A 56,985-nucleotide genomic window follows, 5' to 3' on the forward strand; every position below is an offset into this window, starting at 1 on the left:
GGGCTCGATCCGCGCGTAGGCCTCGCGCAGAATGTAAACCGATTGCGCTTCCAGTGCGTCCAGATGGTCCATAACGGCGACGGTCCTTAACTTCCGAAAAATTGCTGCAGGTGGGACAGGCCCGTCCGCAGGCCGATCATGCAGGCAGCATTCCTGGGGGCAGGGGAAATGTCACGCCTTTCATTGGGGTTAGCATAGTGGGGGTTGCCCCCCGACCGGGAGGCGGCATTAACCATGGAGCGGCGCGGGGAACCGGGCTCGTTTCTGCAAGTCGTTGCAGAGTCGGCCGGATTTGGTTTAGCTGGTGGCTCTCCCGGGGGGCCTGACAGCCGGAAACTATGATAGAGGCACTATGATACTCGCCGATCCGGCCGTGCCGCGCGCCGCACCGCACCGCTTCGACCCCTCGGTCCTGCGCGAATACGACATCCGCGGGGTGGTCGGGCAGACGCTCGACACCGCCGATGCCGAGGCGCTGGGACGGTCCTTCGGGACCCTGGCGTGGCGCCGCGGCGCACGCTCGGTGGCTGTCTGCTACGACGGCCGGCATTCGTCGCCGCGGCTGGCGGAAGCGCTGGCCGGCGGGCTTGCCGCCAGCGGCATCGACGTCGTCGAGATCGGCCGGGGTCCGACGCCGATGCTCTACTTCGCCGCCCACACTCAAGGCGTCGACGGCGGCATCATGGTTACCGGATCGCACAACCCGCCGGACTACAACGGCTTCAAGCTGACCTTGCAGGGGGCGCCGTTCTTCGGCGAGGACATCCAGGAACTCGGCGCCATCGCGGCGACGGCGGACTACGAATACGGTACCGGCACGGTCGAGCGGATATCGGTCTTCGATGCCTATGTCGCGCGCATCCTGGAGGCCGTCGCCGGCGAGCGTCGCCTGAAGGTCGCCTGGGACGCCGCCAACGGTGCCATGGGAGAGGCCATGGCCGCGGTGGCGGCGCAGTTGCCCGGCGCGCACATCCTGCTGAACGAAACCATCGACGGCGACTTCCCCAATCACCACGCCGACCCGACGGTGCCCGAGAACCTGCGGCAGCTGCAGGCCGTGGTGCTCGCCGAGGGCTGCGATCTCGGCATCGCCTTCGACGGCGACGGCGACCGGCTGGGGGTCGTCGATTCCCAGGCCCGTATTCTCTGGGGCGATCAGATCCTACTGCTGCTGGCCCGCGACGTCCTGAAGCGGAACCCGGGGGCGACCATCATCGCCGACGTGAAGTGCAGCCAGGTGCTGTTCGACGGCGTCAGGGCCGCCGGCGGCGTGCCGCTGATGTGGAGCACCGGCCATTCCCTCATTAAGGCAGAAATGAAAAAGCGTGCGGCGCCGCTGGCCGGGGAGATGAGCGCCCACCTGTTCTTTGCCGACGGCTACTACGGCTATGACGACGCGCTCTACGCCGCGGTGCGGCTGCTGTCGATCTTGCAGACCTCGGGCGAGAGCCTCGCCGATTTCCGCGATTCCCTGCCGCCGGTGGTGAACACGCCGGAGATCCGGGTGCCTTGCCCCGAGGACCGCAAACGGGCGGTGGTGGAGGAGATCAAGGGCCGTCTCATCGCCGCCGGTGACGTGCTGAACGATATCGATGGTGTCCGGGTCTCCCAGGATGGCGGCTGGTGGCTGCTGCGGGCGTCGAACACCCAGGACATCCTGGTGGTCCGCTGCGAGGCGCCCGACGCCACAGGTCTTGAAAAACTGAAGGAAAGGGTGCGAGGGGAACTTCGCGCCAGCGGCCTCGAACTGCCCATCGAGGCGGCGGAATGATAGCGGCAGCAGTTTTCATTGCCTGGTCCGGCGTGGCGCCGTAAGCGGCGGAAATCCTCAGTTAACCATTTAAGCCCAGTATCCAACCGGCTTTGAAGCAGGGGCAACCCGACGCAGGGCGCCTGCCGGCGCCATGAGCCTTGTGCGCGCTTCATGGTTTGGCTCAATCAGGGTATATTCTACGCGGGCGTCAGAATTTCGGGCCAGGGGTACATGACCACACGCTTAGCCGCTGTGGGGGGCGTTATGCTTGTCGCCGGTACGAGACCGGAGATGATCAAGCTCGCACCCATCGTGCGCCAACTCGTTGCGCGGAACGAGTTGCCGGTGACGCTCGTCTCGACCGCGCAGCAGGCCGATCTGCTGCCCGCCTTCGTCGACCTGATGGGTGTGAAGCCGGACCACGAGCTGAACGTCATGCTGCCAGGCCAATCGCTGGGCAGCCTGCTGGCGCGTGCCATCGCGGCCCTCGATCCGGTGATCGGGCAGGTGGTGCCGGATCTGGTTGTCGTGCAGGGCGACACCACCACGGCGCTGGCCGGCGCCCTGGCGGCGCGCATGCGGGCGGTGCCCGTTGTCCACGTCGAGGCAGGCCTGCGCAGCGGCGATCGTGCCAACCCCTACCCGGAAGAGGATAACCGGCGGCTGATCTCCCAGGTTGCCGCGTTGCATTGCGCGCCGACTCTCGGCAATCGCGACGCGCTGCTGGCCGAGGGCATTGCCGCGCGCGATATCGTCGTGACAGGCAATCCGATCGTGGCCTCGCTGCGCGACACGCTGCGGCACAACGGCGCGGGCCGTGAGATCACCGAAGTGCTGGCGCAGATCGAGGGCTTGAAGCCCATGGTCCTGACCACGCATCGCCGCGAGAGCCTGGGGGCGACCTTGACGCGGAACCTCCGGACGCTGCGCGCTTTCGTCGAGCAGCACCCGGACGTCGCGCTCATCGTGCCGGTGCACCTGAATCCCGAAGTGAAACGCACCATCGAAGCCGAACTCAGCGCGGTGGAACGCATCAGCCTGATCGCCCCCCTCGACTACGCTTCCTTCCTGCACCTGCTTCGATCCGCCTGGCTCGTCGTCTCCGATTCCGGAGGCGTGCAGGAGGAAGTGGCCAGCCTCGGCAAACCGCTGTTGATCCTGCGCAGCACGACCGAGCGCCCGGAAGTGGTCGCCTGCGGGGTCGCGAAGATGGCGGGAGAATGGCCCAGCCAGCTCGCCGAACTGCTGAGCGACAGGCCGGCTCTTGAAAGCTGGATGGCGACGGTTGCGGCGGTTCGCAATCCTTTCGGCGATACGGAAAGTCCCGCCCGGATTGCCGAGGCCATCACCGCCTATCTGTCCGTGCCGGCCAAACGCGTGGGCGCGCTGCTATGAGCGGCGAAGCGGAAGGCGGGCGGCGTCACATTCTGACCGTGGTCCTGGAGGACTACTTCCAGGTCGGCGCCTTCAGCCAGCTCATCCCGAGCGGCTACTGGGACCGCTTCGAAACCAACCTGCAGCGCGACGCGGAGAGAGTCCTGGCGTTGCTGGAGGAGACCGGGAACCGTGCCACCTTCTTCACCTGCGGCTGGATCGCCGACAACCACCCGGAGATCCTCCGCCGCATCGCCGATGCCGGGCATGAGGTAGCCTGTCAGGGCTATTTTCACCACGCCATCGGTGAACTGTCCCCTGACGATTTTCGGGCCGATGTCAAGCGCTCGCGGCGAGCGGTCGAGGACGCGACGGGACAGGCCGTTCGCGGTTTCAGGATCGGGCGCGGCTGGATCGGCCCGCAGGATCTCTGGGCGCTGAATGTGCTGGCAGAAGAGGGCTTCGCCTACGATTCCAGCTGCCGCGCCGTCGGTGGCGACCGTGCCGGCGCCGTTGTGCACCGCCATGCCACGGCCGGCGGCAGCCTGTGGGAGGTGCCGCCGTCGGGTCTTTCCCTGCTGGGACGGCCGCTGCTGCTGAGCGGCGGCAACTACCTGCGGCAGCTGCCGGACTGGCTGGTGCGGCCGCGCGTGGACCGCTGGGTGTCGTCCCATGCCGAGCCGCTGGTGCTCTATTTCCACAGCTGGGAGATGGAGGCCGGGCAGCCCCGTATTGCGGCGGCGACCCTGCTGCAACGCCTCCGGCACTACCGCAATCTCGAACACATGCCGGACAGGATCCGCTCCTATCTGGCGCGCTACGCATTCACCTCGGTTGCCGATCATCTGGGTCTGGCGCCGGCCGCGGTCGAGCCGTTGGCGGAAGCGGGACCGGCAGTGCGCGCGGCGGGGCAGGGGGCTGCTCCGGCCGCTGCCGCCCGGGCGCGCCTCAGCCTCGTCATTCCCTGCTTCAACGAAGCCGAGACGCTGCGCTACCTGCAGAAGACCCTGCGGCGTTTCGCCGAGAAGAGCGCGCCGCTGTTCGACTTGGACTATGTGCTGGTCGACGACGGCAGCAGCGACGCGACCTGGGAGCTGCTGCGCGCGTACTTCGGCGGCGAGCAGGGTTTCAAGCTGGTTCGCCACGAGCGGAACCAGGGCATCGCCGCGGCCCTGATCACCGGGTTTCGCCACGCGCGCGGCGACTATGTGGCGGCGCTCGACGCCGACTGCACCTTCGCGCCGGAACAGCTGCTCGAGATGATGGCGATGATGACCGACGCGGTCGACGTTGTCGTCGCGTCGCCGGCGCACGCGCAGGGGGTGATGCAGGCGGTGCCGGCCTGGCGATCGCTGCTGTCGCGCGGCGCGGCCTTTCTTCACCGCTGCGTCTTCCGCAGCAAGCTGACGAGCTATACGAGCTGCTTTCGCATCTATCGGCGCAGCGTGCTGCAGGATATCGCCGCCTACGATCCGGGGTTCTGCGGTGTGACGGAGATTCTCGGTCGCCTCGACCTTGCGGGCTGCACCATCGTCGAGTTCCCGGCCGTCCTGGAGACGCGCCTGCTCGGCCGTTCGAAGATCAAGGTGGTGCGGACCATGGCCGGTCACCTGAAGCTGGCGGTCAGGCTGGCGCGGCTGCGCTGGCTGGGCCGGCCGCTGCCGCTGCCCGCCGCTGAGATGAAGATCTCCTATGCCGACAATGACCGCACGTGAAGCGGCGCAACCGGCGCCCGACATGGCGGAGGCGCCGTGCCGCTGGGCCGTCGTCGGCGGCGGCATGCTGGGGCTCACCCTGGCGCTCCGCCTGCATCAGGCCGGCCAGCGCGTCACCGTGTTCGAGGCGGCGCCGAGTTTCGGCGGCCTCGCCTCCGCCTGGCGGGTCGGCGACGTCGTCTGGGACCGCTACTACCACGTGATCATGCAGACGGATGCCCGCCTGCGGAGCCTGCTTACCGAACTCGGCCTGGAGCGGGACATCCGCTGGGAAGTCACCCGGACCAACTTCTACACCGGCCGGTCGATGCACCCGTTGAACAATGTGTTCGACTACCTTCGGCTGCCAACCCTCGGTCCGCTCGACAAGGCGCGCCTTGCCGCGACCATCCTCTACGCCTCGCGCATAGAGGACGGACGTCCGCTGGAGAAGCTCAGCGCCGCGGCCTGGCTGACACGCCTGTCGGGAGAGGCCACCTATCGCAACCTCTGGCAGCCCCTGCTGCGGTCCAAGCTGGGCAGCAACGAAAGCAAGGCGTCAGCGGCCTACATCTGGTCGGTCATCCGGCGCTTCTACGGCGCCCGGCAGGGCGGCATGCAGAAGGAGATGTTCGGCTACGTTCCCGGCGGCTATGGACGCATCCTCGAGGCCTTGCTGCAGCGGCTGGAAGCCGCAGGCGTCACGCTGCAGGTCAACGCGCCGGTTACTTCTGTAGGGCCGGTCCCGGGCGGCCTGACGGTCAAAACCGGCGAAGGCGTTCAGCGCTTCGATCGTGTCGTCAACACCTGCGCGGCGCCCATCGCGCTGCAAGCCTGCGAAGGGCTGAGTGCCGACGAGCGCGCGCGGCATGCGGCGATCAAGTACCAGGGCATCGTGTGCGCCTCCCTGCTGCTGACACGGCCGCTGGGCGGCGCCTACCTGACCTATATCACCGACGAGAGCATTCCCTTCACCACGGTGATCGAGATGACCTCGCTGGTCGACCGCGCGCTGACCGGGGGAAAGCATCTGGTCTACCTGCCGCGCTACCTGCCGGCGGACGACCCGCTGCTCGACGTGGCGGACGACGAGATCGAGGCGCGCTTCCTGCCGGCGCTGATGCGCATGTTTCCCGACCTCAAGCGCGACGAGATCACGGCCTTCAAGGTGACACGGACGCGCCATGTCCTGGCGCTCTCGACGCTCGACTACAGCGATCGGCTGCCGCCGATGGCGACCGCGCTGCCCGGCCTTTTCATCGTCAACTCCGCCCAGATCGTGAATGCCTCGCTCAGCGTGAACGAGACGGTGAATCTCGCCAATGAAGCGGCGGCGATGCTGCTGTCGCAGCCGGCCGTGGCGGGAGCGGCGGCGCGATGACCGCCGGGACGAGAGCGCAGCCGGCGGCGACGCTGTCGCTGGATCTGGACAATCTCTGGTGCTATCAGCGCAGCTTCGGCCTTGCCGGCTGGCAGGACTATCCGTCCTTCGCCGAGCGGGCGCTGCCCCGGATCCTCGCGATTCTGGACCGGCTCGACCTGCGGCTGACCCTCTTCATCATCGGCCGGGATGCCGAGCGTCCATCGATCCGCGGGCTGCTCGGCGAGGCTGTGGGGGCGGGGCACGAAGCCGCAAACCACTCCTACGACCACGATCCGGAGATGCTGCGGTGGGCGCCGGAGCGCATCGGTGACGACATAGCGCGAGCGGAAAACGCGATCGTGGCGGCAACGGGGCAACGGCCGCACGGCTTCCGCGGGCCGGCCTTCGCGGTCTCGCCGCGCATGCTGGAGGTGCTCGTCGGGCGCGGCTATGCCTACGATGCGTCCAGTTTCCCGAACAGCCTGGGCGCGCTCGCGCGTTCCTATCACCGCCGGCAGATGTCGCGCCTGGCGTCCGGCGCGCCGCGCACCGAGCCTGCCTACGGCGGTCTCGCGGAGGCTTGGCAGCCTTTGCGGCCCTTTCGCTGGTCGTTGCCCAAAGGCGCGCTCGTGGAAGTGCCGGTGACGACGATGCCGATCCTGCGGCTGCCGTTTCACGGCACCTATCTGCACCACCTGGCCGACCGCTCGCCCGGCTTGGCGCGGGCTTATTTCCGCGCGTCGCTCGGCCTCTGCCGGTTGCGCGGCGTGCCGCCGTCGCTGCTGCTGCATCTCACCGATGTGATCGGTCATGACGATTGCCCCGGACTGGACTACCTGCCGGGGATGCGCCGCAGCGGCGCGCAGAAGGCGGCTTTCCTGGAAGGCCTGCTGGCGGCCTACCGAGACACTTTTCGCGTCATGCCGACCGGTGGCTTCATCGATGCCCTGCAAGCGCGGCAGCCCCTGCATCACGTTTCCCTGGCGGCCGTCTCGTGACCGCGCTGACGCCCCGGAAGCCGAGCATGGGGAGTGGCGGCCCTGACCGCCTGGCCGCGGCGCTGGCCGCCGGCGAGTGGCGCGCCAGCATGTTCTGCTTCCTGCTGCTGGTCGCCTTCTACCTGGCGACGGCGGCCGGCAATCTCAGCGAAACCGACGACGTCTACGCCTTTGCCTATCGTGCCGAGCACTTCGACCTGGCGCGGCTGTCGGATCCGCGGCTGATGCTTTACCACGCTGCCATGCGTCTGTTGTTCCTGGGCAGTCAGGCCGTGGGATTGGATCTCGGCGCCCTCGGGCTCATGCGCGCCGTATCGGCGCTCGCGGCCGGCGGATCGCTGCTGCTGATCGTCCGCATCGCCTCCGCCGACCTGAAGCTCGGCCCGACGGTGGCTCTCGCCGCGGGAGCGATCCTTGCCAGCTGCTATGGCTTCTGGCGCTACGCGGCGGAAGCGGAGGTCTATCTTCCGGCGATCTTTCTGATCCTGCTGATCTTCCGCGGTCTCTCGGCGCTCGGCCGTGATATCGGCGTGAGGCCGGACGGGAAAGAGGGGGGCGGGAAAGCGGCGCTGGCCGCGGCGGGGTGGGGGACGCTGGCGGGCCTGGCGATCCTCTTCTATCAGCCGAGCGTTATTCCGCTGTACTTCGCCTTTCCGCTGTTGCTGGCGCGGCGGTCCCACATCGCCGCGCTTTGCGGCTACCTGCTGGCCGGGGGCGTCGTCGTTTGCACGGGCTATGCGATCGGCTTTCTGGTCTATTGGCAAGGTGCGCCCAGCCTGGCCGGCTTCATAACCTTCATGTCGCAGCGGTCGGGTGAGTTCATCGTGCCGCCGCTGTCGCTGCGCACCGTGGCCGTCTCCCTGGTGCGCGCGGCCTTCGCCCTCGGACACGACATCGCGTCGGCCAACTGGATCTTCGCATTCGACCCGGTTTCCGGGGTGATCCAGCGGGCGTTCTCCTACAACGTCATCACCGAGGAGATCTTCCTGGCCAAGCGGGCCGGCGCGCTCGCCTACCTGCCGCTTGCCACGCTGTTGCTTCTGATCGTCCTGGCCGCCGGTTTGCTGGTGAAGCTGTGGCCGCTCTCCCTGGCGCCACTGCGCGACCGGCGGGTGCTGACGCTGGTGGCGTGGGTTGCGGCCAACGGCGCCATCGTCGGGCGCCTGAACCCGGCAGGCGTGGAGGCCTGGATCGTGCTGCTGCCGCCGCTGGTGCTGCTGTTGGCGGTCCTGGTGGTTCAGCCCTACTGCGCCCGGGGGGCGGGCCGCTGGATCGCCGGCTTTGCAACCGTCCTCTTCCTGCACAACGCCCTGGGCGGTATGGCCTTGGTTCAGGACCCGGCCGGTGAGTACGACCGGGTAAAGGGTACCTGGGTCATCGCCGAGGCCGAGCCGCGGGATCTGGTGGTGGTCGCGGGCAACGCCGGGCTGGTGGAAACCCTGCGCTATCTCTCCCGCGCGAAAATTGCGCTGATCTCCGTGAACGACGCACCTAAGCTGGCTGACAGCCTGCGGCAGGACGACCTGTCGCAGCTGCGTGTCCTCACCCGCGGCCGCGACTTCAAAAATTTGCTTCTGCACGCCCTGATCAAGGAGACCGCAGCGGCGGGCGGCCGCCTGATCCTCTTTGAGGACTTTTTCGAACGCCCCCCGAGCCTGCAGGATCGACCCTGGCCGGCTTTCGACCGGGTCCGCGCGTTGCGGGACGCGGCGACAAAGGTCTACGACAGTGCCGGGGCCGGCGCGACCTACATCCTGCCGCTGCCCGCATCCTGGCGTGGCGCAACCCGGTGACGTGCAAAGGACCGCCGACGAGCGAGGTGGACTGCGTAGCCGGTGAGAATGGCCCTTAACCGCAGAACACGTTCCTGCAAGATTCGATACGTCAGGACCGAAGAAACACGGGGAATTTCTTGAAAGACCATTTCACCGCCGACTTCAAGGCGGCACCCTATTGGTGGGAGCGCTCGCCGAGGCCGCAGCTGGAGCAGACTTCGCTGCCGGCCACCGCCGACGTCGCCATCGTCGGCTCCGGGTACACCGGGCTCTGCGCCGCCCTGGAGACTGCCCGCGCGGGCCGCTCGACCGTAGTGATCGACGCCGCGGACGCCGGCTGGGGCTGCAGTGTGCGCAACGGCGGCCAGATCAGCACCTCGGTGAAGCCGGATTTCGAGACCCTGGCGCGCCGCCACGGGGCCGAGGCGGCCTTTGCCATCCTGAAGGAAGGCCACAGCGCCCTGGCCTGGATCGGCGACTTCGTGGCGGCCGAGGGTATTGACTGCGACTTCAAGGTGCCGGGCCGCTTTCACGCCGCCCACAGCCCGCGCCACTACGAGCGTCTGGCACGCGCCATCGCCAACCAGCCCAAGGGCCTGGAAGTTCCGGCCCATGCGGTCCCGCGCGCCGAGCAGCAGCGTGAGTTGGGTACCGAGCTCTATCACGGCGGCGTGGTCTACGAGAAGCACGCCTGCCTGGATCCCGGCCGCTACCACCAGGGCCTGCTCGACCGCGTTCTGGCGGCCGGTGCCAGCGTCGTGCCGCACTGCGCCGTGACCGCAATCGAGCGCGACGGTGCCGGCCATCGGCTGACCACCCGGCGGGGCACCCTGCGCGCGCGCGACGTGGTCGTCGCCACCAACGGCTACACGGGATCGCCGACACCTTGGCTGCGCCGCCGGGTGATCCCCATCGGCAGCTACATGATCGCGACGGAGGCCTTGCCGAAGGCGGTGATGGACCGGGTGATGCCGACCGAGCGCATCGTCAGCGACAGCCGCAAGGTCGTCTACTACTACCGGGCCTCGCCGGACCGCAGCCGGATTCTTTTCGGCGGGCGGGTGACCAGCGGCGAGACGGATCCGCGCCACAGCGGGGTGCTGCTGCGCCGTGAAGTCGTCCGGCTGTTTCCGGAACTGGAGGCGGTGCGCATCAGTCATTCCTGGATGGGCTTCGTGGCTTACACTTTCGACTCCCTGGCCCACGCGGGTACACGCGATGGCGTCCACTATGCGATGGGCTACTGCGGCTCGGGCGTTTCCATGGCGAGCTATCTGGGCATGCGCGCCGGCCAGAAAGTGCTGGGCCGTGCCGAAGGGCGCAGCGCCTTCGACGGCATCGGCTTTCCGACGCGGCCTCTCTACAGCGGCAGGCCGTGGTTCCTGCCCGCTTCGGTCGCCTTCTACCGCTGGCGCGACGCCCTCGGCTTCTAAGCCCGGTTCAGGATCAGGTCGCTCGCCTTTTCACCGACCATCATGGCCGGCGCGTTGGTGTTCCCAGAGGTGAGGGTGGGGAAGATCGAGGCGTCGGCGACGCGCAGGGCGTCGATGCCGTGAACCTTGAGGGCGGGGTCGACGACGCAGCCGCGGGCGTCCATCCCCATGCGGCAGCTGCCCACCGGGTGGAAGACGGTGACGCCGTGGCCGCGAGCGAAGGCGAGCAGGCTCTCGTCGTCGTCGCCGTCGGGGCGCGGCCGGATCTCCTCGGCGATCAGGGCGCTGAGCGCCGGCGTCGCCGCGAGGCGCCGCAGGAAGTGCAGTCCCGCCAGGACGTCCTGGCGGTCCTGGTCGGTGTCCAGATAGCCGGGGTGGATCTCGGGGCTGTCCGTGGGGTCGGCCGCGCGCAGGCGCAGGAACCCGCGGCTGGTCGGCCGGCAGGGCGAGATGCTCATGTTGAAGGCGGCGTAGGGATCCGGGTTCATCAGCGGCCGGGTGCCCGGTGGGGCCTTCAGGTAGCTGAGCGGCGAGAAATAGAGCTGGATGTTCGGCCGGTCGAGGTCCGGCCGGCTGCGGAAGAAGCCGCCGGCCTGGTTGAGGCTGAGGGCCAGCGGGCCGCGGCGTGCCAACAGGTAGTTCATGCCGGCCCAGGCCTTGCCCCACCAGGGATAGAGCTGGTTGTTGAGGGTCGGCACGGTGGTGCGATAGATCAGGCCGACGTCGAAGTGGTCCTGCAGGTGGCGGCCGACGGCGGGGCTGTCGACGCGCGGGGCGATGCCGAGAGCCTGCAGCTCCTCGGCGGGGCCGATACCGGACAGCAGCAGCAGCTTGGGCGTGTTCACCGCCCCGGCGCAGAGGATCACCTCGGCGCCGGCGCGCGCGGTGACACTGTGTCCGCCCTGGCGGTATTCAATGCCGACCGCGCGGCGGCCCTCGAAGAGGATGCGCGTCGCCTCGGCGCCGGTCTCGATGCGCAGGTTGGCGCGCCGGCGCGCCGGCCGCAGGTAGGCCCTGGCGGCGGACATGCGCAGGCCGTCCTTGATGGTCAGGTGGTAGGCGCCGGCACCTTCCTGCTTCGCGCCGTTGAAGTCCGGGTTGCGTGGCAGGCCGGCCTCCTCACAGGCGCGCAGGAAGACCTGGCAGATCGGATGCAGCTCCGTGGTGGGCGCCGCGATGCCGAGCGGGCCGCTGCCGCCGTGCCATTCGCTCTCGCCCCAGGCGTGGCTCTCCATGCGCTTGTAGAGCGGCAGGACGTCGGCCCAGCCCCAGCCGGGATTGCCGGCCGCCTTCCAGCCGTCGTAGTCCTCCGGCTGGCCGCGCACGTAGACCATGGCGTTGATCGAACTGGAGCCGCCCAGCACTTTGCCGCGCGGCCAGTAGCTCGGGCGTCCGTCGAGGGCGGCGACCGGCTCGGTCATGTACATCCAGTTGACCCGCCGGTCGTAGAAGCTCCGCCCGTAGCCGATCGGCACCTGGATCCAGAAGCGGCGGTCGTCGGGGCCGGCCTCCAGCAGCAGGACCCGCTTGCGTCCATCTTCGCTGAGGCGGGCGGCCAGTACGCAGCCGGCCGAGCCGGCACCGACGATGATGTAGTCGTAGCGATCCATGGCGGGGGCGGTTCAGCCGGTGGTGCGGTCGCGCTGGATGACGATTGAGAGCAGGGCCAGCAGTCCGGAGCCGATGATGAGGCAGAAGGAGACGGCATTCAGAACCGGTGTGGAGCCGGCCTTGGCCATGCGGTCGAACATGGTGATGGTCAGGGGCGATTCCGAGCCGACCAGGAACAGCGTGGTGTTGAAGTTCTCGAAGGAGACCAGGAAGGATACGATCCCGGCGGCGATCATCGCCGGGCGCAGGAAAGGAAGCGTGATGGTCGCCAGCACGCGCAGGCGGCTGGCGCCGAGATTGAGCGCCGCTTCCTCCATCGCCGCGTCGAATTTCTTCAGCCGCGCGGTGATGACCAGGGAAGCGATGGTGGCGATGAAGGAGAACTGGCCCATGACCACCAGAAACAGGCCCGGGCGCAGAAAGCCGAGGTCGATCCCCAGGCTGTCGTCGAACCAGTTGGCGACGCTGCTGGCGAGCAGCAGAATCGAGATGCCCAGGATGACGCCGGGGATGACCAGCGGCACGATCATGACGATGTAGAGGAAGTTCTTGCCGGGAAACTCCCGCCGCACGAAGAGAAAGGCGTTGCAGGTGCCGACGGCGACCGCCAGCAGCGACACGCAACCTGCGATAACGAAGGAATAATAGAGGCCGCGCAGCAGGCGCCGGTCGTGAAACATGCCGAGCTTGGGCTCGGTGTCGTTGAAGAACCAGTCGAGGGTGAAGCCCTGCCACGGCAGAGAGGGGAACTGCGAGTCGTTGAAGGCGAAGGTGCCGGCGGCGACCAGCGGCGCCGCGAGGAAGACGAAGAACGCCAGCACGTAGAGCCGGTAGCCGAGCAGAAAACCCCAGTTTCTGTTCCTGTTGAGCATCGCCCCCGTCCCCGTCAGCTCTTCGCCACGGTGCCGGCCAAGGTCTGGCCGGACAGCTTCAGGCCGATCCAGACCACCAGGGAGGTGAAGCCGAGTAGCAGGAAGCCGAATGCGGCACCGGATTCCCAGTTATAGCGCGTGATGAACTGCTGATAGATCGTCTCGGTAAACCAGCTCGAGTATTTGCCGCCCAGCAGGATCGGCGTCAGGTAGGCGCCCGCGGTGAGCATGAAGACGATGATGCAGCCGGAGACGATGCCCGGCATGGCATAGGGAATGATGATGCGGCGCAGGACGGTCAGGCCGTTGCCGCCCAGGTTATAACCCGCCTCGATCATGGCGTTGTCCATGCCGTCCAGGGTGGAGACCAGCGGCACGATCATGAAGAGGATCACCGTGTAGACGAGACCCATCACCACGGTGGCGTCGTTGTAGAGCAGCTCGATCGGGCCGTCGATGAGGCCCATCGTCTGCAGCAATCCCGAGATCACGCCGGTCTCGCGCAGCAGCAGGATCCAGCCGAAGGCGCGGATGAGGTCGCTCACCCACAGCGGGATGAGGCAAACCAGGAAGAGGGCGCCGCGCGAGCGCGGGCCGGCGATCTTGGCGATGTAATAGGCGATGGGAAAGCCGATCACGAGGGCGAGCGCGGTCACCAGCAGAGAAAAGCCGCCGGTGCGCAGCAGGGTGTTCCAGTAGATCGGCTCGTGCAGGAACTCGAGAAAATTGCCGAAGCCGAATTCGTAGACGCGCGGCGCGACCTTCTCGCGCAGGGCGATGACGCCCATGCCGATGTGCGGCAGCACGATGAGCAGCAGGATCCACAGCGCAAAAGGCGCGAACAGCAGGATCAGCGACAGCCGCTTGATGTCGCTCTGGTTCATCGGCCGTCCGCTTGCCGGGTGAAGCACTTGGCCTGTTCGGCGGCCCAGGAAAGCCGGACCGCTTCGCCGGGCTTCAGGTCCTCGCTGCCGCCGGTCAGAGTGACGTCGGCCTCGATCAGCTCGGCTTTGTCCGAGCGCACCAGGACACGGCTGTTGGCGCCGTTGAAGAGCAGGCTGTCGACGGTGCCCGTCAGGCTATTGCCGCTGGCAGCGGGCGCCCCGGCGGCTCGTTCGGCCCGAATGAATTCCGGTCGCACGAAGATCTCGACGGTCTCGCCGTGACGCAAGACCTGGCCGGCGCTGAGCGTGCAGAGGGCGTTGAGCCCCGCCGCGGTTTCGACGCGCGCGCTGCCGCCCGCGACCTCAATGACGCGGCCCGTCCAGCGGTTGGCATCGCCAACGAAGCCGGCGACGAAGGCGCTGGCGGGGTGGTGGTAGAGCTGCTGCGGCGTACCGATCTGCTCGAAGCGGCCATTGTTCATCACCGCGACGTGGTCGGACATGACCAGCGCCTCGGACTGGTCGTGGGTGATGTAGACGAAGGTGGTGTTGAACTGGTGCTGCAGCAGCTTCAGTTCGATCTTCATGGCCTCGCGCAGCTTCAGATCCAGCGCGCCCAGGGGTTCGTCGAGCAGCAGAACGTCGGGGTCCAGGACCATGCAGCGGGCGATGGCGATGCGCTGCTTCTGGCCGCCGGAAAGCTGATGGATCGCGCGCTCGCCGACGTCCGGCAGGGCGATCCGCTCCAGGACGTCGGTCACTTTGCGCCTGATCTCGTCCTTGCCGGTGCCGTTGCAGCGCAGACCGTAGGCGATGTTCTCGTAGACGTTCATCATCGGAAACAGTGCCAGGTGCTGGAACACCATCTTCACGTTGCGCTTGTTCGGCGGCCTGTCGACCACCGACTTCCCTTTGATGCGGATGTCGCCGGACGACGGCTCCTCGAAGCCGGCGATCATGCGCATCAGCGTGGTCTTGCCGCAGCCCGAGGGTCCCAGGATGGAGAAGAACGAGCCGCTGGGAATCCCGAAGGAGACGTCGCAGACCGCGCGGACGGGTCCGAAACTCTTCGAGACCTCAACGCATTCGAGGTCGAAATCAGATGAAGAAGCCATGCTGCGAACTGGACCGAGGATGCCGGGATGAAGAGACGCTGCCCCGGCGCCCTGGGCCGAGGCAGCGTCCCGAACTATAGCACGAGCGATCAGCCGCCGGTCGCGGCCTTGATCTTCTCGAGCGCCTTGCCTTCCATGTCCTCGACACCCGGCGGGATGTTGGCGAAGAACTTCAGGTTCGCCATGTCCGCGTCGGTGAACGCGGCGTTCACGGCGGCCTTCTTGTCTTCGGGCAGCAGGTCCTTGCCGCCCTTCACCGCGGCGGTACCGCCGGTGCTGGCCGACATGATCTTCACGATCTCCGGCTGCAGGACGAAGTTGATCCACTTGTAGGCGGCGTCGTCGGCCTCGCCCTTGCGCGGCAGCACGAAGGTGTCGATCCAGGCCAGGGCGCCGGTTGCCGGCGGAACGAAGACGATGTTGGGGTTCTGGTTATAGAGCTTGTAGGCCGTCGAATCCCAGGTCTCCGAAGCGACCACCTCGCCGGACAGCATGAGGGCCGCCAGGTCGTCGCCGCCCTGCCAGTAGGCTTTCACGTTCTCTTTGCAGGCGATCAGCTTGTCGACGACCTTGTCGAGGATTGCCTGATACTTGCCGAGGTCGGAATAGGCGGCAAAGGGATCCTCGCCCATCGCGAAAGCGGTGCCCAACAGGATGGTGCGCCGCAGACGCATGGAGGTCTTGCCCTTGTACTTCGGATCGCAAAGGTCGGCCCAGCCCGTGATCTCGGGCGCCTTCGACTTGTCGGCCATGATGCCGGAGGTGCCCCACTGGTGCGGCACGGCATAGACTTCGCCTTCGATGGTGGTGTTGGCCTTCACACCTTCCAGCAGTTTCGGCTCCATCACCGAGGTGTCGATCTTCGACAGGTCCATCGGCTTGTAGATATTGTATTCCAGGTGAGCCGCATAAATACGGTCGTGGCTCGGCTGGGCGAGATCGAAGCCGGCGCCGCCGGTCGCCCGCAGCTTGGCGATCATCTCCTCGTTGTTGGAAAGCGTCACCTCGACATCGATGTCGGGGTACTTTTCCTCGAACTTCTGGATCACTTCCTCGGGCGCATAGCCGCCCCAGGTCAGCAGCCGCAGGGTTTCGGCCTGGGCCGGGGCCCCCGCGGTTAAGAAGGTGGCGGCCAACAAGACCGCGGACAATTTTCCTGTTTTCATTCTGTGCCTCCCGGTTCAGACCGGTCGTCCGGGCAGACGCACCGGCAACATGATCGCAAAAGCCTAAGGCATCATTGGACTGCGAAATATATCCACTATCGATATAGGGGCAGTCCAATTAGTCGGGCCGATCGGGGCGGAGCGATTCACCCGGCGAGAGCGGGCAGGGCTCTCAGGGTCTTCACGCCGCGCCTGATCTCCTCCGGCGTGACGCCGCCGAACCCCAGGACCAGCCCCTTGCGGCCGACCGGCGTGGCGCAGTAGCGCGACAGGCCGGCGACGACGATGCCCTTGTCGCGGGCTTCGGCCACGATGCGTTCCTCGTCGGCGGCGTCCGGCAGGAAGCCGACGGTGTGAAATCCGCTGGCGGTCGGCCGCAGATCGATGCGATCCGAAAAGTCCGCCATGGCCTCCACCAGGGCGTCATGCCGCGCCTTGTAGGCCCGGCGCATGAGGCGGATGTGAGTGGCGAAGAGGCCTTCGTTCATGAAATCTGTAACGATCGCCTGGGTCGCCGTGGGCACGCCGCTTAGCCAGGAGGCGCTGACCTCCGCGAAGGTGTTCACAAGGCCGCGCGGAACCAGGATGAAACCGAGCCGCAGCGAGGGAAACAGCGACTTCGAAAAGGTGCCGACGTAGATCACCCGCTCCCGGGTGTCGATGCTCTTCAGGGGCGGCTGCGGCTGGTTGCCGTAGTAGAACTCGCCGTCGTAGTCGTCCTCGACGATCAGGGCGTCGGCGTCCTCGGCCGCCTGCAGCAGCGCGAGCCGGCGCGGCAGCGTCATGACGTGGCCGAGCGGCTGCTGGTGCGACGGCGTGGCGAAGGCGAGGCGGAAATGCGGCGCCTTGCCGAGGCCGTCGGCGACGCTGAGGCCTTCATCGTCCACCGCGACCGGCACGATGCTGGCGCCGCCGGCGACGAAGGCGTTGCGCGCGCCGATGGCGCCCGGGTTTTCGAACCAGACGGGATCGCCGGGGTTGAGCAGCAGAGCGCTGATCAGGAAGAAGGCCTGCTGGGCGCCGGCGACGATGAACACCTGATCAGGACTGCACTTGATGCCCCGGGCGGCGTTCAGGTGGGTGGCGATGGCTTCCCGCAGGCCGTGATAGCCGGAAGGGTGTCCGTAGCCCATGACCGTCTCGCGCCCGGTGCGCCAGTGGCGAGCCGAAAGCCGCGCCCAGTGCGCCATGGGGAAGAGGTCGAGGGCGGGCAGGGCGGTGATGAAGGCCTGCGACTTGTGCGGCAGCCAGGCGCGTGGCGCGAAGTGGCGCTGCGCGTGGGTCGCGGCATGGGACAGGCGCGGCGCGGCCGGACTGGCGTAGCGCGGATCGGCGGTGGGCGCTGTCGCGCGCCGGCCGGACAGCACCGCGCTGACGAAGGTCCCGGCGCCCACGCGCGCCTCCAGCAACCCCTCCGCCGTCAGCCGGTCGAGAGCGTCGATCACGGTGGTGCGGGAAACCCCGATCTCCTTGGCCAGGGTGCGGCTGGCCGGCAGCCGTTCGCCGGGGTTCACGCCGCCGGACAGCAGGATCTCCTTCAGCCCCATGTAGAGCTGGATGCTGATCTTGCGGTCGGTATCGCGGTCAATGCGGATGGACGACAGCAGGGCCCCCGCTTTGGTCTTCATGTCTCTGATCCCCAGCCGAATTGGACTACAAGATCGGCGGCAATGGACCTTAAATCAAGTCCAATTCGGGTTATCGTGGCCGCTGAGATACCGCGCCGCCGCTTTCGGAATCATCCCGCCAGGCCCGTCATGGACATCGCCAGCATCGAGACCTTTGCCAACCAGTTCGTCTGCTTCGTGCGCGTGCGCGCCGACGATGGCAGCGAGGGCTGGGGGCAGGTCGCGCCCTACAATGCCGACATCACCGCGCAGGTGCTGCACCGCCAGGTCGCCCCCTATGCGCTGGGCAAGAGCGCACTCGATATCGACGGTCTGGTCGACACCATTCCCGAGCGCGAGCACAAGTTTCCCGGCTCCTACCTGCGCCGCGCCATCGGCGGGCTCGACACGGCGCTGTGGGACCTGCGCGGCAAGCGCGAAGGCAAGCCGGTCTGCGCGCTGATCGGAGGCACGCCGGGGCGGCTGCGCGCCTATGCCTCCTCGATGAAGCGTGACATCACGCCGGCGGACGAGGCCGAGCGCCTGGGGCGGCTGCGCGACCGCTTCGGCTTCGACGCCTTCAAGTTCCGCATCGGTGCCGAGTGCGGCCACGACATCGACGAGTGGCCCGGCCGCACGGAGGAGATCGTGCCTACCATGCGGCGGGCGATGGACGACGGCGTGGCGTTGCTGGTCGACGCCAATTCGGGCTTCTCGCCAAATCATGCCATCGAGATCGGCCACATGCTGCAGGACAACGGAATCTCGCACTACGAGGAGCCCTGTCCCTATTGGGAGTACGAGCAGACCAAGCAGGTGGCCGACGCCCTGGACATCGATGTGACCGGCGGCGAGCAGGACTGTTCGCCGGTCGATTGGCGGCGGATGATCGCCGACCGCGTGGTGGACATCATCCAGCCGGACATCTGCTATCTGGGCGGGCTCACGATGACGCTGCGCGTCGCCGGACTGGCGGCAAAGGCCGGCATTCCCTGCACGCCGCACAGCGCCAATCTCTCCATGGTCACGATCTTCACCATGCACCTGCTGCGCGCCATTCCGAACGCGGGGAAGTACCTCGAGTTCTCCATCGAGGGCGAGGACTATTACCCCTGGCAGGACGGCCTCTTCGTCGAGGATCCCTACGTCATCGACGGCGGCCATGTGACGGTCACCGACAAGCCGGGCTGGGGCGTCGAGGTGAGCCCCGAATGGCTGGCGCGCTCCTGCTACCAGGTCAGCCGGCAGGACGGCTGAGGCGATGCAGAGCAAGCAGGAACTCGTCGCGCTCGCGCTCTCTGCCGGTACGCTGCCCGGCCTGCCGCAGGGCCATTTCATCGATGGCGCCTCCTCGACTGCGGCATCCGGACGCTCGATGGAGAGCTTCGATCCCGGTCGTGCGGCGCCCTTCGCCGTCTTCGCGCGGGGCGATGCGGGCGATGTGGAAGCCGCCGTCGGCAGCGCGCGGCGGGCTTTCGAGCAGACCTGGCGCGACACCCCCGCCGCGGCGCGCGGGCGGATCCTGCAGCGCGCGGCCGAACTGATCCGCGAGGAGACGGCGCGGCTTGCGGTGGTCGAGAGCCTCGACAGCGGCAAGCCGCTGGCCGAGGCGGAGGGCGACGTGCGCGGTGCCGCGCGGGCCTTCGAATACTACGCCGGCGCCTGCGACAAGCTGCAGGGCGATACTTTTCCCTTAGGCCCCGACTACCTGGGCTACAGCCTGCACGAGCCGGTCGGGGTGGCGGCGCAGATCATTCCTTGGAATTTTCCGATCTCCACCGCGGCGCGCGGCATCGCCCCGGCGCTGGCGGCCGGCTGCGCGGTGGTCGCCAAGCCGGCGGAGCAGACTCCCTTCACGGCGCTGCTGCTGGCCGAACTTCTGAAACGCGCCGGCCTGCCCGACGGCGTGCTGAACGTGGTGACCGGGACCGGGGCCGAGGCGGGTGCGCCGCTGGTCGCCCATCCGGGCATCGACCACGTCACCTTCACCGGCTCGGTCGCAACCGGGATCGGCGTCATGAAGGCGGCGGCCGACAACGTGACGCGGGTGGTGCTGGAACTGGGCGGCAAGTCGCCGGTGATTGTGCTGGCTGACTGTGACCGCAAGGCGGCGCTTGACGGCGTCATGGGGGCGATCTTCGAGAACGCGGGACAGATCTGCTCGGCCGGATCGCGGCTGATCGTCGAGCGCTCCCTGCACGATGGGTTCGTCGAGGACCTCTGCCGCCGGGCCGAGGCGCTGCGTCTCGGCCATGCCCTGCGCGAGCCGCAGATGGGCCCTGTGAATTCCGATACGCAGCTTGGCCGCATCGCCGGCTTTATCGACCGCGCGCGGGCGCGCGGCGTGGACGTCGCCACCGGCGGCGCGGAAACGGCCGACCCCGAGAGCGGCCAGGGCTGGTTCTATCGGCCGACCATCGTCGACGACTGCGCGCCCGACGACGAGTTGGTGCGCGAGGAAATCTTCGGGCCGGTGCTGACAGTGCAGATCGCCGAAGATGCCCAGCATGCGCTGGCCCTGGCCAATGACAGCCAGTACGCCCTGGTCGCCGGCGTATATACCGCCGACTTTGCCAAGGCGCACCGCCTTGCCGCGCGCCTCGACGCCGGTCAGGTCTATATCAACGAGTACTTCGCCGGCGGCATCGAAGTGCCCTTCGGCGGCAACAAGAAGTCGGGCTTCGGCCGCGAGAAAGGGCTGGAAGGCCTGCTCAGCTATTGCCGGACCAAGAGCATCGCTGCGCGCATCTGAGCGCACCGCGGCGGGGGCGGCCGGCGTCAGCCGCCGCGCCGGATCTTGTCAGCTTGCTCTTCTCTGCGGTTGAGGGAATAGCCGCTCGCCGGCCCCTTCACTGGCTGGATCAGCATGCGGTCGAGGCGCAGGTCGCCCACTGTGCGGAACTGTTCGATGCCGATGGTCATGGCCTCGTGGCCTTCCCGCGGCTGCGGCGTGTAGGTGCCGAGCAGGCGGTCCCACCAGGGGAAGTTGAAGCCGAAGTTGCTGTTGGTCTCGTTGGGATGAATCGAGTGGTGCACGCGGTGCATGTCGGGCGTCACCACGAGGAGGCGCAGCACGCGGTCGAGCCCTAGCGGCAGTTTCAGGTTCGAATGGTTGAACATGGCCGTCGCGTTCAGCAGCACTTCGAACACCAGCACCGCCACCGCCGGGGGGCCGAGCGCGGCGACCACCCCGATCTTCAGGCCCATGGAGAGCAGGATCTCGACCGGATGAAAGCGCAGGCCGGTGGTGACGTCGAAGTCGAGATCGGCATGGTGCATGCGATGTAGCCGCCAGAATGCCGGGACCGCATGAAACATCACGTGCTGCAGGTAGATGGCGAGGTCCAACGCCAGCAGGGAGACGACAAAGGCGAGCCAGCCGGGCACCGCCAAGGTGTTGAAGAGGCCCCAGCCGCGCTCCTCGGCGACGAGCGCGAAGCCGACGGCGGCCAGCGGGAAGAGGAGACGCAGCAGCAGGGTGTCGATCACCACGATGCCGAGATTGCCGACCCAGCGCGTGAGGCGCGGAATCGCCCGCCGGCGGCGCGGCACGACCGCCTCAGCCAGCATGAGGGCGGCCAGCACGCCGAAGAAGAAGGCGAGGCGGAGGACCGGCTCGTTTGCCAGCAGGAGGTCGGTCACGGACGCTGCCCTTCCTTGCCAGCGGGCCGCCGGCAATCTATATTCAAGAACTTTATTGAATGATATAGTTTAAGGATGGCAGGGATGTCAATTGGCCCCAAGCAGGCGCTCCTGGCGGAATTCGCCGCCGTGGCGCGCGCGCTGGGATCACCGAAGCGGTTGGAGATGCTGGAGCATCTCGCCCAGGGTGAACGGGGCGTGGAGGCGCTGGCCAAGCGCATCAGTCTCTCTATCGCCAACGTTTCCCAGCACCTGCAGCAGCTGAAGCGCGCAGGCTTGGTCGCCTCGCGCCGGGACGGCAAGTTCGTCCTCTACCGCCTCACAGACGAGCGCGTGGTCATGCTGATGCGGGCGCTGTTCGACGTCGGCGAGCGCAACCTCGCGGAGGTCGACCGCATCCTGCGCAGCCATTTCGCTGAGCGCGACAGCCTGGAGCCTGTGACGCGCGAAGAATTGCTGGAGCGTACGCGCGGTGGCCTGGTGACGGTCCTCGACGTGCGGCCCGCTGACGAGTTCGCGGCCGCGCATCTGCCGGGGGCTGTCAACATCCCGCTGGTGGAACTGGAGGCCCGGTTGTCGGAACTGGACCCGCGACAGGAGATCGTCGCCTACTGCCGGGGTCCCTATTGCGTGCTGTCTTTCGAAGCTGTGGCGGCGCTGCGCGCGCGCGGTTTCAAAGTACGCCGGCTGCAGGATGGCCTGCCGGAATGGCGGGCGGCTGGCCTGCCGATGGAACAGGGCGCAGCCTCAGGCGCCTGACGCCCGGGGCACCCCCGCTGTTACTCCTTGAGGCGCGGGCGAAGCGAATAGCTGTCCGGCTGATGCAACTCGCTGCCACCGCGCCGGCCGGGGGTGGTGACGACATGTTCCGATGCCGATGCCTCAGGCTCTTCACCGACGCGTTTAAGATCCTCCGCCGTCACCAGACCGCATAAGCGCCGGTGATCGTCCAGCACGAGCAATCGCGTGAAGCCGCGTTCCCGCATGATCGTGCGGGCGGTTTCGATGTTTTCGGTCGGCCGGCAGAAGGCAATCTCGGCCGACATGTGATCACGCACCGCCTTTCGCGAGAGGTCGTTGTCTTTCTGCGAGGCAGTCGCCTCGATGTCGTCCGGCGTCAGCAGCCCGACGATCTCGTCGCCGTCCACTACGGCAAGGGCGCTGAGACGATACTGCCGCATTCGGATGCCGGCATCGAGCAGGTTTTGGTCTAGGTGAACAACCTCGGAAGTCGGCTGCATAAATTCTTTGACTTGCATTGCCTCTGCTCCCCTATCGGTGAGGCGGAACAATTCTTGCGCAGAAAGGGAACACTCCCCATGGATATTCGGTTCCTCATAAGGCACTCCCAGTATGAGGGCACTTCCATGATGTCTTCAGGATATCTCTGTCGATCTCACCCGCATGACCGCGCCGTCGCGGCTGGACTTCGTCATCGCGGAACCGAGTCCGGCCCTGCGGGCCGGCAAGCCGGCGCGACCTATGCTGCATGCCGGGGAGGGGGAAGCCATGCCTGAAGCCAGCAAGCGCAGTCTCGCCCGTGTCCTGCTGCAGCGCTATCCGAAGAGTCCCGCCGATCGGCTGAAGATCGAGGTCAGTCAGGACAAGCCGGCGGTTCTCTTCCGATGGCTCGTCGCTTCTCTCCTGTTCAGTGCCCGTATTGGGGCGGATCAGGCGGAGTCCGCCGCAGGCGCGCTGTTCGCGCAGGGGTGGCGCACGCCGCAGAAGATGGCGAAAGTGACCTGGGCGCGGCGGGTGAAGGTGCTGAACCGCGCCGGTTATGCGCGCTATGACGAAAGCACTTCCCGGTATATCGCCGATAGCACCGAGATGCTGCTGGAGCGCTACGGCGGTGATCTGCGCCGTCTGCGTCAGGAGGCCGGGCACGATCCGGCACGCGAACGCATGCTCGTGAAGCAGTTCAAAGGCATCGGCGACGTCGGCGCTGATATCTTCTTCCGCGAGGTCCAGTGCGCCTGGCCGGAACTCTATCCTTTTGCGGACAAAAGGGCGCTGCAGGCGGCGGCCAAGGTGGGTCTGGGCAAGGACGCGGCGGACCTCGCCCGCGCTGTCGAGAGAAAAAGCGATTTGCCGCGGCTGCTCGCCGCCCTGGTGGCTGCCGATCTTGCCAAGAAGCTCGACGACGTCCGCCGCGAGGCTGGCTGACCCCCGCACTGGCGGCGCTAGATGCTGATGAGCGCTAGGCCGGTTTCCTTGTCCTTGCACCGCCGCAGGTGAGCCGGCGTCTCGTGCAGCACAACCTCCAAGGTCGGGCGCACTGTCCCTTTCAGCAGGTGGCCGCCCAGCGCGCTGCCGTCGCGCCGCGATACCACCACATGGGGATGCAGCGCGGGCGCATCGTCGGCGCCGACAGCGATGTCGCCCAGCAGCGCCACAACCTCGACCTGCTCGTCAACGGGAATTTCCTCATAGTCCTTGGATTCCCAATCAAAAAAGCCCAGCGTCACGCGCTGAAAGGCCCCGATCCCGGTGAATTGCGCAGCGGTCAGTTTTTGCTCCTGCGCGAAGGTCGTCAGATCGCGTACCACTTCGTCGCCGCTGTCGAATATGACGGCGAAGCTACGCAGATCGCCGTCATTAAGCTGCTTCCACTTCATCTGTGACCTCCACGGTGAGTTGCCGTTGCCGGAGCCGAGAAACCCGCGGCGCGTGCACGCCGCGGGTTCCGGCTGGTTGGGCAGAGTCTATCTGCTATTGCCGCAGGGCTTCCTGCAGCCTGTCGTTGTCGGCGCTTTCCACGCCGCCGCGCAGAATCACCTCGGGGGTCGCGTCCCCGCTGTAGTAGGCGCGGTTTGCTTCCTCATCGACGGAGATGTCGGAGGCGCTGATCGAAGCGCCGACGAAGGCGCCTTCCTTGTCGGACCATACGACAACGTCGTTATCCGCGAGGTCGGCCTGCGCCGAAGCGTGGTAGTCGACCAGCGTAACGCCGGCTTCAGCGTCGAATGAGAAGTCGTCGCTGGACCGGAAGCGCTCGATGGCAGCGTCGGACATCAGGATCATGGCGACGGCACCTTGCTCGCCGCCCCCCTGCGCGCCGATGCTGACCGAACCCAGCGAATAGAATGCGGGCTCGCTCCACTCGGAGTTCTGATGAGACAGCAGAACACCATCGCCGCCCTGGGCGCCGACGATGAAGGCGCCCTTCAGAAGGTCAGGCACGACGAACACGCCTTTGGACTGCTCCAGCAGGCCCGAGAGGCGTTGGTCGGCTTTCATCTGCTCGACCACCGCAGTGGCATTGCGGACGGTCTCGGCGGCATCACCGCGCGCTTCCACCTGGTCGCCGGCGGCCATCGCGGACCCGGCGCTCAGGGCCGCGGCAATCGCGGCGGAAGAGACGAGTATCCGGGAACGGGTCATATCATTACTCCCTTGGTTGCTTTGGTCTGACGGCTTTCTGAAGGACCAATTCGACCCGGCGCCCATGAGTTCCAGAACCGTGCGTAGCTTTCGCTTCGAAAGGGTGAGTCGGCGCGGCCAGCCTTTTTCCCGCGAACTAGGGAACGATGCGGCGTTGAGGGGTGTTTGCAATGCAGTAACCCGGCGTTCAGAGGACCTTCCATGGACATTACCATAAACGGCAGTCGCTACGATCTTGAGGTGGATGCGCGCACGACCTTGCTCGATGCCTTGCGCGAACACCTTGACCTCACCGGGACGAAGAAGGGCTGCGATCATGGTCAGTGCGGCGCCTGCACGGTGCAGCTCGGCGAGCGGCGCGTGCTTTCCTGTCTTACCCTGCTGGCGTCGGTTCGCGAGCCGGTCACAACGATCGAGGGCCTGAGCCCCGATGACGGCGTGCTGCATCCCGTGCAGCAGGCCTTCATCGACCAGGATGCCTTTCAGTGCGGTTACTGCACGCCGGGCCAGGTGATGGCTGCGGTCGGCTGCCTTGAGGAAGGACATGCCGACAGCGATGACGAAATCCGCGAATACATGAGCGGCAACCTGTGCCGCTGCGCCGCCTACCCGCGCATCGTGGCGGCCGTTCGGCAGGCGCGCGATGCGGCAATGAGGGACTCCGACTGATGCGCTCCTTTCACTACGAACGCGCGCAGGATATCGATGCAGCGGTTCAGAGCGCGGCCGACGCGAACGCCTCTTATCTTGCCGGCGGCACGACCTTGCTGGACCTGATGAAGCTCGACGTTCTCAGGCCCTCGACGGTCGTTGACATCGGCAGCCTGGAAGACCACTTCGGTTCGATCGAGGTGAACCGCAGCGGACTGAAGCTGGGGGCGCTGGTGCGCATGGCGGATGCCGCGGAACACCCTGAGATCCGGCGCGACTACCCGATGATCGCCCAGTCGCTCGAGAAGGCGGCCAGTACTCAGCTGCGTCACATGGCGACACTGGGCGGCAACGTGCTGCAGCGTACCCGCTGCGCCTACTTTCGCGATCCTGACACCAGCGCCTGCAACAAGCGCGTGCCGGGCAGCGGCTGTGCCGCGCTTGAGGGCCTCAACCGCACACATGCGGTGTTGGGCACCAGTTCGCAATGCATCGCCACCTACCCGGGCGATTTCGCCCAGGCCCTTATCGCGCTGGACGCCAGTGTGATGGTCGCTGGTCCGGAGGGGCCGCGCAGCCTGAGCTTTGAGGATCTTCACGTTCCTCCCGGGGAAACGCCGCATATCGAAACCGTGCTGCAGCCGGGTGAGTTGATTACCAGCTTCTCGATCGAGGCCGCGCCCTGGACGCGCCGGTCGATCTTCCTCAAGGTCCGCGACCGGGAGTCCTTCGCTTTTGCTCTGGCGTCCGCGGCCATCGCCCTGGACATGGATTCCGCTGGGGGGAAGGTTCAGGCGGCGCGGATCGCGCTCGGCGGCGTGGCGACGCGACCGTGGCGCAGCCACGAGGCAGAGGCTCTGCTGGTCGGAAAGCCCTTCTCTCGCGAGCAGGCGGAGATGGCGGCGGAGGCGGCTTTCTCCGGCGCCGATCCGCGGCCGGACAATGCCTACAAGATTGAACTGGGGCGCCGCTGCCTGACGGCGGCCCTGTGTCGCGCGGCAGCAATGGAGCTCTCCTGATGAATGCGAAGAACGCCTCGGCGGAAAGGGCGGCGGGCGCAGATGTGCCGCGCGTCGACGGCCGGCTGAAAGTGACGGGTGCTGCCCGTTATGGTTCGGACGTTAAGGTCGACAAGCCTGCCTACGCCTACCTGCGTACCAGCGCGATCGCGCGCGGCCGCATCGCGCGGATCGATGAAGGGGCGGCGCGCGACGTGCCCGGTCTGCTCGACATTCTCACCTACGAAAACGTCGGCGAGCGGGTTGGGCCTGGTGATTTCTTCGCCTCCGGCGGCTACTTCAGCTCGACCATGCGGCCGCTCAGTTCACCCGAGGTGCGCCACGCCGGCCAGATCGTTGCCATGACGGTGGCGGAGAGCTTCGAGGCGGCCCGCGAGGCAGCGCAGCGCCTGGAGATCAGCTATGACGAGGAACAGCCCGCAGCGGGGTTCGACGCCGCGTGCGCGGAGACCGAGCCCGTGGCGGATGCCATGTCGAGCCATCAGGATCCCGCCGTTGGCGATGCACAAGAGGCCTTTGAAGCATCGCCCGTTACTTTGGATGCGCGCTACGAAACACCGACGCAGCACCATAACCCCATCGAGCTGTTCACCACGACCTGCGCCTGGGACGGCGACCAGCTGACGATCTGGGAGCCGAGCCAGAACGTCTATGGCGTGAAGCACGGCATCGCGCAACAGCTGCAGATGGACCCGGAGGACATCCGGGTCGTGTCGCGCTATGTCGGCGGCGCCTTCGGATCACGCGGCTCCCTCACGCAGCGGACGGCGCTGGTCGCCCTCGCGGCGAAGCGCCTGCAGCGTCCGGTGAAGCTGGCGGTCAGTCGCGCCCAGGGATTCACCATCGCCACCTACCGCGCCGAGACGCGCCACCATGTCCGCCTGGGCGCGGACAGGGATGGTCGCCTCCGCGCGCTGATGCACGAAGGCTGGGAGGTGACCAGCCGGCCGGACCCCTACAATGTCTCGGGCACCGAGGTCACGACCCGGCTTTATAATTGTCCGAATGTCTGGTCGCGGGTTTCGATCACCCATGCCGATCGCAACACCCCGGGCTTCATGCGCTCGCCGCCGGAGGTGCCTTATCTGTTCGCGCTCGAATCGGCGATGGACGAACTGGCGGTGGAACTCGGCATGGATCCGGTCGAGCTGAGGCGGGTGAACGACAGCAACAAGGAGCCGATCGGCGGCCTGCCCTGGACCAGCCGCGCGCTGATGCCCTGCTTCGACGCGGCGGCGGCAGCCTTCGGATGGCAGAACCGTGATCCGCAGCCCGGTGCGATGCGCGACGGCGACTGGGACCTGGGCTGGGGCTGCGCGGCCACGATGTATCCCACGGTGATCGCCCCGGCGGCGGTGCGCGTGACCGTCACGCCGGAGGGCAAGGTGCAGGTAGGCTCGGCGGCCCATGATATCGGCACCGGCGCCTATACGGTGGCGGCGTTGACGGCGGCGGAGTTGCTGGGCGTGCCCGTCGAGGATGTGACTGTCGAACTCGGTGATACCGCATTGCCGGCCGGCCCGATTGCCGGCGGCTCGAACACGACTGCGAGCCTCTGCAACGCCATTGCTCAGGCCTGTGGCAAGATCGGGCGGCGGCTTGCCGAGGCCGCGGTTACGGCGGATGGTCCCTTCGCCGGTATGAAGGCGGCCGACCTCACCCTGACCGACGGCCGCCTGCACGGCCCCGGCGGGCACAGTGAGCCGCTGCGAGAGGTGCTGCGCCGCACCGGAGAGGGCGGCATTACGATTGAGACTGAAAATCTCCCGGACGGTGTGAAGCCTGAGGGCCTGCAGCAACTGCACCGTGGCCTGCCGGCCTTTACCGGCGGCACCGAACGCAGCGACAGGGTCCAGGCCGCCTTCGGCGCCATTATGGTCGAGGTCCGGGTTCACCGCCAAACACGGGAAATCCGCTGTCCGCGCGCGGTCGGCGCCTTCGCGGCCGGCCGCATCATCAGCCAGCGGACGGCGGAAAGCCAGCTGATCGGCGGGCTTATCTGGGGCATATCGGCCGCGCTCCACGAGGCGACGGAGATCGATCGCCGCACGGCCCGCTACGGCAGCACGGATCTTGCCGAGTACCTCATCCCGGTGAATGCCGACATCGGCGACATCCAGGCTATCACCCTTCGCGAGGAGGACTACGAGATCAATCCGCTCGGCATCAAGGGGTTGGGTGAGCTTGGCAATGTCGGCACCAACGCCGCGGTTGCCAACGCGGTCTACCACGCGACCGGCATCCGCATCCGCCAATTGCCGATCCGGATCGAAAACCTGCTCGCCGGCTAAAGGCGGGCCCAATTGTCCGACCGCCGGGGGCATGGAACGGAAACCGGCCCCGGGGCGTTGCTTCGATACCCGTTCCATTTAAACGGCATCAGCGAGCAGGAGCCATGGGAAGCAACGCCGAGACCAGACAGCCTGCCTCACCCGATCAGCTTGAGCAGGAAATTGCCGACACTCGCGCCGAGATCGATCGGAAATTGGCCCTGCTGCAACAGCATTTCTCGCCGCGCCAGGTCGCCGGCCAGTTGACATCCGCGGTGGTCAGCCAGGGTGGTATCTTCGCCCGCAATCTCGGCGTCACTCTGCGCGACAATCCGGTGCCGGCAATTCTTGTCGGTATCGGTCTGGCCTGGCTCATGATTGCGAGCAGCCGCGACCAGAGACCCGCAGCTGTCCGGCGGGATGCCGCCGATTCTCGTGCGCCAAGGGCGGCCGCCGCGCTGGCCGTGATTGAAAGGGGCGGGGCTCGTCAAGCTGCCCTGGGAAGTCCCGGGGGCACAGGCACAGCCGAGCCCACGGCCGCTCAGCGCGGCGCCGGCTGACACGGCGCAACGATGTCGAAGTACTATGCGGGGGAGCGGGGCGAGTATGCCGACCGGCCCCTCGCGATCCCCCGGCGCGGCTGGTGGCAGATCTTGAAGCGGGTCTACGGCGAGATGGCCGAGGATCGGCTGTCCATCATTTCGGCCGGCATCAGCTATTATTGCCTGCTCGGCGTCTTCCCGGGCATCGCCGTGCTCATCATGCTTTATGGCGTGTTCAGCGACCCCGCCGAAGTGCGCGACCGGCTGGCGACCTTCAGCGACGTGTTGCCTGCGGATGCCTATGCCATGCTGGTCGATCAGCTCGACCGTATCCGCGACAGTGCGGGCAGCGAGCTGGGCTTCGGTTTGCTGGCCAGCTTCGCACTGGCCACCTGGGGGGCATCACGTGCCGTCCAGGCGCTGATGATTGCGATGAACGTGGCCTACCAGCAACCAGAGCGGCGCGGCGTCATTCGGCGCAACCTGGTCGCACTGGGCCTTACCCTCGGGGGCGTCTGCTTCTTCATTCTCTCGATCACCGCGATCGCCGCCCTGCCGGCCGCCGCCGCCGTGCTGAACCTCGGTCGACTGGTTACCTTTGGTTTGGGCGTGCTGCAGTGGGGGGCGCTGTGCATTGCCGCGATCTTCGCGCTGGCGGTGCTCTATCGCGTCGCGCCCTGCCGCGCGTCGCCGCGCTTCCGCTGGGTCACACCGGGTGCCATCGTCGCCACGCTGCTGTGGATGGTGAGTTCTCTGCTGTTCTCCTTCTACGTGGCGAATTTTGCGCACTACGATCAGACCTTCGGGTCGATTGGTGCGGTCGTGATCCTGCTGTTGTGGTTCTACATCTCGGCTTTCGCGGTCTGTCTCGGCGCCGAAATCAACGCCGAGCTGGAGCACCAGACCTACCGCGATACGACGACCGGCCCGACCCGGCCGATCGGGGAGCGGGGTGCTTACGTTGCCGATAACGTGGCACCGCCACCCCGCTGATGCGACTGTCGCGCCTATCCCTGCGCCGGTTACAGGGGGTGCTGCGCGACTCCGCGGAGACGTTGCGCGCGCAAAAGCTGCGATCCAAGACTTTGGCCAGAATCGGCCTGCGGGAACTTTGGCTGATGATCTTGCTCTGCCTCATGGCGGGCGGAATCTGGACGTTCGTGGGTATCGCCGACGAGATATCCGAGGGGGAGCTGGAGAACTTCGACAGAACGATCCTGCTGGCTTTGCGCACGGCGGACGACCGGCAAGACCCGCTGGGGCCGGTGTGGTTCGAAGAGGTAATGCGAGACGTCACGGCGCTCGGCGGAAACCTGGTGGTCGGTTTCGTCACCTTGGCATCCGCCACCTATCTGCTGCTCCTGGGCAAGCGCAGGGTCGCCGTATTCGTGCTGTCGGCGATCGGCTCCGGTGTCATGGTCGGCTCGTTGCTGAAGGCCGGATTCGGACGTCCTCGACCGGACCTGGTGGAGCATGCGACGGCTATCTATACCAGCAGCTTCCCCAGCGGCCATTCCATGACCGCCGGGATCGTCTATCTGACTCTCGCTGCGGTGCTGATCCGGGTGCAACGCCGCTGGCGGCTGAAGCTCTATCTCCTGGCACTCGCGGTGCTCGTCACGCTCAGCGTCGGCGTCAGCCGCGTCTATCTCGGTGTCCACTGGCCGAGTGACGTGCTCGCCGGCTGGGCGGCCGGCGCGGCCTGGGCGATCTTCTGGTGGTGCCTTGCGCTGTGGCTGATGCGGCGCGGGGCCTTGGAAGAGGGATGGGGAGAGGCAGGGCGGATCCCGCCGGGGCGGGGAGAGAGCGGGTGACCGGTCACCCGCTCCCGCCTGCCGCGCCCGGACATGGGTGGGATCGGAAGCGGGCCTCCTTGCGTCATGAGCCGACGATGTTGCCGCCGTTGGGGTGCAGGACCTGCCCCGTCATGTAGGAGCCCTCTTCGCTGGCGAGGAAGACGTAGCAAGAGGCAACCTCGTTCGGCTGGCCGGCACGCCCCATCGGCGCCGAGGACCCATGCCGCGCGACCTTTTCAGCGTCGAAGGATGCCGGAATCAACGGGGTCCAGATCGGTCCCGGGGCCACCGCGTTCACCCGGATGCCGCGCTCGACGAGCGCGCCGGCCATCGACCGGGTGAATGAGACAATGGCGCCGCGCGTCGCGCTGTAGTCGACCATATCCGGGTAGCCCTGGTAGGCCGTGATGGAGGTCGTGTTCACGATGGAGCCGCCGGCCCCGATATGTTCGAGCGCAGCTTTGGTCATGTAGAAGTAGCCGAAAACATTGGTCTTGAACGTGCGCTGCAATTGTTCGGCGGAGAGGTCGCGGAAGTCCGACACCTCGTGCTGTTCGGCGGCATTGTTCACCAGGACGTCGAGCCGGCCATATTCCGCGATGGTGCGCTTCACCGCCTCGCGGCAGAAATCCTCGTCGCCGATGTCGCCGGCGATTTGAATGATGTCACTCCCTTCTTCCCGAACCGCACGACTGGTTTCTTCCGCGTCCTGATCTTCTTCCAGGTAGACGATGCCGATCGAGGCACCCTCGCGCGCCATGGCGACCGCTACGGCGCGGCCGATGCCGCTGTCGCCGCCGGTGATCAGAGCGACTTTTCCATCAAGGCGTCCGCTGCCGGGAAAGCGCGGCATGTAATCGGGCGGCGGATCCATTCTGTCCTCACGCCCCGGTTGGCGCTCTTGATGCTGGGGCGGCTGCTGCGTTTTATCCATTGTGGATCCTTTCCCAGCCTTGTTGATGGCTGTCGCGAGCGGTTGGAAACGGCAGCGGGCGACCGCTGCCCTTTCATCTCAAAACCGCGTCCGCGGCAAAGGGTTCCTGCCCGATTGTGCGCCCGCCGTGTCAAAGCGGCGCCCCTCTTGCGACGCATCCGGGCTCGGCTTCACAGCAAGGTGCGATAGACGACCCAGCCGGCGCCCAGCGAGAAGCCCAAGGCGATCAGCGACAGGAGGCCGTCGCGAGCGATCAATGCCAGGCCGAAGATCCCGATAGCGGCCCAGGACACGCTGCCGGCGAAAGGAACGATCTCCAGAGGCGGCACCGTCAGCGCGAGCAGGATGCAGGCAAAAGCGGCGAGGTGAACGAAGGGCTCCCGGGTCAAGCCGGTCAGGCGGGGGCGGATCAGCTTGTCCGCCCAACGTGCCGGCCGCTGCAGGACATCGGCCGACTTGCGAAGCTTGTCCGGTTTGACGCTGCGCCGCAGAATCATATCGGGCAGCCAGAAATGGTCGAGCCCGATGACAAGTTGCCCGGCGATCACGATCACCACCGCGGCCATGGCCGTCGGCAAGCCGGGAATGCCGCCCAGCGGCGTGAAAGCAATCAAGGCCGGAAGCAGCAGGAAAGCACCGAACGAGCGGGTCCCGATACGGTCCAGAAGATCGCCCACCGTCACCTGGCGGTCGGCCGCATCTGCGGTGTCGCCGATCTCCTCGAGCAGACTCTCGAGGTCGTCCAGCGATCTGGCATCATCGGGTCTGGGCGAAATCTCTCCCATTTCATGGCAACGAACCGCGGAGGGCGATGTTCCAGCCGTGCCAGCATCACAGCAAAGAAAATGAGGACGTCTCCGCTACCCGTGGGGTCTACTGCGGGGGCAACGGCCGTGGCGCACGTCCGAAGGAAGCACCCTAGCGCCGGAGGAATGACTGGATTTTCTCGATGGCAGCCGTGCGTCCCCGTTCGGGGCGGTCCAGGATGATGTAGTGGGTCGCATTCTCCGGCTCCCACAATTCGACCTCCTCGGCATGCACCAGGTCGTCACACAGGCTGGCGACGTCGTCCTTGCGCGAAAAGTAGTCGAGGCCGGGCCGGATGATCAGAACCTTGGCGTAAACCTGGCTGGCGTGGACGAGTTTCTGGCCGCGGCCCATGTAGTAGCTGTCCTCGAGCATGCCGTTGGGGCTGCGATAGGTCGGCGGTTCGCGGGTCATCGCGGTGGGGTCGCCGTCGAGCAGGGCCTGCGCGAACGCGCGGGCGACGGCGGGGTCGCGCCAGGCGTTCTTGTCCGCGATGGGGATCGACTGGTCCCATTTGTCCATGAGCATCTGTGGATCGTTGTAGCTGTAACCGCCGTAGTGCGCGGCGTTGAAATGCCCCGGCTGCTTGGGGTCTTCCAGAGGGTGGTTCCGATAGCGGGGATGCTCCGAGCTGCCGCCATAGAGCACGTTGTAGAGCACGAGGTGGCTGACCTTCTCCGGCCAGATCGCGGCGTGCATCAGGACCACGGTGGAGCCAACGCCCCAGCCCATGAGGGCGACCCTGTCAAAGCCGGTCGCCGCGCGCAGGGCGTCGACTGCGGCATCCACGTCGCGCACGATCTCCATGCAGCGCGAAAGCGGCGCCGATTCCGATGGCGGGCGATCCATGGCCGCCGGCCGCTGCGAGCGCCCGAAGCCGCGCGCATCCAGAATGAAACAGACATGGCCGGCGAGGGCGAGATCTTGCGCCAGCGAGCCGTTGGGCACCGGCAGATCGTACTCGCTCAGTCCCGGAATACGCGTACCGTGCAGCAGGACGATGGGCGTGCCTTTGGTCACGGCAGGCCCGGCAGGCTTTACCTCGCGCACGGCGATTGTCACGTCGTCGACGGTTTGAAGCTCGAGATCGCGGCGTGTCACCGGCATGGGTCTTATTCCTGGCGAAAATAGAGGTCGTAGGCCGTGCGGTCGATCGCCTGGCGCACCACAGGGTCAGGCACGATCTCGCGATAGAGTTCGACGGCCTTGGCGTAAGTAACGCTGTCCTCGTAAGCGGCGAAGGGCCAGTCGCTGCCCCATAGCAGGCGCTCAGGGCCGGCGCGGTCGATCAGCGCCTCGGCGAGCGCTCTTGCCAACGTCGGCTGCTGCAGCCGGAAGGCAGCCGACAGCTTCACCCAGGTATTGCCGCGCTCCACCGAGTCGAGAAGCCGCTGGAAGCCCGGTGAACTGGTGCCGGCGGGCGCCGGCGGGCGACCGAAATGATCGATGACCAGCTTGGGCCCGGCCCGTTCGAGGTGGTCGAGAAATTGCGGCAGCCGGTCGCCTTCGTCGTGCAGGTGGACGTGCCAGTCGAGATCGGCCACGCGCCGCAGCAGCTTCTGATAGGGGAAGGAGGCGAGGTCCGGCGGTGCCTCGACGTTGCGGAACTGCAAGCGGATGCCCACGACGCCGATGTCCTTCATCATGCGCAGGATGAAGGGGTCGATGTCGGGTTGCACGATGACCGTGGTGCGCAGCCGCGGATGGCGCCGCACGGCTTCCAGCATGTAGTCGTTGTAGTCGCCGTTGATGCTGGCGGCGGCGAGGGCCGCGTAGCGCACGCCCGCAGCGTCAAGTTCGGCGATAAGATCTTCCAGCGTGGCATCGCGTGTCGGTCGATGCCATGCCGTTGACGGCATCGGCATGTCGAGGCGGTAAATGTGGGCGTGGGCATCCACCAGCGGCGCATCCTGCGTCGCCGCGCCGCCCGGCTCCGTTGCCTGATTCACTGCATCCAAGCGCGTGCTATCCTTCGTGGTTTTCCCGCGGACGGGATGGCATGAGCCCTGCCTAACAGGTGTTCTGTTCGCTGACAAGATAGCTTCAACTATCAGAACGACGGCACGCCGTGGCGAGGGCTCAGGCGGACTGGATGCCGGCGAGATCGAGCTCGTGCGACAGCCGGCGCGCGGCGTTGCGCAGGTAGGCGCCTTTGCGCTCGCCCGCGTCGTCCCCCATCATCGCGCGGGTGTCGAGGAGGGCGAGCGTCGCGATCAGCATACCGTTCCTGGCGAAAACCGGCGCCGCGAGGCCGAAGAGTCCCTCTCGGATATGCCCCGTCGACCATTCGTTGCGGCTGATCGCCGTGAACTCCTCCGGGTGATCGGCGCTGAGCTTCTTGTAGGCACGGGCGAGGGCGCCGTTGCCGGCGCGGCGCTCGGCCGGCGCGAAGACGGTTGCGATCTTGCCCTGCGCGGAGCCTTCGAAGGGCAGCACCGTGCCGGGGCGGATAGCGATGGTGACGGACGAGTCGCTGTCGGTGGTTTTCAGCACCACGGGGCCTTCCGCATCGACCCGCGACAGGATGACCGTATGCCCGAAGTGGCTGCGCAGGTCCGCCATGATCGGCTGCGCCACGGTGACGAGGTCGAAGCGCTCGCTGATCGTCCGGCAGAACGCCAGCAGCTTCTTGCCGACCTCGTATTCACCGCCCGCTTGCGGGCTTGCCACGTAGTCGCAGGCCGCCAAGGTCTGCAGATGGCGATAGATGCGGCTCTTCGAGGTGCCGATATCGCGCGCCAGGTCGCTGATGCTGACCGGGCCGTTGCCGGCGGCGAGGCGCTCGAGGATCCGCACCGTCAACAGCACCGACTGGGTGCCATCGCCGAGCGACTTGGTGACCGGTGGCACGTGAGCTCTCCTCCTGCTGGCAAGCCGGCGGCGGCTTGACCGCGCCGACCGCCGGTGATAATGGTTTTGATAGTTAGATCATATATTTCATCTATCAGAACAATGCAAGGGAAGGGAGGCGACCGAAATGACGATGGACTCCCCGAACGACGTGGCGTCCCGGCGATGCCGAGGGCGGCGCCGAACGACCGCGTGAACGCCGCAAAGGCAAGCCTGCCACGCCCCGCCAGAGAGTGCCGGGCGCGGCGGTGGAACGAAAAAAGGTGAGGAGCCCCGAGATGAACATCAGTCGTCGAGAGATTCTAGGATGGACCGTGGCCGCCGGCTCGGTTGCCGTGCTGCCCGGCTGGGCCGCCGCGCAGGGTGCGGTGTCGTTTGCCGGCAAGACGGTGGAATGGACGATTCCTTTTGGCGAGGGCGGCGGCAGTGACGCCTGGGCGCGGTTCTTCGCGCCCTATCTGGCCAAGCATCTGCCCGGCAATCCGACGGTGCTGGTGCGCAACGTGCCGGGCGGCGGTGGATTGTCCGGCGTCAACGCCTTCGCACAACGCCCTCAGGACGACGGCCTCGCCATCCTCGGCGTCTCGGGCTCCAACCAGTTCCCCTATCTGCTCGGCGATCGCCGCGTGCAGTACGACTACAAAGACTTCACGCCGGTCCTGGTGTCGCCGACGGGGGGTGTCGTCTACATCCCGGGCGACTACGGCGTCGCGGACATGTCGCAGGGCAAGGCGCTGCTGGAGCGCGAGTTCGTCTTCGCCAACACCGGCGCGACCTCGCTCGATCTTGTGTTGATGCTGGCCTACGATCTCCTCGGCCTCAAGGTGCGGCACGTCTTCGGTATGTCGAGCCGCGGCGAGACGCGCCTGGCGTTCGAGCGGGGCGAAGCCAACATCGACTACCAGACCTCGTCCAGCTACCTTGCCAACATCGTGCCGCTGGTCGAGGCCGGCAAGGCGGTGCCGCTGTTCTCGCTGGGGGCGCTCGACGCGGACGGCAATGTGGTGCGCGATCCCACCTTTCCGGACATTCCGCACTTCCTGGAAGCTTATGAGATGATGTACGGCAGGCCGCCGGAGCCGAGCGAGAAGCTCGACGCCTATATCGCGTTCTTCAGCGCGGGCTTCCCGGCCCAGAAGATGGTGGTGCTGCCGAAGTCGGTGGCGCCCGAGATCGTCGAGGCCTACCGCACGGCCTTCGCCAACGCCGTTGCCGATCCCGATCTGCAGGCGAATAAGGAAAAGGTGCTTGGTGCCTACATGCAAGGGACCGGGCCTGCCGCGCAGCGCCTCTTCGCGATCGCGACCACGATCTCGCCCGAAGCCAAAGCCTGGATGCAGGACTATCTGCGGACGAACTACAACGTCCAGATCTAGCCGCATGTAAACCTGTCCGCTCGGTCCCTCCGGACCGGGCGGCAGCCGGTCGAAACGCACCAGTCCCTTTGGGTGCCCTGTGGTCGATACCTTTTTCACCGCCCTTGCGACCCTTCTGACTTTTCAGCATATGACCGCGCTGTCGACGGGCGTGGTGCTGGGTCTCGTCGTCGGCGTGCTGCCAGGGCTCGGCGGCATTGTCGGCCTGTCGCTGCTGCTGCCCTTTCTCTACGGCATGGAAGCGACCCACGCCTTGGCGATGATGGTCGGCGTGCTGGCGGTCATCCCGACGTCGGACACCTTCGCCTCCATCCTGATGGGCATTCCGGGTTCGACGGCAAGCCAGGCGACGGTGCTGGACGGCTTCCCGCTGGCGAAGAAGGGTGAGGCGGCGCGCGCGCTCGCCGCCGCCTTCGCGGCCTCGATGGTGGGGGGCGTGTTCGGTGCCCTGGTGCTGACCGCCTTCGTGGTCATCGCGCGGCCCGTCATTCTCAGCTTCGGAACCTCGGAGCTCTTCGCCCTTACCATCTTCGGGCTCTCCATGGTCGGCGTGCTGGCCGGCACCAGTCTGACCAAGGGTATAGCGACGGCGGCCCTGGGGCTGGTATTCGGCATGGTCGGCGACGCGCCGGCCACCGGCGAGTACCGCATGGAGTTCGGCTCGCTCTACCTGATCGACGGCGTTCCGCTGGTCATCGTGGCGCTCGGCCTCTTCGCCGTGCCGGAGATCGTCGACCTGCTGCGCAGCCAGTCGAGCATCGCCGGCAGCACTCACACGCTGGGCAAGGGCTGGCGCCAGGGCTTGCGGGACACCTGGGCGTGCAGGTGGCTGGTGTTGCGCTGCTCGGGCCTCGGCACGCTCATCGGCGCGATGCCCGGCCTCGGCGGCTCGGTGGTGGACTGGATCGCCTACGGCCACGTCGTGCAGATGTCGAAGGACCGCAGCGAATTCGGGAAAGGCGACATCCGCGGGGTGATCGCGCCGGAATCCGCCAACAACGCCTGCGCCGGCGGTACGCTGATCCCAACGCTGCTGTTCGGCATCCCCGGCTCCGGTGCGACGGCGGTGTTTCTCTCCGCGCTCATTCTCATCGGCGTGCAGCCGGGCCCCTCGATGGCCGATCCGGCGCGCGACCTCGACCTGACCTACACCGTGGTCTGGTCGCTTGCCGTGGCGAGCGTGCTCGGGACGGCGCTGTGCATTGCGCTGGCGCCTTACATCGCCCGCCTGACGACGATCCCCTACGCGTTGATCGCGCCTTTCATGATCATGATCGTTTCCTTCGCCGCGTTCCAGGCGACGCGCTCGCTTCAAGACATGATCGCGCTGCTCGTGATGGGGGCGATCGGCATTTTCCTGCGGCGCTTCGGCTGGCCACGTCCAGCCTTCCTGATCGGCTTCGCCCTGGCCACCCAGTCGGAGCGCTATCTCTATCAGGCGGTGCAGTTCTCCGGCTGGGGCTTCATGGGACGGCCTCTCGTCCTGCTGATCATTGCCGTCACTGTCCTGTCGATATGGCTCAGTGTGCGCAAGCGCCCCGGCGAGGCCGTCGCCGCGGTCCATACCGAGGGCAGCTCGGCGCTGGCCGGGCCGGGCCAGGTCTGGCCGCAGGTGGCCTTCGCCGCGGCGACCACGGCGGCCTTCGCCTTCGCGGTGGTCTCCGGCCTGTCGGTATCGCTGCTGGCGGCGATCTTCCCGATCGCCATCGGCCTCGTCGGGATGGTGGCCAGCGGCTTCGTCCTACTGCCGCTGCTGCGGGGAAGACTTACGACCAGCGCCAACTTCGATGCCGAACTGGCGCCGCGCGAAAATGACGTGAGAGGCGGCGCCTGGGCCATGCTTGGCTGGCTTGCCGCCTTCGTTGCGGCGATCGCCCTCCTTGGGTTCTTTGCCGCCCTCATCGTCTTCTTCGTTGTGTTCCTGCGTGTCATGGCCCGGATTTCCTGGGCGCGCATCGCTCTGCTGACCGGCGTGGCCTGCGCCTTCATGCTCATGCTGATCCGGGCGCTCAACCTCGTGCTGCCGGGCGGTCTGCTGCAGGCTTACTTTGATCTGCCGTGGCCGTTTCGCTAGCGGATCGGCGCACGGACGATCAGTGAGCGGGCTGTTCGGCCTGGGTCTCTACCAACTGCCGTTGCACCGGCTCGACTCCGGCGAGAAACACGCGGACCTCGTTGTCGATGGCGACATCGCTGTCGGCGGCCGACGTCAGGTTATAGACGTAGCGTCGGATCGCGCGATAGAAGAAGCTGCCGTGCAGGCCCCAGGCGAGCTCCAGCTCCTGCTCGCCGATGGGCACCTCGTTCGGCGAGGGAAGGCCGTGGGCATGGCGCAGCTCAGTGCAGATCGGGCGCAGCACCTTGTCCTTGATGCCGCGGAGATAGCGGTCGTTGATGTCGACGCCCTTCAGGCCCGAGTAGACGAACATCCGTACCCAGACGTAGTCGTACACGGCGCGCGAATATTCCCGGTAGAACCGGCTCAGGCGGTCGGCTAGCGGCATCTGCCGGTCGGTGATGAGGCTTTCCCAGTCCGGGTTCCACCGCTGCACGTAGACCTCTTGGTACACGCGCTCGATCAGGCTCTCCTTACTGGGGAAGTAGCGATAGAGCAGAGGCTGGGTGATGCCGATGCGCTTTGCCAGATCGCGCGTCTTGCCCTCGAAGCCCTGCTCGGCGAAGAAACGCACCGCTTCGGCGACGATGTGGGCTTCCCGTTCGTCCGGGTCCATCCGCTTCTTCTTCGGCGCCGCGGCTTTGGGCGCCTTGGTCTTGGGGCTGTCGAGCAATCCGGTCATCTGGCCTTCGGCATCGCTTCAGGGGTTCCGGGCCCGCTGCCTCACCCGGCTGCAATCGGTTGCGCCACGGCACGCAGGCGTCGCCGGGGACACTTGATAAGAGTTGACAGCTAAATTATCAATCGATAGATAATAAATGATCAAACGATAAATAAGAGGCATCCCTTAGGGTGCCCGCCGGGATGGGGAGGATGCGCTTGAAACCCCGCGCATTCGAATATGTCAGGGCAGTGTCCCTGCAGGATGTCTTCGCCGTGCTCGACAGCCACGGTGACGAAGCCAAGGTTCTGGCTGGTGGGCAGAGCCTGGTGCCGGCGCTGAACATGCGCCTGGCCGCCCCTGAGATCGTGATCGACATGAACGCCGTCGCCGAGTTGCGCGGCATCGCCGTAACCGGCGGGATGCTGCGCATCGGTGCCATGAACCGCTACGCCGAGGTGGCGGCCTCGGAACTGGTGGCGCGCCACGCGCCGCTGCTCGCCCGTGCAATTCCCTTCATCGCTCATCCGGCCATCCGCAACCGCGGCACCTTGGGCGGGTCGTTGTGCAACGCCGACCCGGCCTCGGAATTGCCGGCCTGCGCGCTGGCGCTGCAGGCGATGTTCCATCTGCGCAGCTCCGCGGGAGAGCGCTCGATTGCTGCGGAGGAATTCTTCGCCGGCACCTACACGACGGTGCTGGAGCCGACCGAGGTCCTGGTTTCCGTGGACGTTCCGCTGGCAGCGGCGGACTCGGTTTCGTTCTTCGACGAAGTGGCGCGCCGCCAGGGTGACTATGCCATGGCCGGCCTCGCGGCCTGTGCCGTGCGGCGCGGCGGCGTGCTTCGCGACGTGCGGCTGGCCTTTTTCGCTGTTTCCGACATGCCGCATCTGGCGGACGCCGCCATGGCAGAGGCGGAAGGCCAGCCGGCCGCGGATCTGGACGTCGAGGCGGTCTGCGCGGCCCTGGGTAAAGGCTTCACGCCGCAGGAGGATCTCACCACCTCCGGGGCCGCCAAGTTGCACCTCATGAAGGTGCTGACGCGGCGCGCGCTCACGGCCTTTGCCGGTGGAGAAGCCTGAGCCATGGTGAAACCCGTCATCGTCAACCTTACCGTGAACGGCGAACCGGTTAGCCGGGCCGTGGAGCCGCGTCTGACGCTGGCGGATTTTCTGCGGGACGATCTGGGCCTCAAAGGCACGCATGTCGGCTGTGAGCACGGCGTCTGCGGCGCCTGTACCCTGCGGCTGGACGGCGTCGCGGTGCGCGGCTGCCTGACCCTTGCCGTGCAATGCGAAGGCGCCGCGGTCGAGACCATCGAAGGTGTCACCGAACGCGGTGTCCTGAAAGACCTGCAGGACGAGTTCGTCGCCCGCAACGCGCTGCAGTGCGGTTTCTGCACCCCGGGCATGCTGATAAGCGCCGGCGAACTGCTGGAGCGCAATCCATTGCCGAGCCGAGAGGAGATCCGCGAGCAGCTTTCCGGCAACTACTGCCGCTGCACCGGTTATCAATCCATCGTCGATGCCGTCGAGACCACGGCACGCAAGCGGTCAGGGCAGAACACATGACCGACCGTCGCGCCATGACCGTGCTCGACCGCCCGAACTCCTATATTGGCCGAAGCGTGCCGCGGCCCAACGCCGCGCGCCTGGCTCAGGGGCGCGGCACCTACGTCGACGACATCGTGCTGCCGCGCATGGTGCACCTGGCCTTCTGCCGCAGCCCTTACGCCCATGCGGAGATCCTCTCCATCGACACGGCGGCCGCCGCCGCGCTGCCCGGCGTCGTGCGCATCGTCACCATGGCGGACCTCAAGGACTACTGCACGCCCTGGGTCGGCATCCTGGATCACCTGAAGGGCATCAAGTCCGCGCCTCAGTGGCCGCTCGCCAACGGCAAGGCCTTCTTCCAGGGCGAGCCGGTGGTGGCGGTGGTCGCCACCAGCCGCGCCCTCGCCGAGGACGCCGTCGACCTGGTGGAGATCGACTACAGGGAACTGCCGGCCGTCGCCGATATGGAGACAGCGCTGGATCCGGATACGCCGGTCATCCATCCGGAACTGGGCGACAATCTCTGCTTCGAGCGCCGCATCGACGCCGGCGACGTGGAGGCCGCCTTCGCCGAGGCCGCCGTGGTTGTCGAGGAAACCCTGCATTTCAACCGCCATACCGGCGTAACCCTGGAGCCGCGCTCCATCGTTTGCGACTTCAACCCGGCCGAAGAAACGCTGACCCTCCACATGTCGGTGCAGTGCCCGCACATGTCGAAGAACCTGTACGCCAAGCACCTGGGCCTGGACGAGGATCGGGTGCGGGTGATCTGCAAGGACGTGGGCGGTTCTTTCGGCATCAAGATCCACACCTATTCCGACGAGATGACCGCGGGGGCCCTCTCGGTCATGCTGAGGCGTCCGGTAAAGTTCGTCGCCGACCGGCTGGAATCCTTCACCACCGACATCCATGCGCGCGACCATCGGGTGACGGCGAAGATGGCGTTCAATGCGGAAGGCGAGGTAACCGCCATCGACATGGACGACCTCACCGGCATCGGCCCCTATTCGGTCTATCCCCGCAGCAGCGGCATCGAGCTGAACCAGGTCGCCAACCTGACGGGCGGCCCCTACAAGCACCGCAACTACCGGGTCCGTGCCCGTGCCGTTTTCCAGAACAAGGGCGTCATGTGCCAGTACCGCGGTGTCGGCCATCCGATCGCCGTCGCGGTCGGCGAGGCGTTGATCGACAAGGGGGCGGCGGCCCTCGGGATGGACCCTGCCGAAGTGCGGCGGCGCAGCTTCATCGCGGACGACGCCTACCCCTACACCTCGCCGTCCGGGGCGATCTACGAGCGCCAGTCGCACCGCGAGAGCCTGGCAAAGCTGCTGCAGACGATGGACTACGAGGGCCTGCGCCGGGAGCAGCAGGAACTGCGCGGCCGCGGCGTCCACCGGGGTATCGGCTTTGCCAGCCTGATCGAGGTGACCAACCCCAGCCCGGCCTTTTATGGTGTCGGCGGCGCGCGCATTGCCTCGCAGGACGGCTGCACCATCCGCCTCGACCCGACAGGCGGCATCACCTGCGCCACCGGTGTCACCGAACAGGGGCAGGGCACCGAGGCGATCATCGCGCAGATCGCCGCGACCGCCGTGGGTGTTGAGCCGAGGCACGTGCGCGTCATCACCGGCGACACCGACGTGGTCCCCTACGGCGGGGGCACCTGGGCGTCTCGCGGCGCCGGTATCGGCGGCGAGGCGGCGCTGCAGGCCGGCAAGGAACTGCGCCGCAACATCCTCGCGGTCGCGGGCGCCATTCTGCAAAGCACGCCGGAAAGCCTCGACATCCGCGACGGCGTCATCGTTGATGAGTCCGACGGCACCGAGCGCATGCCGCTGGCGGAGCTGGGCCGCCTGGTCTACTTCCGCGGCGACACCCTGCCGCCGGATCTGCAGCCGGAGCTGGTTGCGACCAGGCACTACACGTCGCGCAGCTACCCCTTCGCTTTCACCAACGCGGCCCATGCCTGCTACATCGAGGTCGATGTCGAGACCGGCCTGCTGAAACTGCTGAAATACTGGGTCGTGGAGGACTGCGGCACGGTGATCAATCCGCTGCTGGTGGCGGAGCAGACCCGGGGCGGCGTGGTGCAGGGGCTCGGCGCGGCGCTTTACGAGGAATGCCTCTACTCGCCGGAGGGGCAGCTGCTCAACGGCTCGCTGGCGGACTATCTGCTGCCGATGGCCGGAGAAATGCCCGATATCGTGGTGGAGCATGTGACGACCCCCACCGAGACCAGCGAGCTCGGCGCCAAAGGCGTCGGCGAGGCGGGCACGGCGGGGGCGCCGGGCGCCGTGATGAACGCCCTGAACGATGCTCTGCGGCCCTTCGGGGCGCGGCTCGCGCACATGCCGTTCACGCCGGATAAGATTTTGAGGGCACTGGGTAAGATCTGAGAGAAGAACGCCGGGCAAGACGCAAGAAGCGACGCAATGAACAGCCCGGCGGTGGGAGCGACATCAGTCCAAGGAGACGAAACTATGGGTGACCACGAAAAGAGCAAGACAGGCATGGTAGCGCGGGGGTTCAGCCGACGTTCCATCCTGAAAGGGACGGCCGCCGGCGCGGCTGCGGTGGCCGCGGGCCCGGCCCTGTTCAACATCGCCCGCGCGGCGGAGGAGACGATCCGCATCGGCTTTCCGGTGCCGCTGACCGGTCCTTACGGATCGGAAGCGCAGGAACAGGCGCGCTGCGCACAGATCGCCGTTGACCAGTTCAACGCCGCGGGCGGCCTCAACGGCCGTATGGCCGAATTGCTGGTGCGTGACGATAAGCTGAAGCCCGGCGAGGCGGCGACGCGGACTTTGGAACTGATCGAGAAAGACAAGGTCCACTACGTCTGCGGGTCGCTGTCTGCGTCGGTGCAGCTTTCGGTGAACGCGGTGACCAAGGCGCGCGGCATCATCTACGTATCGATTTCGCAATCCGATGCCATCAACGAGGCGCAGGACTTCTCCAAGTACACCTTCCACGAGGCGATGAACCCGCATATGACGGCCGGAGCGGTCGGCCGCTATGCCTTTCCGAAGCTCGGCAAGCGAGTCGCCTTCCTGATCGCCGACTATGCCTACGGCCACGAGATGGTGCGCGGCTTCAAGCGGGCGGGTGAACCGCACGGCATCGAAGTCGTCGCCGAGGTGACCCATCCGCTGGCGAGCAAGGACTTCTCCACCTTCCTGCCGCAGATCATGGCGGCCAAGCCGGACGTGCTCTGCCTCTGCAATTTCGGCTACGACCAGATGAATTCGCTGAAGCAGGCGACCGGCTTTGGCATGAAGCAGCAGATGCAGGTGCTGGCGCCCGCCCTGCTGTACAACCAGCGCCGCGCGGGCGGTGCCGCCGCCTACGAGGGAGTCATCGGCGGCGCCAACTACCACTGGACCCTGGAAGAGTCGGTGCCCAGCGCCAAAGCCTTCAATGACGTTTACCGCAAGAAAAATGACGGGGCGCCGCCCTCCGACTATGGCGCCTACGGCTATGCCGGCGTCGGCGCCCTGCTGGACGGCGTGAAGCAGGCGGGCACCACGGACACCGATGCCGTGATCGCCGCCCTGGAAGAGCTGAAGTACGACAAGTACAAGGGAACCCAGTACTATAGAAAGTGCGATCACCAGTCGGTGCAGTCTGTTTTCATCGTGAAGTCGAAGTCGGAAGCGGAAATGGCGAACGAGTACGACGTGTTCGAGATCGTCGACACCGATCCGGCATCCGAGGACATGCTGCGCAGCTGCGCGGAACTGGGCCACGCCTGACCGCCGGAACGACCCGCCCCCGCCGCGCAGTGCGCCGCGGGGGCGCTCGGCGAAGAGGCGGATTGCAATCAGCGAACAAGAGAAACGAAGCGTGATAGGCGGTTTTCCGATTGAGTTGCTGGCCCTGCAGTTGTTTACCGGAATCGCGCTCGGCTCCGTGTTCGTCCTGCTCGCGGTCGGTCTGTCGCTGATCTTTGGCCTCTTGACCGTGGTCAACTTCGCGCACGGCGCCTTCTACATGCTGGGCGCCTATGCCGGCGTGTTCTTCATCGGCTATCTGGGCAATTTCTGGCTGACGCTGGCCGTGGTGCCGCTGGCGGTCGGCGCCGTCGGGCTGGCGGTGGAGCGTTGGCTGGTACGCCCCCTCTACGGGCGTGGCATCGACTATCCCCTCATGCTGACCTTCGGTCTCGCCTATGTGCTTGTCGAGGTGGTGCGCATCCTCTTCGGCGCCGAGGGCGTCCCGTTCGACGCGCCGGACTCCCTGATCGGGGCGGTCAACATTGGCGTCGGCTACTTCCCGGCCTACCGCCTCTTTGTCATTGCCGCTACCGCCGTCCTGGTACTGGCTCTGTGGTTGTTTCTGGAGAAGACCTCTTACGGCCTCATCATCCGGGCCGGCGCGCGAGACAGCGAGATCGTGCGCGTTCTCGGCATCGACATCTCGCGGGTATGGCTGGTGGTCTTCGCTTTGGGAACCGCCGTGGCGGGGCTGGCGGGCGTGCTCTCGGCGCCCATGCGCAGCGTCTTCCCCGACATGGGAACCTCGGTGCTGGTGGAAGCCTTCGTCGTTACCGTGGTCGGTGGCATGGGTTCGCTCGCCGGGGCGGTCGTCGCCGGCCTGCTTGTCGGCGTCGTGGTCAGCATGACTTCTCTTTTCGCGCCGGCCATGGCAGAGGTCTCGATGTTCGCCCTTATGGCGCTGGTCCTGCTGGTACGCCCGCAAGGCCTCTTCGGCAAGAAGGGTCTGATGGGATGAATCTCGCCAATCCCCAGGATGAACTGACCGTCTCCGGCCGCCGCCTGGCCTGGCTGGTGTCGGGCATGGCGCGACACCGGGTGGTGGCGGTGCTGGGCTTCCTGCTGGTCTTCCCCTTTCTGCTGCCCTACGAAGCGCTGGCCGTGAATATCCTGATCTACGGCCTCTATGCCCTCGGGTTCAACATGGTGTTCGGCTACATGGGCGTCCTGTCCTTCGGCCACGCCGCCTTCTTCGGTCTCGGCAGCTACGCCACCGGCATCGCCATCGTCCACTATGGGGTTCCCTGGCTGCCGGCCCTCGCGCTCGGCGTCATCCTTGCCGGTCTCGGCGCGGCGGTGATCGGCGGCCTGGCGATCCGCACCCGCGGCATCTACTTCGCGATGGTCACCCTGGCGCTGTCGCAGTGCGTCTACTATCTGGTCTATCAGCTGGAGGATCTCTCCGGTGGTGAGAACGGCCTGCGCGGCGTCGACGTTTACGACCTCAACATTCCCGGCCTCGACCTCTCGCTGATCGATCCGCTGACGAAGTACTATTTTGTCTTCGCCTTCGTTGCCCTGGCGGTTTGGTTGTTCTCCCGTATCCTTGCCTCGCCTTTCGGCGCGGTGCTGGAGGCGATCCGCGAGAACGAGAACCGGGCGCGCGCCTGCGGCATCGACGTGGCCACGTCCAAGTGGCTCGCCTTCGTGATCTCGGGCCTGTTCTGCGGCCTGGCCGGGGCGCTGAACGCCATCCACCTGACCATCGTCCCCATCGAATCGCTGCACTACCACACCTCGGGCCTGGCGGTGATGATGGCGCTGCTCGGCGGCATGGGAACCTTCTTCGGGCCCTTCGTCGGCGCGCTTACCTTCTTGATGCTGGAGGACGTGATCACGGTGATCACGGTTCACTGGCAGCTTTTCGTCGGGGGGCTCTTCGTTTTCTTCATCCTGTTCTTCCCGCGCGGGATCTGGGGTACCTTGCTCCATTGGATGTCGCGGTAGGGGGTGGGAATGGTTTCTTCCTCTGCCATCGAACAGCCGATTCTCAGGGCCGAAGGCCTCGGCATGCGCTTCGGCGGCTTCACCGCCCTCAACGGCGTGTCGGTGGCCTTCCCCGAGGGTCAGCTCACCGCGATCATCGGTCCCAACGGCGCCGGTAAGAGCACCTTCTTCAACCTCCTCTCCGGCGCCTTTGCGCCCAGCGCGGGGCGCATTTTCTTCCGCGGCCGCGACATCACCGGCACCCCGCAGCACCGCTTTGCCCGCCTGGGCATTGCCAAGTCTTTTCAGATCACCAACGTTTTTCCGCAGTTGACGGCGCTGGAGAACGTACGCTTTGCCATCCAGTGCATGAGCCAGCGCTTCAACATCTGGACGCCGCGCCACCGCTATACCGAGATGAGCGCGCGGGCCGCCGAACTGCTGGAGATGGTGGGCCTCGACCGGCACTACCACCGGCTGACCATGAACCTGGCACACGGCGAGCAGAGAGCCCTGGAGATCGCCGTGGCGCTGGCCTGTGATCCCGCGCTTCTGCTTCTGGACGAACCGACGGCCGGCATGAGCCCGGAAGAAACCACGGCGATGATGGGGCTCATCACCCGCTTGGCCAGCGAGCGGACGGTCATCCTGGTCGAGCACAAGATGAAGCTGGTGATGGGCATCTCGAACCGCCTCATCGTGCTCCACCACGGTGAGTTGCTGGCGGAAGGCACGCCGGAGGAGGTACGCGCCAACGACGAAGTCCGCCGGGTTTACCTTGGCCAGGGCAACCACTGATGGCAGCGCCGATGCTGAAAGTTGAAGACCTGCACGCCTGGTACGACCACAGCCACGTCCTGCAGGGCGTGAGCCTGGAAGCGCGCGCCGGCGAAATCGTCTCCCTTATCGGGCGTAACGGCGCCGGCAAGACGACGACTCTGCGCACCGTCATGGGCCTGGTGAAAAAGTGCCGGGGCGAGGTCGCCTTCGATGGCCAGGCCGGCCTGCTTGCTCGCCCGGCGCATGACCGCTACCGCCTGGGCCTGGGATATGTCCCTGAAGACCGCCGCATCGTGCCGGGCCTGACGGTGCGCGAGAATCTGCGTCTGGGCCTGGTCTCGTCGCCTCTGAAAAAAGAGGAAGCCAGCATTATCGACCGCATCGCCGAGACCTTTCCGCGGCTGAAGGAACGCTTGGACCAGATCGCCGAGACCATGTCCGGGGGCGAGCAGCAGATGCTGGCCATTGCCCGTGCCACGGCGTCGAACCCGCGCATGGTGATGCTGGACGAACCCTCGGAAGGGATCATGCCGGTGCTGGTGGACGAGATGTTCGAACTTTTCGCGCGCCTGAGAGACGCGGGCACCACCATCCTGCTGGTCGAGCAGAACGTGGAGCGCGCGCTATCGATCTCCGACCGCGCCTATATCATGGACCACGGCGTCATTGTGCACGAGGCGCCGGCGGCAGTTCTTCTGGCGGACAGGGAAATCCAGGACAGATACTGCTCTGTTTAGCGGGGCATCAGCGGGATAATTGCGGCATGTGCCGCAGCAGCGAGGTCCGGTGAGAACCACGGGTCTTTCCCCCTGAGTAGGGCAGTCCAAGGGACCGGGCCGGGGGGCGGCAGAACCTTGCGTGGATTTGGACCCTACTGAACCCTTGCAGCCGCAGGGGCGGCGGCGATACCCTTGTCTCATGCGTTGCGTCAACGGCTTGCACTTCCGGCACAGGAGGCCCGCCTATCGCTTCGCAGACTGACGGTCCGGCCCGACCTTGCCCACAGGAGTTGCCCGATGGTTGCCGCCCCCCACCTTGCGTCCGACCACAACATGCCGTTCATGAAGCAGCGCTGCGACCTCGCCGCCGCATTCCGCTGGGCCGAGCGCCTGAACTTGCATGAAGCGGTGGCCAACCACTTTTCACTGGCCGTCGACGACAGCGGCAAGCGGTTCCTGATGAACCCGAACCAGCGTCATTTCAGCCGCATCAGGGCAAGCGACATTCTGCTGCTGGACGCCGACGACCCGGCGACCATGACGTCGCCGAACGCGCCGGATCCCACGGCCTGGGGCCTGCACGGCGCGGTGCATCGCCACTGTCCGCATGCGCGCTGCGTGCTGCACGCTCACCCGGTCTACTCGACCGTGCTGGCCAGTCTTGCCGACAGCACCTTGCCGCCGATCGACCAGAACAGCGCGGCGTTTTACGAGCGCCACGTGGTCGACGAAACCTACGGGGGCCTCGCCTTCGAGGATGAAGCGGAGCGTTGCGTGACGCTGCTTTCCGACCCCAAGATCAAGGTCATGGTGATGGGCAATCACGGGATCATGGTGCTTGGCGACGACGTCGCCGACGCCTTCGACCGCCTGTACTATTTTGAGCGGGCGGCCGAGAACTATGTGAAGGCTCTGTGGACCGGCCAGCCGCTGCGGCGGCTCTCCCATGAGGTCGCTTCGCGTACCGCCGAGCAAATTGAATCCTATCCCAGCGACGGCAAGCATTTCGGCGAACTGGTGGCGATCCTCGACGAGGAAGGCTCCAACTTCCGCGAGTGAGCGGGAAAAGCGGCGGCGTCAGTCCGGCTGCGCCGGCCGGTGTCGGCGTAGCAAGGTGACGGACAGCAGCACCGTCACCGTGACGGCGATCAGCACGACGGAGATGGCGGCGACCGCCGGGTCGACATTGTCGCGCAGACCCATCCACAGAAGGCGCGGCAGCGTGACCGCGTTCACGCTGGTGATGAACAGGGTCACTGCGATCTCCTCCCACGACAGCACGAAGGTGAGGAAAGCGGCCGAGATCACGCCGAAACGGATGTTCGGCAGGATCACCAGGACGATGCGCTGCATGAGGCTGGCGCCCATGCCGCGCGCCGCCATGTCCAGGTTGCGCTGCACCCGCGCCAGGGCGACCAGCACCATGATGACGGCGAAGGGGACGATCATCACCACGTGGGCGATGACGACGCCCAGCCAGCTGTCGTAGCCGATGGCGGTAGAGACCTGGGACAGCGAGGTCAGCAGAAAGTAGAGCGTGACGGCCGAGACCACCGGCGGCACGATCATCGGCAGCAGCACGAAGCCCACCAACAGGGCGGTGACGCGGGGTTGCAGGAACCAGATGCCGAGGCCGAAGAGCGTCGCAAGCGTGGTGGCCAGGGCGCTGGCGCAGAGGCCGACCAGCAGGCTCATGAGAACGCTTTCACCCCACGCCGGGACCTCGACCAGTGCCCGGTAGTGGCGCAAAGACAGCGTGTCGGACGGCAGGGAGAGGTAGCTGGACGGTGTGAAGGAGATCGGCACCACGGCGATGAGCGGTGCCAGCAGGAAGATCACGATCAGTGCTGTCAACAGCAGGGCAAGGGGGCCGGGACGGTAGATCGCCATGCTGTCAGCCCACCAGCGTCTTGGCGCGGCGGCCGCGCAGGAACAGAACGATCAGCAGGGCTGCCGCCACGACGATGACCACCGAGAGGGCGCCGGTCAGGCCCCAGTTCACGGTCTGGAAGGTCTGCACGTAGATGAACTCAGCGATCATGACGCTGCGCCCGCCACCCAGGATCGCCGGGGTGATGAAGAAGCCGAGGGAGAAGACGAAGGTGATTACCGCGGCGCCGACGATGCCGGGCGCGGTCATCGGCATGAACACGGTGCAGAAGGTGCGCGCGCGGCTGGCGCCCATGCCGCGCGCGGCCATGAGCACCCGGTGATCGAGATGGCGCATGGAGGAAACCAGCGGCAGCACCGCGAAGGGGATCAGAAAATGCGTCATGCCGACGATGACACCGAACTCGTTGCGCACCAGCATCAAGGGGAAATCGATGATTCCCAGACTCATCAAAGTGCTGTTCACGATGCCGCGGTTGTAGAGCAGCGCCAGCCAGCCGAAGGCGCGGGTCAAGGTCGAGATCCAGAAAGGGATCAGCACGCCGAACTCGACGATTGTGGCCTGCAGGCGGCTGCCGCAGACCCAGACGTAGGAGATCGCGTAGGCCGCGACCACGGTCAGCAGGGTCACGATGCAGCAGATGCGCAGCGTGCGCCACAGCACGCCCAGCACGGTCGGGTCGGTGAAGACCCGCTCGTACTGCTGCAGCCCGGGTTCGGGCAGGGTGACGCTCCACTCTACGACACCGAGGAACGGCAACAGGTAGACCGCCGCCAGGAACAGAGGCAGCGGAGCGATCAGGGCAACCTGGCCGAGCTTGCTCTTGATGCTGGTCATCCGCCCATCGCTCCGCTGTATCCCCGTTCCCGGTGCGCCGCTCAGGCCGAGATCATGGCCAGGTAGGTATCGAGGGCGGCGGAATAGTTCTCGGCGTACCATTCCATGTCGAGAGGGATCTGCTTGGCCGCGTTCTCCGGCGCCACGCAGTTGTGGCGCCGCTGATCTTCCGGAATAAGCGCGTCGGCGGCCGGGTTGGCCGGGCCCTGGCCCAGCTTTTCAAACATCACCAGCTGCTTTTCCGGATCCTGCATGCTGGCGAGGAAGGCCATGGCGTTCTCGGTGCCGCCGGGATTGCCCTTCAGCACCGCCATGGCGCCGGGCGACAGCAGGCCCTGGTCCCAGAAGTACTTGATGCGGCCGTTCGACTCTTCCTCGATCAGCTTGGCGCGGGTGCTCCACACGATCCCCATCGAGGCCTCGCCGCTCAGCATGGCGGTCTGGCTTTCCGCGCCGCCGCCCCAGAAAGACACCACATGCTGCTTGAAGGCGCCCAGCTTGGCGTGCGCCTTTTCCAGGTCCAGCGGATAGAGGGTCTCCGGCGCGGCGCCTTCGGCCAGCAGCGCGGCCTCCCAGCTCGACACGCCCCACTTGTACATGGCGCGGCTGCCGGGAAACTTCTCCACATCGAAGAAGTCGGCCATGGAGGTCGGCGCTTCCGGATAGAGTTCCGAATCGTAGGCGACGACATAGCTGAAGAAATAGGCCGACATGGCATAATCCCAGCCGAAGCCCTCGCGGGTCTTGGCTTTGTCGACGACGTCGTAATCGATCGCCTGCAGGTAGCCCTGCTTGCCCAGCGTGATCGCCGAGAAGGGATCGGCATCGACAATGTCCCAGCTGACGTTGCCGCTCTTGGCCTGCGCCGTGATGGCGCCCTCGGTCGGACCGGAGCCGTCCATCTTGACGGCGACCCCGGTGGCCTCTGTGAAGGACTTGCCGTAGGCCTCGGCGTAGGCGGTCATGGCGTCGCCGCCCCAGTTGACCAGCACCAGTTCCTTGGCCTGGGCGAAGGAAAGGCCGGCCCGTGCCGCCAACGGCAGCGCGAGGGCGGCGGCGAGGGCGGTGGTAAAGCTGCGCCGGCTGATGAGGCCTGTCTCGGCTGCCGCCAGCAGCCGGCCCCAGTTTTTAGCTTCCATGTTCTTCGTCCTTTGTTTTGTTTTCCCTGTTCACACACAATCCTGGTTCGTTCGGACCCTAGCTTTCCCCGGAAAGGGCAAAGCCGCTGTCCCGTGGCCAGGTCACCCAAACCGTCTCGCCGCAGGCCATCGACGGCGCTTCGCCCCGACTTGGCACGTCGAGCGAGATTTCCACGCCGGAGTCCGTCGTGAGCTGCAGCACCGACTGCGCGCCGCCATAGACACGCGCGCGCACCCGGGCGCGAAGGCCGTTCTCGCCCTGGTGCGGCGGCCCGGCGGAGAGGCGCATGTATTCCGGCCGTACCGCAATGACCGGGGTGTTCAGCGGACCTTTGGGAGCCGGGGCCGTCAGTTCCTGGCCTTCGAAGCGGCCCGTCAGGCGGCAGTTCGCAACGACAGCCTGATCGAGCGGGATCAGGTTAATGCGGCCCAGGAATTCCGCGACGAAACGGTTCGCCGGGTGCTCGTAGACCTCTTCGGGTGTGCCGATCTGCTGCACGCGGCCGTGGTTGAAAATAGCGACGCGCGAGGACATCGAAAGCGCTTCGGTCTGGTCGTGGGTCACGAAGACGAAGGTGCTGCCGATCTTGCGATGCAGGGACTTGATCTCCTCCTGCATCTGCTCGCGCAGGTTCTTGTCGAGGGCGGAGAGCGGCTCGTCGAGCAGCAGCACCGGCGGATGGGAAATCAGCGCCCGGGCGAGGGCCACGCGCTGCTGCTGTCCGCCGGAGAGCTGGTGCGGCCGCCGGTTACCCAGAGGCGCCAGCCCGACGGTCTCCAGCATCTCGGCGACACGGGCCCCGCGCGCGCCGCGCGCCATGCCGGCGACGCGCAGCGGGAAGGCGACGTTCTCCGCCACGCTCATGTGGGGAAACAGGGCATAGCCCTGGAACACCATGCCGTAGCGGCGGGCTTCGGCGGGCCGCTGAGTGATGTCGACGCCGGCTTCCTCCAGGCGGCCCGCGGTCGCTTCGACGAAGCCGGCAAGGCACATGAGGAACGTCGTCTTGCCCGACCCCGAGGGGCCGAGCAGCGTCAGGAATTCTCCGCGGGCGATATCGAGGGACACGCGGTCAAGCGCATGCAGCGCGCCATAGCTTTTGGTGATCTCCACCGCCCGCAGGAAAACGTCAGACGCTTCAGCCAAATCCGTCCTCCGGCCCGGCCGCCGGGTCGCCGTCACCGCGATGCCCGGACCGCCGCGTCACGCCGCCTCGCGGTTGAGCGGCTGGCACATGCAATGGACGCCGCCCCCGGCCCAGGTGAACATGGTCATGTCCGGATCGTAGACCGTAAAGCCGGCCGCGCGCAGCTTGGTATTCAGATCCTTGGCGCCGGCCGTCGACAGCACCCGGTCGTTGCCGAGGGCGACCACGTTGCAGCCCAGGGCCATGGTCTCCTTGAAACTGGCCGGAATGATCTCGATCTGCCTGGCCTTCAGCCAGTCGACGATGTCGTCCTCGGTGGTTTCCAGGCAGACCGCCGCGCAGCGCTCATTCAGCATGCAGACCATGAGGTCGATGTGGACGTAGAACTGGTCGATCGGCGCGAAGCGGATTTCCCAGCCCTCGTCCTTCATCCAGCCCGCTACCTGGCGCGCGGCGATTTCCTCTGAGCGGTGATCGGTATAGCCGACCAGCGCGGTCTTCTCACCGATGATGTTGAAGTCGCCGCCCTCGAAGTTGCCGGAGGACACCATGTCGTAGATCGGGATGCCGCGCTCCAGGTAGAAGCGCAGGCAGGCAGCATACTCGCCGCGCCGGCGGGGATTGGCCATCTGGCAGATGACGGCGCCATACGGCGTCATGAAGGAAGAGTCGCGCGCGTAGACCTGATAGGGATTGTACTCGTCCAGCGGCAGGAAGTGGCAGGTGACGCCGGCATCCTCGTAGGCGCTGACCATCTCGCGGTGCTGGCGCATGGCCAGTTGCTTGTCGAAGCTGTAGCCGCGCCGCAGGGTATCGCGCACCAGCGACGACCAGGCCGCGTTCTCCAGACCCATCCAGCGGAAGCCTTCCGGCGGGCCGAGCAGCACGTCCTTCAGAACGCCGGCTTCCGAACCGAGGCTCCAGTTCGCCATGGTGGGGGTTCCGCCGCCCTCGACACGCGCCTGCAATGGTGTGGCCTGCTGCATCTCGTTTGTGCTCCCTGTGACGCGCCCTGGGCCGCGAGGCCGGCGGTGATCGACTTGATTATGAATTAGGCAAACTTTCTCTGTGCCCATGTTCGCGGCAGGCAATCAGCGTAAGTGGCGATTTTATTCACCTCAAACGAAATATTCTGCGCCGACTGGTGAAAAGAATTCGGCTATTTCCAGTTGCCGCCCGAGAAGATCCCGCCGGCGGCGAGCTGGCTGTGCAGCCAGGCCAGAAAGGCCTTCGCCAGTGGGCCTTCGACCAGGGTCGGGTCGGCGACGATGTAATAGGCGGCGGGTGCCGGAATGGTTTGGGAGAAGGGCTGGACGAGCATGCCGGCTGCCAGGGCGCTGCCTGAGATGATGGTATCCCCCATGGCGACGCCTTGGCCTGCGATGGCGGCAGAAAGAGTGAGGTTCATGTCGGAAAAGGCGATGCCGCGGCGGGGGTCGACGCCGGCCACGTGGGTTGCGGCCAGCCAGCGCACCCAATCGCTCTCGTCCTTCAGATGCAGAAGGGGGAAGCGCGCCAGGTCGCGCGGTTCGCGCAGGCCCTGTTGCAGCAGGGTAGGGCTGCACACCGGGGAAAACTGCAACTGGCTGAGCGGCTCCACCCACATGTCGCGCCAGTCGCCCTGGCCGTAAGCGATAAAGATATCCACCCCGGGGGCGGTGACGTCGTCCAGGCGCTGGGGCGAGATGATGCTGAGGCTGATGTTCGGATGGTCGCCGATGAAGCGTCCGATGTTCGGACACAGCCAATAGGTGGCAAAGCCCGGGGTGCAGCTGATGGTCAGCCGGCCTGCCAGTTCGGTCTCCGCCGTATGGGCGTGGGCCAGGGTCAGGGTCCGCAGCGCCCCGCGCACCTCGCGGGCATAGCGCTCGCCGCGCACGGTCAGGACGATGCCGCGACCGTTGCGTTCGGTGAGGGGAAAGCCGAGGTCCTCCTCCAGGAAGCGAAGCTGGTGGCTGACGGCGCTGCGCGTCAGGTTCAACTCGTCGGCCGCCTCGCGAACGGACCCCAGGCGTCCGACGGCCTCCAGCGCCCGCAGCGCTTTCATCGAGGGGAGATTGGACATGCTGGCTCGTTTGTTGAATTTATTTCTTCAAATGGCGGTGCAAACCTCACTTTTTCACAAAGGGTTTTCACCGGCAAGATCCGCATGACGCAGGCAGGAGGCGAAGGGATGACGGCGGCAAAGGCTTTCGCAGGGGCCTGGATCGAGGATCGCAGGGGCGACTGGTCGGCCTGGAACCGTGAAATCTGGGACTATGGCGAGACCGCCTGGCGGGAGTATCGCTCGGCCGCATGGTACGTCGACCGGCTGGAGGCGGCAGGCTTCGCAGTGGAGCGCGCCAGCGGCGGCATGCCGACTGCGTTCGCCGCGCGCCGGGGCACCACCGGCGGCCCCACCATCGCCGCCTACGCGGAATACGACGGCGTTCCCGACAACTGTCAGGCCGCGGACGTGCGCCCGGGGCCGCGCCCGGGCCTCAGTCTGCGCGCCGGCGGCCATACCGATCCCCATTCGGCCCTCGGCATTGCGGCTCTGGTCGGCGCGCTCGCCGCCGCCGCGGCGATGGAGGCCAAGGGCCTGCGCGGCGAGGTGGCCCTGTTCGGCGAGCCAGCGGAGAAGGTGCGCGGCTCCAAGCCGATTCACGCCGCACGGGGGTACTACGACGATCTCGATGCCGCGATCAGCTTCCATCCCTTCTACATGCTGCCGCTCTGCAACACCGCGCGCTGGGACACCCATTGCGGCGCGGGCTACGCCTGGGTTTATCGCTTCCTCTGCGAGACGCCGGAGACCTGGCCCGCCTATGCGCCGCAAGGAAACCATCGCGTGGACTCGCCGATTCCGGCGTCCCATGCCGCGCCGCGCGCGCCGGGCGCCAACGACGCGGTGATCCAGATGTACATTCAGGGCAAGGCCGCCAAGGAACACCTGCTGCCCAGTGGCCTCAGCTGGTCGATCAACGAAACCATCCTGACCGCGGGACAGGCGACGGCCGACAACCTGCCGGCCTTGGAGGCCGAGATCATGTACATGGCGCGGGTGCCGGATGTCGCCCTGGCCGAGCATGTGGTCGCCGGCCTGGACCGCATCGCCGAGGCGGCGGCGCAGGCCAGTCACTGTCGCTGGGAGCGGCAGTGGATTGCCAAGTCGCGTCCCGGTCTGGCCAACCACGCGATGGCGTCGCTCACCTACGGCAACCTTGCTGCAGTCGGAGCGCCGGTCTTCGACGGCGAAGCTTGTGAACTGGCGCGGGCGATCCAGCGCACGCTGGGCGACGCGCCTCAGGACAGTCCCTTCCTGCCGCAGATCTCGGAGCTTCTGGAACCGCAGGCGGCCGAGACGGCGCTGCGCCAGATGCTGTCACCGCAGCAGACTCATTTTACCTCGGACGATTACACCGAATACTGCTGGCATTGTCCCACGGCACGCTTCTACGTCGGACGCCCGGCGCTGGCGCCGCGTCCGGGCGGCGGCGCCTATCCTGCCTGGGTGATGAACGCCCTGGGCGGCCTTGCGCCCTGC

51 protein-coding genes (1 of these 51 only partly in view) are annotated in these 56,985 nt (G+C 66.5%); 29 read left to right on the forward strand and 22 right to left on the reverse strand.

Annotated features, from left to right (window positions below; genetic code table 11):
- The first annotated feature begins 352 nt into the window (after positions 1-352).
- From pgmG to WDC82_RS23635, 7 genes are all read left to right on the forward strand, one after another.
- Complete coding sequence (gene pgmG / locus WDC82_RS23605; RefSeq protein WP_340119881.1) at positions 353-1,771, forward strand: phosphoglucomutase/phosphomannomutase PgmG; 1,419 nt, start codon at positions 353-355, stop codon at positions 1,769-1,771.
- Positions 1,772-2,017: 246 nt separating this feature from the next.
- Entirely contained in the window at positions 2,018-3,148 is a 1,131-nt protein-coding gene (wecB, locus tag WDC82_RS23610) for a non-hydrolyzing UDP-N-acetylglucosamine 2-epimerase (RefSeq protein WP_340119998.1), read from the forward strand.
- On the forward strand, positions 3,145-4,842 hold the full coding sequence (locus WDC82_RS23615) for a glycosyltransferase (protein WP_340119882.1): 1,698 nt from the start codon (positions 3,145-3,147) through the stop codon (positions 4,840-4,842). Before wecB ends, WDC82_RS23615 begins: the two co-directional genes overlap by 4 nt.
- The gene (locus WDC82_RS23620) at positions 4,829-6,202 is read left to right on the forward strand and encodes an NAD(P)/FAD-dependent oxidoreductase (protein ID WP_340119883.1); all 1,374 of its coding nucleotides are present in this window, start codon (positions 4,829-4,831) and stop codon (positions 6,200-6,202) included. Before WDC82_RS23615 ends, WDC82_RS23620 begins: the two co-directional genes overlap by 14 nt.
- Complete coding sequence (locus tag WDC82_RS23625; protein WP_340119884.1) at positions 6,199-7,182, forward strand: polysaccharide deacetylase family protein; 984 nt, start codon at positions 6,199-6,201, stop codon at positions 7,180-7,182. Before WDC82_RS23620 ends, WDC82_RS23625 begins: the two co-directional genes overlap by 4 nt.
- A gap of 26 nt (positions 7,183-7,208) precedes the next feature.
- Complete coding sequence (locus WDC82_RS23630) at positions 7,209-8,975, forward strand: hypothetical protein (RefSeq protein ID WP_340119885.1); 1,767 nt, start codon at positions 7,209-7,211, stop codon at positions 8,973-8,975.
- Positions 8,976-9,094: 119 nt separating this feature from the next.
- Positions 9,095-10,390: an FAD-binding oxidoreductase gene (locus tag WDC82_RS23635; protein ID WP_340119886.1), complete on the forward strand. Its 1,296-nt coding sequence runs from the start codon at positions 9,095-9,097 to the stop codon at positions 10,388-10,390.
- On the opposite strand, the gene WDC82_RS23640 is transcribed toward WDC82_RS23635, so the two are convergent.
- The 6 genes from WDC82_RS23640 to WDC82_RS23665 all read right to left on the reverse strand — a co-directional run bounded on the left by WDC82_RS23640 (position 10,387) and on the right by WDC82_RS23665 (position 17,666).
- Positions 10,387-12,000: a GMC family oxidoreductase N-terminal domain-containing protein gene (locus WDC82_RS23640; RefSeq protein WP_340119887.1), complete on the reverse strand. Its 1,614-nt coding sequence runs from the start codon at positions 11,998-12,000 to the stop codon at positions 10,387-10,389. The two genes, WDC82_RS23635 and WDC82_RS23640, sit on opposite strands and share 4 nt — an antisense overlap.
- Positions 12,001-12,012: 12 nt before the next feature.
- Positions 12,013-12,873 carry an ABC transporter permease gene (locus tag WDC82_RS23645; RefSeq protein WP_340119888.1) on the reverse strand — a complete coding sequence of 287 codons (861 nt, stop codon included), beginning with the start codon at positions 12,871-12,873 and terminating at the stop codon, positions 12,013-12,015.
- Positions 12,874-12,887: 14 nt separating this feature from the next.
- Positions 12,888-13,757 carry an ABC transporter permease gene (locus WDC82_RS23650; protein WP_340119889.1) on the reverse strand — a complete coding sequence of 290 codons (870 nt, stop codon included), beginning with the start codon at positions 13,755-13,757 and terminating at the stop codon, positions 12,888-12,890.
- On the reverse strand, positions 13,754-14,872 hold the full coding sequence (locus tag WDC82_RS23655) for an ABC transporter ATP-binding protein (protein ID WP_340119890.1): 1,119 nt from the start codon (positions 14,870-14,872) through the stop codon (positions 13,754-13,756). The genes WDC82_RS23650 and WDC82_RS23655 overlap by 4 nt, the downstream gene beginning before the upstream one ends.
- Before the next feature lie 89 nt (positions 14,873-14,961).
- On the reverse strand, positions 14,962-16,038 hold the full coding sequence (locus tag WDC82_RS23660; protein WP_340119891.1) for an extracellular solute-binding protein: 1,077 nt from the start codon (positions 16,036-16,038) through the stop codon (positions 14,962-14,964).
- A 146-nt stretch (positions 16,039-16,184) separates the two neighbouring features.
- On the reverse strand, positions 16,185-17,666 hold the full coding sequence (locus WDC82_RS23665) for a PLP-dependent aminotransferase family protein (protein WP_340119892.1): 1,482 nt from the start codon (positions 17,664-17,666) through the stop codon (positions 16,185-16,187).
- 129 nt (positions 17,667-17,795) lie between these two features.
- On the opposite strand from WDC82_RS23665, the gene WDC82_RS23670 reads away from it, so the two are divergent.
- On the forward strand, positions 17,796-18,902 hold the full coding sequence (locus tag WDC82_RS23670; RefSeq protein ID WP_340119893.1) for a mandelate racemase/muconate lactonizing enzyme family protein: 1,107 nt from the start codon (positions 17,796-17,798) through the stop codon (positions 18,900-18,902).
- 4 nt (positions 18,903-18,906) lie between these two features.
- The gene (locus tag WDC82_RS23675) at positions 18,907-20,397 is read left to right on the forward strand and encodes an aldehyde dehydrogenase family protein (protein ID WP_340119894.1); all 1,491 of its coding nucleotides are present in this window, start codon (positions 18,907-18,909) and stop codon (positions 20,395-20,397) included.
- 26 nt (positions 20,398-20,423) lie between these two features.
- Here the strand turns inward: WDC82_RS23675 and WDC82_RS23680 are convergent, their stop codons facing one another.
- Entirely contained in the window at positions 20,424-21,287 is an 864-nt protein-coding gene (locus WDC82_RS23680) for a sterol desaturase family protein (protein WP_340119895.1), read from the reverse strand.
- Positions 21,288-21,371: 84 nt separating this feature from the next.
- Between WDC82_RS23680 and WDC82_RS23685 the strand changes: the two genes are divergently transcribed.
- The gene (locus tag WDC82_RS23685; protein WP_340119896.1) at positions 21,372-22,046 is read left to right on the forward strand and encodes a metalloregulator ArsR/SmtB family transcription factor; all 675 of its coding nucleotides are present in this window, start codon (positions 21,372-21,374) and stop codon (positions 22,044-22,046) included.
- A gap of 20 nt (positions 22,047-22,066) precedes the next feature.
- Here WDC82_RS23685 and WDC82_RS23690 read toward each other — a convergent pair whose 3' ends face one another.
- On the reverse strand, positions 22,067-22,546 hold the full coding sequence (locus WDC82_RS23690; RefSeq protein ID WP_340119897.1) for a CBS domain-containing protein: 480 nt from the start codon (positions 22,544-22,546) through the stop codon (positions 22,067-22,069).
- A 145-nt stretch (positions 22,547-22,691) separates the two neighbouring features.
- Between WDC82_RS23690 and WDC82_RS23695 the strand changes: the two genes are divergently transcribed.
- Positions 22,692-23,453, forward strand: coding sequence for a hypothetical protein (locus WDC82_RS23695; RefSeq protein ID WP_340119898.1), 762 nt, complete (start codon positions 22,692-22,694; stop codon positions 23,451-23,453).
- A 17-nt stretch (positions 23,454-23,470) separates the two neighbouring features.
- On the opposite strand, the gene WDC82_RS23700 is transcribed toward WDC82_RS23695, so the two are convergent.
- Both WDC82_RS23700 and WDC82_RS23705 read right to left on the reverse strand, forming a co-directional pair.
- Positions 23,471-23,905 carry a PPC domain-containing DNA-binding protein gene (locus tag WDC82_RS23700; RefSeq protein ID WP_340119899.1) on the reverse strand — a complete coding sequence of 145 codons (435 nt, stop codon included), beginning with the start codon at positions 23,903-23,905 and terminating at the stop codon, positions 23,471-23,473.
- A 94-nt stretch (positions 23,906-23,999) separates the two neighbouring features.
- A complete protein-coding gene (locus WDC82_RS23705) occupies positions 24,000-24,671 on the reverse strand; it encodes a lipid-binding SYLF domain-containing protein (RefSeq protein WP_340119900.1) in 672 nt (223 codons plus the stop codon).
- A gap of 201 nt (positions 24,672-24,872) precedes the next feature.
- On the opposite strand from WDC82_RS23705, the gene WDC82_RS23710 reads away from it, so the two are divergent.
- From WDC82_RS23710 to WDC82_RS23735, 6 genes are all read left to right on the forward strand, one after another.
- On the forward strand, positions 24,873-25,340 hold the full coding sequence (locus WDC82_RS23710; protein WP_340119901.1) for a (2Fe-2S)-binding protein: 468 nt from the start codon (positions 24,873-24,875) through the stop codon (positions 25,338-25,340).
- Entirely contained in the window at positions 25,340-26,341 is a 1,002-nt protein-coding gene (locus WDC82_RS23715) for a xanthine dehydrogenase family protein subunit M (protein ID WP_340119902.1), read from the forward strand. Before WDC82_RS23710 ends, WDC82_RS23715 begins: the two co-directional genes overlap by 1 nt.
- Positions 26,341-28,632 carry a xanthine dehydrogenase family protein molybdopterin-binding subunit gene (locus WDC82_RS23720; RefSeq protein WP_340119903.1) on the forward strand — a complete coding sequence of 764 codons (2,292 nt, stop codon included), beginning with the start codon at positions 26,341-26,343 and terminating at the stop codon, positions 28,630-28,632. Before WDC82_RS23715 ends, WDC82_RS23720 begins: the two co-directional genes overlap by 1 nt.
- A 104-nt stretch (positions 28,633-28,736) precedes the next feature.
- Positions 28,737-29,171 carry a DUF3618 domain-containing protein gene (locus WDC82_RS23725; RefSeq protein ID WP_340119904.1) on the forward strand — a complete coding sequence of 145 codons (435 nt, stop codon included), beginning with the start codon at positions 28,737-28,739 and terminating at the stop codon, positions 29,169-29,171.
- 12 nt (positions 29,172-29,183) lie between these two features.
- The gene (locus WDC82_RS23730) at positions 29,184-30,146 is read left to right on the forward strand and encodes a YihY/virulence factor BrkB family protein (RefSeq protein WP_340119905.1); all 963 of its coding nucleotides are present in this window, start codon (positions 29,184-29,186) and stop codon (positions 30,144-30,146) included.
- Positions 30,147-30,184: 38 nt separating this feature from the next.
- Positions 30,185-30,967 carry a phosphatase PAP2 family protein gene (locus WDC82_RS23735; RefSeq protein WP_340119906.1) on the forward strand — a complete coding sequence of 261 codons (783 nt, stop codon included), beginning with the start codon at positions 30,185-30,187 and terminating at the stop codon, positions 30,965-30,967.
- A 64-nt stretch (positions 30,968-31,031) separates the two neighbouring features.
- Here WDC82_RS23735 and WDC82_RS23740 read toward each other — a convergent pair whose 3' ends face one another.
- From WDC82_RS23740 to WDC82_RS23760, 5 genes are all read right to left on the reverse strand, one after another.
- Positions 31,032-31,883 (reverse strand): SDR family oxidoreductase, encoded by an 852-nt coding sequence (locus WDC82_RS23740; RefSeq protein ID WP_340119907.1) that lies wholly within the window; start codon positions 31,881-31,883, stop codon positions 31,032-31,034.
- A gap of 170 nt (positions 31,884-32,053) precedes the next feature.
- Positions 32,054-32,668 (reverse strand): exopolysaccharide biosynthesis protein, encoded by a 615-nt coding sequence (locus tag WDC82_RS23745; RefSeq protein WP_340119908.1) that lies wholly within the window; start codon positions 32,666-32,668, stop codon positions 32,054-32,056.
- A 133-nt stretch (positions 32,669-32,801) separates the two neighbouring features.
- Entirely contained in the window at positions 32,802-33,797 is a 996-nt protein-coding gene (locus WDC82_RS23750) for an alpha/beta hydrolase (protein WP_340119909.1), read from the reverse strand.
- A 5-nt stretch (positions 33,798-33,802) separates the two neighbouring features.
- The gene (locus tag WDC82_RS23755; RefSeq protein WP_340120000.1) at positions 33,803-34,639 is read right to left on the reverse strand and encodes an amidohydrolase family protein; all 837 of its coding nucleotides are present in this window, start codon (positions 34,637-34,639) and stop codon (positions 33,803-33,805) included.
- A 130-nt stretch (positions 34,640-34,769) separates the two neighbouring features.
- Positions 34,770-35,540 carry a helix-turn-helix domain-containing protein gene (locus WDC82_RS23760; RefSeq protein ID WP_340119910.1) on the reverse strand — a complete coding sequence of 257 codons (771 nt, stop codon included), beginning with the start codon at positions 35,538-35,540 and terminating at the stop codon, positions 34,770-34,772.
- 278 nt (positions 35,541-35,818) lie between these two features.
- Here WDC82_RS23760 and WDC82_RS23765 point away from each other — a divergent pair, with 278 nt between their 5' ends.
- Together WDC82_RS23765 and WDC82_RS23770 are read left to right on the forward strand one after the other, a co-directional pair.
- Entirely contained in the window at positions 35,819-36,916 is a 1,098-nt protein-coding gene (locus WDC82_RS23765; RefSeq protein WP_340119911.1) for a tricarboxylate transporter, read from the forward strand.
- A gap of 79 nt (positions 36,917-36,995) precedes the next feature.
- A complete protein-coding gene (locus WDC82_RS23770; protein ID WP_340119912.1) occupies positions 36,996-38,990 on the forward strand; it encodes a tripartite tricarboxylate transporter permease in 1,995 nt (664 codons plus the stop codon).
- Positions 38,991-39,009: 19 nt separating this feature from the next.
- Here the strand turns inward: WDC82_RS23770 and WDC82_RS23775 are convergent, their stop codons facing one another.
- Positions 39,010-39,714 carry a TetR/AcrR family transcriptional regulator gene (locus tag WDC82_RS23775; protein WP_340119913.1) on the reverse strand — a complete coding sequence of 235 codons (705 nt, stop codon included), beginning with the start codon at positions 39,712-39,714 and terminating at the stop codon, positions 39,010-39,012.
- Positions 39,715-39,911: 197 nt separating this feature from the next.
- On the opposite strand from WDC82_RS23775, the gene WDC82_RS23780 reads away from it, so the two are divergent.
- The 9 genes from WDC82_RS23780 to WDC82_RS23820 all read left to right on the forward strand — a co-directional run bounded on the left by WDC82_RS23780 (position 39,912) and on the right by WDC82_RS23820 (position 49,503).
- On the forward strand, positions 39,912-40,775 hold the full coding sequence (locus WDC82_RS23780; RefSeq protein WP_340119915.1) for a xanthine dehydrogenase family protein subunit M: 864 nt from the start codon (positions 39,912-39,914) through the stop codon (positions 40,773-40,775).
- 3 nt (positions 40,776-40,778) lie between these two features.
- On the forward strand, positions 40,779-41,264 hold the full coding sequence (locus WDC82_RS23785) for a (2Fe-2S)-binding protein (RefSeq protein ID WP_340119916.1): 486 nt from the start codon (positions 40,779-40,781) through the stop codon (positions 41,262-41,264).
- The gene (locus WDC82_RS23790) at positions 41,261-43,642 is read left to right on the forward strand and encodes a xanthine dehydrogenase family protein molybdopterin-binding subunit (RefSeq protein ID WP_340119918.1); all 2,382 of its coding nucleotides are present in this window, start codon (positions 41,261-41,263) and stop codon (positions 43,640-43,642) included. The genes WDC82_RS23785 and WDC82_RS23790 overlap by 4 nt, the downstream gene beginning before the upstream one ends.
- A gap of 84 nt (positions 43,643-43,726) precedes the next feature.
- Entirely contained in the window at positions 43,727-44,998 is a 1,272-nt protein-coding gene (locus WDC82_RS23795; RefSeq protein WP_340119919.1) for an ABC transporter substrate-binding protein, read from the forward strand.
- Between the two features lie 91 nt (positions 44,999-45,089).
- Complete coding sequence (locus WDC82_RS23800; protein WP_340119920.1) at positions 45,090-45,977, forward strand: branched-chain amino acid ABC transporter permease; 888 nt, start codon at positions 45,090-45,092, stop codon at positions 45,975-45,977.
- Positions 45,974-46,966, forward strand: coding sequence for a branched-chain amino acid ABC transporter permease (locus tag WDC82_RS23805; protein ID WP_340119921.1), 993 nt, complete (start codon positions 45,974-45,976; stop codon positions 46,964-46,966). The genes WDC82_RS23800 and WDC82_RS23805 overlap by 4 nt, the downstream gene beginning before the upstream one ends.
- 9 nt (positions 46,967-46,975) lie before the next feature.
- On the forward strand, positions 46,976-47,743 hold the full coding sequence (locus tag WDC82_RS23810) for an ABC transporter ATP-binding protein (protein WP_340119922.1): 768 nt from the start codon (positions 46,976-46,978) through the stop codon (positions 47,741-47,743).
- The gene (locus tag WDC82_RS23815) at positions 47,743-48,462 is read left to right on the forward strand and encodes an ABC transporter ATP-binding protein (RefSeq protein ID WP_340119923.1); all 720 of its coding nucleotides are present in this window, start codon (positions 47,743-47,745) and stop codon (positions 48,460-48,462) included. Before WDC82_RS23810 ends, WDC82_RS23815 begins: the two co-directional genes overlap by 1 nt.
- 279 nt (positions 48,463-48,741) lie before the next feature.
- Positions 48,742-49,503, forward strand: coding sequence for a class II aldolase and adducin N-terminal domain-containing protein (locus tag WDC82_RS23820; protein WP_340119924.1), 762 nt, complete (start codon positions 48,742-48,744; stop codon positions 49,501-49,503).
- 18 nt (positions 49,504-49,521) lie between these two features.
- Here WDC82_RS23820 and WDC82_RS23825 read toward each other — a convergent pair whose 3' ends face one another.
- From WDC82_RS23825 to WDC82_RS23850, 6 genes are all read right to left on the reverse strand, one after another.
- Entirely contained in the window at positions 49,522-50,334 is an 813-nt protein-coding gene (locus tag WDC82_RS23825) for an ABC transporter permease (RefSeq protein ID WP_340119925.1), read from the reverse strand.
- Positions 50,335-50,338: 4 nt separating this feature from the next.
- Positions 50,339-51,172 carry an ABC transporter permease gene (locus tag WDC82_RS23830; protein ID WP_340119926.1) on the reverse strand — a complete coding sequence of 278 codons (834 nt, stop codon included), beginning with the start codon at positions 51,170-51,172 and terminating at the stop codon, positions 50,339-50,341.
- A gap of 41 nt (positions 51,173-51,213) precedes the next feature.
- Positions 51,214-52,311 (reverse strand): ABC transporter substrate-binding protein, encoded by a 1,098-nt coding sequence (locus tag WDC82_RS23835; RefSeq protein ID WP_340119927.1) that lies wholly within the window; start codon positions 52,309-52,311, stop codon positions 51,214-51,216.
- A gap of 58 nt (positions 52,312-52,369) precedes the next feature.
- Entirely contained in the window at positions 52,370-53,458 is a 1,089-nt protein-coding gene (locus WDC82_RS23840) for an ABC transporter ATP-binding protein (protein WP_340119928.1), read from the reverse strand.
- A 57-nt stretch (positions 53,459-53,515) separates the two neighbouring features.
- On the reverse strand, positions 53,516-54,445 hold the full coding sequence (locus tag WDC82_RS23845) for an arginine deiminase family protein (RefSeq protein WP_340119929.1): 930 nt from the start codon (positions 54,443-54,445) through the stop codon (positions 53,516-53,518).
- Positions 54,446-54,618: 173 nt separating this feature from the next.
- A complete protein-coding gene (locus tag WDC82_RS23850; protein WP_340119930.1) occupies positions 54,619-55,524 on the reverse strand; it encodes a LysR substrate-binding domain-containing protein in 906 nt (301 codons plus the stop codon).
- Between the two features lie 108 nt (positions 55,525-55,632).
- Between WDC82_RS23850 and WDC82_RS23855 the strand changes: the two genes are divergently transcribed.
- A protein-coding gene (locus WDC82_RS23855; RefSeq protein WP_340119931.1) for an amidohydrolase crosses the window boundary here: on the forward strand, positions 55,633-56,985 show its 5' portion. 243 nt of this gene lie beyond the right edge of the window; 1,353 of the gene's 1,596 nt are visible here — the first part of the coding sequence; it begins with the start codon at positions 55,633-55,635; its stop codon lies off the right edge, out of view.

The organism is Pelagibius sp. 7325 (genome assembly GCF_037652055.1).
GTDB lineage: Bacteria > Pseudomonadota > Alphaproteobacteria > Kiloniellales > Kiloniellaceae > Pelagibius.

Coding starts and splice junctions, on each gene's coding strand:
- pgmG (WP_340119881.1), top strand. CDS start 353: ATGATACTCGCCGATCCGGCCGTGCCGCGCGCCGCACCGCACCGCTTC.
- wecB (WP_340119998.1), top strand. CDS start 2,018: ATGCTTGTCGCCGGTACGAGACCGGAGATGATCAAGCTCGCACCCATC.
- WDC82_RS23615 (WP_340119882.1), top strand. CDS start 3,145: ATGAGCGGCGAAGCGGAAGGCGGGCGGCGTCACATTCTGACCGTGGTC.
- WDC82_RS23620 (WP_340119883.1), top strand. CDS start 4,829: ATGACCGCACGTGAAGCGGCGCAACCGGCGCCCGACATGGCGGAGGCG.
- WDC82_RS23625 (WP_340119884.1), top strand. CDS start 6,199: ATGACCGCCGGGACGAGAGCGCAGCCGGCGGCGACGCTGTCGCTGGAT.
- WDC82_RS23630 (WP_340119885.1), top strand. CDS start 7,209: ATGGGGAGTGGCGGCCCTGACCGCCTGGCCGCGGCGCTGGCCGCCGGC.
- WDC82_RS23640 (WP_340119887.1), bottom strand. CDS start 12,000: ATGGATCGCTACGACTACATCATCGTCGGTGCCGGCTCGGCCGGCTGC.
- WDC82_RS23645 (WP_340119888.1), bottom strand. CDS start 12,873: ATGCTCAACAGGAACAGAAACTGGGGTTTTCTGCTCGGCTACCGGCTC.
- WDC82_RS23650 (WP_340119889.1), bottom strand. CDS start 13,757: ATGAACCAGAGCGACATCAAGCGGCTGTCGCTGATCCTGCTGTTCGCG.
- WDC82_RS23655 (WP_340119890.1), bottom strand. CDS start 14,872: ATGGCTTCTTCATCTGATTTCGACCTCGAATGCGTTGAGGTCTCGAAG.
- WDC82_RS23660 (WP_340119891.1), bottom strand. CDS start 16,038: ATGAAAACAGGAAAATTGTCCGCGGTCTTGTTGGCCGCCACCTTCTTA.
- WDC82_RS23665 (WP_340119892.1), bottom strand. CDS start 17,666: ATGAAGACCAAAGCGGGGGCCCTGCTGTCGTCCATCCGCATTGACCGC.
- WDC82_RS23670 (WP_340119893.1), top strand. CDS start 17,796: ATGGACATCGCCAGCATCGAGACCTTTGCCAACCAGTTCGTCTGCTTC.
- WDC82_RS23675 (WP_340119894.1), top strand. CDS start 18,907: ATGCAGAGCAAGCAGGAACTCGTCGCGCTCGCGCTCTCTGCCGGTACG.
- WDC82_RS23685 (WP_340119896.1), top strand. CDS start 21,372: ATGTCAATTGGCCCCAAGCAGGCGCTCCTGGCGGAATTCGCCGCCGTG.
- WDC82_RS23690 (WP_340119897.1), bottom strand. CDS start 22,546: ATGCAAGTCAAAGAATTTATGCAGCCGACTTCCGAGGTTGTTCACCTA.
- WDC82_RS23695 (WP_340119898.1), top strand. CDS start 22,692: ATGACCGCGCCGTCGCGGCTGGACTTCGTCATCGCGGAACCGAGTCCG.
- WDC82_RS23700 (WP_340119899.1), bottom strand. CDS start 23,905: ATGAAGTGGAAGCAGCTTAATGACGGCGATCTGCGTAGCTTCGCCGTC.
- WDC82_RS23705 (WP_340119900.1), bottom strand. CDS start 24,671: ATGACCCGTTCCCGGATACTCGTCTCTTCCGCCGCGATTGCCGCGGCC.
- WDC82_RS23710 (WP_340119901.1), top strand. CDS start 24,873: ATGGACATTACCATAAACGGCAGTCGCTACGATCTTGAGGTGGATGCG.
- WDC82_RS23715 (WP_340119902.1), top strand. CDS start 25,340: ATGCGCTCCTTTCACTACGAACGCGCGCAGGATATCGATGCAGCGGTT.
- WDC82_RS23720 (WP_340119903.1), top strand. CDS start 26,341: ATGAATGCGAAGAACGCCTCGGCGGAAAGGGCGGCGGGCGCAGATGTG.
- WDC82_RS23725 (WP_340119904.1), top strand. CDS start 28,737: ATGGGAAGCAACGCCGAGACCAGACAGCCTGCCTCACCCGATCAGCTT.
- WDC82_RS23730 (WP_340119905.1), top strand. CDS start 29,184: ATGTCGAAGTACTATGCGGGGGAGCGGGGCGAGTATGCCGACCGGCCC.
- WDC82_RS23740 (WP_340119907.1), bottom strand. CDS start 31,883: ATGGATAAAACGCAGCAGCCGCCCCAGCATCAAGAGCGCCAACCGGGG.
- WDC82_RS23745 (WP_340119908.1), bottom strand. CDS start 32,668: ATGGGAGAGATTTCGCCCAGACCCGATGATGCCAGATCGCTGGACGAC.
- WDC82_RS23750 (WP_340119909.1), bottom strand. CDS start 33,797: ATGCCGGTGACACGCCGCGATCTCGAGCTTCAAACCGTCGACGACGTG.
- WDC82_RS23765 (WP_340119911.1), top strand. CDS start 35,819: ATGAACATCAGTCGTCGAGAGATTCTAGGATGGACCGTGGCCGCCGGC.
- WDC82_RS23775 (WP_340119913.1), bottom strand. CDS start 39,714: ATGACCGGATTGCTCGACAGCCCCAAGACCAAGGCGCCCAAAGCCGCG.
- WDC82_RS23785 (WP_340119916.1), top strand. CDS start 40,779: ATGGTGAAACCCGTCATCGTCAACCTTACCGTGAACGGCGAACCGGTT.
- WDC82_RS23790 (WP_340119918.1), top strand. CDS start 41,261: ATGACCGACCGTCGCGCCATGACCGTGCTCGACCGCCCGAACTCCTAT.
- WDC82_RS23795 (WP_340119919.1), top strand. CDS start 43,727: ATGGGTGACCACGAAAAGAGCAAGACAGGCATGGTAGCGCGGGGGTTC.
- WDC82_RS23805 (WP_340119921.1), top strand. CDS start 45,974: ATGAATCTCGCCAATCCCCAGGATGAACTGACCGTCTCCGGCCGCCGC.
- WDC82_RS23810 (WP_340119922.1), top strand. CDS start 46,976: ATGGTTTCTTCCTCTGCCATCGAACAGCCGATTCTCAGGGCCGAAGGC.
- WDC82_RS23815 (WP_340119923.1), top strand. CDS start 47,743: ATGGCAGCGCCGATGCTGAAAGTTGAAGACCTGCACGCCTGGTACGAC.
- WDC82_RS23820 (WP_340119924.1), top strand. CDS start 48,742: ATGGTTGCCGCCCCCCACCTTGCGTCCGACCACAACATGCCGTTCATG.
- WDC82_RS23825 (WP_340119925.1), bottom strand. CDS start 50,334: ATGGCGATCTACCGTCCCGGCCCCCTTGCCCTGCTGTTGACAGCACTG.
- WDC82_RS23830 (WP_340119926.1), bottom strand. CDS start 51,172: ATGACCAGCATCAAGAGCAAGCTCGGCCAGGTTGCCCTGATCGCTCCG.
- WDC82_RS23835 (WP_340119927.1), bottom strand. CDS start 52,311: ATGGAAGCTAAAAACTGGGGCCGGCTGCTGGCGGCAGCCGAGACAGGC.
- WDC82_RS23845 (WP_340119929.1), bottom strand. CDS start 54,445: ATGCAGCAGGCCACACCATTGCAGGCGCGTGTCGAGGGCGGCGGAACC.
- WDC82_RS23850 (WP_340119930.1), bottom strand. CDS start 55,524: ATGTCCAATCTCCCCTCGATGAAAGCGCTGCGGGCGCTGGAGGCCGTC.